A 56,313-nucleotide genomic window follows, 5' to 3' on the forward strand; every position below is an offset into this window, starting at 1 on the left:
ACGTCATCTGCGCCAGTGAGTATTGCTCGGCCCAGGCCTCTTTGGCGGCGTCAAGGAGCGACGGATCCAGAACCTCGCCGCGGGCGGAAGCCTCGACGACGTCCCTGCAGGCAATTCGGTAAGCCCGAGCAGTGGTGTTGAGGAGAGCGTAGAGATCGCGCTTGGCTTGCACTGCTTGCTCTGCCCGCTCCTGCTCGCGTTGACGATCGGTGCGCAGGCTCTGTTCCCGAGCCTCGGCCCGACTGGCGCGTTGGCTGAGGGCTGCCCCGCCCAGCGTGCCGCCCAACGTGCCTGCGACGCCTATGAGCGCGACGGCAAGCGTGGTCACATCCATGAGGCCCCCAACTGCTCCACGAGACAGCCGATGACGCGTACCCGAGACGCGCCTGACAGATCCTGGCGGGTCACATCATGCTTGGCCTTCGACGCGGCCCGACAGAGGGAACGGCAGCCGCGGCCGAAGAACGGACGGCACCACCTGCGAAAACGCTCCAAGGCCCCGTCCACATTCGTCCACGCTCCGGAGGGCAGGTGGCGTTCTCGCACGCTAGGAGCTTTGACCTGCAAGAACCGTGTGCGAAGGGGTATGCGCTCATGTGCTCACTCGGGCGGATCCGCGACGTGTGACCGCATCAACCCTTGGACGTTGACGGAGTGGCCACCGCGGAAGGGCTGAGCGGGGTCGAGCTAGGGGAGGTGCTTGGCACATCGAGCTACTGGCGTGTGTGGCAAGAATCCCGTCCCATCGCGCTTCCTCCGGACAATGTTCCAGTTGCCGAGGTGGCACGCAGCGGGCAACTCGCCGGAGGTAATTCACCGTCGCTACGAGGCCTGCATCGACGGCCATGAAGAACTGAGCAACAGCTCATCCTCACTCGCCACTCACTCGCGATCAGTGGCGAGTAACGACAAAGACCCGGACTCAGTGGGACTGAGTCCGGGTCTTTACGCTTGGCACTCTCGCTGGTCAGCACCTTGATTAGGCTGTCCAAGCTGAAGTGCCCCCGGCAGGATTCGAACCTGCGCACACGGCTCCGGAGGCCGTTGCTCTATCCCCTGAGCTACGGGGGCGTATCGGCGCTTGCGCGGCGACGGGTAGAACCCTACCAGCTCTCCGGGGCTCTCCATGAACAGGTATTTACGTGCTTCCGTGGTCAGCGGGGTGGGCCCGGACGGCGCTCGTGGCGCGGGTGTCCCTGGGGGCTCCCCCGCACGGGGCGGAAGTGGGGAAAACCCGGACGCGGTGGCCCGTGCGGACCTACTCTCGAGTTGTGTCAGGCGTGCCCGGCCGCGTGCTTGTTGTGGACGACAACAAGGTCATCCGGCAACTGATCAGGGTCAACCTCGAGCTGGAGGGCTTCGAGGTCGTGACCGCGGCCGATGGTGTCGAATGCCTGGACGTCGTGCAGCAGGTCCAGCCCGATGTGATCACCCTCGACGTCGTCATGCCCCGGCTCGACGGGCTGCGCACCGCGGCCCGGCTCCGCTCCGACGTACGCACGCAGAACCTGCCCATCGTCATCGTCAGCGCGTGCACGCAGTACGAGGTCGACAGCGGCCTAGAGGTCGGCGTCGACGCCTTCCTCGCCAAGCCCTTCGAGCCCAGCGAACTCGTCGGGGTCGTACGGCAGTTGATGGAGCGCGAGGGGCGTGACCCTGGGAGAGGCCAGGGGAGTGGGCAGGGGAACGGTGGCCACGGGCGTGGGTCCAAGGGGACTTCGGCGGGAGGCGATCGGCTCGGGGACATCCCCGGCAACAGCACGGCCGGCCGCACCGGCGGCAGCGCCGGTGAAGCCGAATGCGCCGGTCGCCCCGGCGCCTGACCGCCCTGCCCGGCCCGGCCCCGCGACGCGCCGCCCCGTCGGCCCGGGTCGACGTCCGGCCTCGTACGGCGTCCCGCCCGAGCTGATCGTGTGGCTCCCCGTCCCGCCGTCCCGGACGGCGCCCACCCCCGACGCCCCCCCACCCCCCTCCGTCCACATCCCGGACCATCCCCCAAACCAAGTCGCCTCCCCACCCCCCTCCTCCCATACGCTTGACCCGTGACCCCCGTCGAGCTCTCCCGCACCGTGCTGCGCGCCATGCGCCGTGCCGTCGATGACGGGGTGCTCAGCGTGGAGGTGCCCGAGGTCGTCCGGGTCGGGCGGCCGGGGCCCGGGGGGTGTGGGGACTACGCCACCAACGTCGCGCTGCAGGTCGCCCGGGGGGCCGGGCGGTCGGCCAGGGAAGTGGCCGAGATCCTGTCGCCGAGGCTCGCCGGCGAGCCCGGTATCGCGGGGATCGACATCACCGGGCCCGGGTTCCTGAACATCACCCTCGACGGCACGCGCGGCACCCGCGCCACCGCCCTCGTACGCGAGGTGATCGAACGCGGCCACTGTTACGGACACGTCCACCCCGACACCGGGCAGGTCGCCCAGCTGCACGTGCCCCACGAGGTCCGTGCCGTCGTCCTCGCCGACGCGCTGCGGCGGATCCTGCGCTCCCAGGGCGTCCTGGTCCGCACCACCTGCGACGAGGCACCGGACCCCGACTGGGTGAGCGTCCTCGACGTACGGGTCGACGCGTACGGGCGTCCGCCGCAAGAGCTCCGCACCCTGCGCCCCGTACCGGCCCCGGAGGACCCCCTCCGACTCGGCCGCGACGCCGCCCGCTGGGCCCTGCTCCACCCCGCCGCGCACGACCACCCCCGCATCGGCGACGAGCACCTCGCGCAGCGCGAGAGCAACCCGCTGTTCCGGGTGCGGTACGCCCACGCGCGCTCCCGCGCCCTCACCCGCAACGCCGCCGCCCTCGGCTTCGAGAGCGACGCCACAGCTGACGCCACGAGCAACGCCGCGAGCGACGTCGCCAGCCACCCCACCGCCCACGAGGGTGTCGCGAACGATGCCGCTGGTCACGTCACCAGCGACGCCACAGGTAAGGCCACCAGCCACCCCACCGGCGCCCCCCACCCCCCCAGCGCCGAATCCGCCCTCCTGGACGCCCTCGCCGCCCACCCCCCGACCCTCGCCGCCGCCGCCCGCCACCACGCGCCGGACCGGCTCGCGCGGCATCTCGTCACCACCGCCGACGCCCTGCTCGTCTTCCAGCACACCGTGCTGCCGCTCGGTGACGAGAAACCCTCGGCCGCCCATCGCGCCCGGCTCGCGCTCGCCGAAGCCGCCGGGACGGTGCTTGCCGGTGGCCTGTCCCTGCTCGGCATCAGCGCACCCGACCATCTGTGAAAGACGAGACGACAGAGCCATGAGCCGTTCCGCACACCCCGCCGGGCCCCGCCACGCAGACGTCCTGCCCGAGGGGCACTACGCCGCCCCGCCCACCGACCTCAACGCGCTCGACGCCAAGGTCTGGTCCCGTACCGCCACCCGCGCCGCCGACGGCGTCGTCCGCATGGGCGGCATCGAGGTGACCCGGCTCGCCGAGGAGTTCGGCACGCCCGCGTACTTCATCGACGAGGCCGACTTCCGCGCGCGCTGCCGGGCCTGGCGCGACGCGTTCGGCGGTGACGCCGACGTCTTCTACGCGGGCAAGGCGTTCCTCTCCCGGGCCGTCGTGCGCTGGCTGCACGAGGAGGGGCTGAACCTGGACGTGTGCAGCGGTGGCGAGCTCGCCACCGCGCTCGCCGCCGGGATGCCCGCCGAGCGCATCGCCTTCCACGGCAACAACAAGACCGTGGACGAGATCGAGCGGGCCGTCGAGGTCGGCGTCGGGCGGATCGTGCTCGACTCCTTCCAGGAGATCGTGCGCGTCGCGCACATCGCCGAGCGGCTCGGCAAGCGGCAGCGCGTGCAGATCCGCGTGACGGTGGGCGTCGAGGCGCACACGCACGAATTCATCGCCACCGCGCACGAGGACCAGAAGTTCGGCATCGCGCTGGCCGGGGGACAGGCCGCCGAGGCCGTACGGCGGGCGCTCAAGCTCGACGGGCTCGAACTCATCGGGATCCACTCGCACATCGGGTCGCAGATCTTCGACATGGCCGGGTTCGAGGTGTCGGCCCGCCGCGTCGTGCAGCTGCTCGCCGAGGTGCGCGACGAGCACGGAGTGGAGCTGCCCGAGATCGACCTCGGCGGTGGCCTCGGCATCGCGTACACCTCCGACGACGACCCGCGCGAGCCGCACGAGATCGCCGAGGCGCTGAACGAGATCGTGGGGCGCGAGTGCGCGGCCGCGCGGCTCAGCACCCCCCGCATCTCCGTCGAGCCAGGCCGGGCCATCGTCGGTCCGACCGCCTTCACGCTGTACGAGGTGGGGACCATCAAGCCGCTCGACGGACTGCGGACCTACGTCTCGGTCGACGGCGGCATGTCGGACAATATCCGTACCGCGCTGTACGACGCCGAGTACACGGTCGCCCTGGTCTCCCGCTCCTCCGACGCCGAGCCCATGCTGGTCCGGGTGGTCGGCAAGCACTGTGAGAGTGGTGACATCGTGGTGCGTGACGCGTTCCTGCCCGCGGACCTCGCGCCCGGCGATCTGATCGCCGTGCCCGCGACCGGCGCGTACTGCCGTTCCATGGCGAGCAACTACAACCACGCGCTGCGGCCGCCCGTCGTGGCCGTCGACGAGGGTGCGGCGCGTGTGATCGTCCGGCGCGAGACGGAGGAAGATCTCCTGCGTCTCGACGTCGGATGATGAAATTGGTGTCTCAGAATCCGGACAATGGATAGAAAGTCCGTTCCGGTGGGTGAGACTGGTCCCACCGTAGATGTAGGAGAAGTGAGGTCGGATGATGCGTACGCGTCCGCTGAAGGTGGCGCTGCTGGGCTGTGGAGTAGTCGGCTCAGAGGTGGCGCGCATCATGACGACGCACGCCGACGACCTCACAGCCAGGATCGGTGCCCCGGTGGAGCTCGCCGGGGTCGCCGTGCGGCGTCCCTCCAAGGTGCGGGAGGGAATCGATCCGTCACTGATCACCACCGACGCGACCGCGCTGGTCAAGCGGGGTGACATTGACGTCATCGTCGAGGTGATCGGCGGCATCGAGCCCGCCAGGACCCTCATCACCACCGCCTTCGAGCACGGCGCGTCCGTCGTCTCCGCGAACAAGGCGCTCATCGCGCAGGACGGCGCCGCGCTGCACGCCGCCGCCGTCGAGCACGGCCGGGACCTCTATTACGAGGCCGCCGTCGCCGGTGCCATTCCGCTGATCCGGCCGCTGCGCGAGTCCCTCGCCGGCGACAAGGTCAACCGCGTCCTCGGCATCGTGAACGGGACGACGAACTTCATCCTCGACGCCATGGACACGACGGGGGCGGGCTACCAGGAGGCCCTCGACGAGGCCACCGCGCTCGGGTACGCCGAGGCCGACCCGACCGCCGACGTCGAGGGCTTCGACGCCGCCGCCAAGGCCGCGATCCTCGCCGGCATCGCCTTCCACACGCGCGTGCGGCTCGACGACGTGTACCGCGAGGGCATGAGCGAGGTGACCGCCGCCGACTTCGCGTCCGCGAAGCGCATGGGCTGCACCATCAAGCTCCTCGCGATCTGCGAGCGGGCCGCCGACGGCGAGTCCGTCACCGCGCGCGTGCACCCCGCGATGATCCCGCTCAGCCACCCCCTCGCCTCGGTCCGCGGCGCGTACAACGCCGTCTTCGTCGAGGCGGAGGCCGCCGGCCAGCTGATGTTCTACGGCCCCGGCGCGGGCGGCGCGCCCACCGCGTCCGCCGTCCTCGGCGACCTCGTCGCGGTGTGCCGCAACAAGCTCGCCGAGGCCACCGGACCCGGCGACTCCGCGTACACCCAGCTGCCCGTGGGCTCCATGGGCGAGGTCGTCACGCGGTACCACATCAGCCTCGACGTGGCCGACAAGCCGGGTGTGCTCGCCCAGGTCGCGACGGTCTTCGCCGAGCACGGCGTGTCGATCGACACGGTCCGTCAGACGGGCAAGGACGGCGAGGCCTCCCTCGTCGTCGTCACTCACCGCGCGCCCGACGCCGCCCTCACCGGCACCGTCGACGCGTTGCGCAAACTCGACACCGTGCGTGGTGTCGCCAGCATCATGCGGGTTGAAGGGGAGTAAGCAGCAATGACCCACCAGTGGCGCGGAATCATCGAGGAGTACCGGGACCGTCTTCCGGTCTCCGGCACGACGCCGGTCGTGACGCTTCGCGAGGGCGGTACGCCGCTCGTGCCCGCGCAGGTGCTCTCCGAGCGCACGGGCTGCGAGGTCCACCTCAAGGTCGAGGGCGCGAACCCCACCGGGTCCTTCAAGGACCGCGGCATGACCATGGCCATCACCAAGGCCAAGGAGGAGGGCGCGCAGGCCGTCATCTGCGCCTCCACCGGCAACACCTCGGCGTCGGCGGCCGCCTACGCGGTGCGGGCCGGCATGGTCTGCGCCGTCCTCGTCCCGCAGGGCAAGATCGCGCTCGGCAAGTTGGGCCAGGCGCTCGTCTACGGCTCGAAGATCCTCCAGGTCGACGGCAACTTCGACGACTGCCTGAACCTGGCCCGCGGCCTCTCCGAGAACTACCCGGTGGCGCTGGTCAACTCGGTCAACCCGTACCGCATCGAGGGCCAGAAGACCGCGTCCTTCGAGATCGTCGACGCGCTCGGCGACGCCCCCGACATCCACGTCCTGCCCGTCGGGAACGCCGGCAACATCACGGCCTACTGGAAGGGCTACAAGGAGTACGCCGCCGACTCGGTGTCGACGCGCACTCCGCGGATGTGGGGCTTCCAGGCCTCGGGTTCGGCGCCCATCGTGCGCGGCGAGATCGTCAAGGACCCCTCGACGATCGCCACCGCGATTCGCATCGGCAACCCCGCGTCGTGGCAGCACGCGCTCTCCGCGCGCGACGAGTCGGACGGCTTCATCGACGAGGTGACGGACCGTGAGATCCTGCGCGCCTACAAGCTGTTGGCGTCCCAGGAGGGTGTCTTCGTGGAGCCCGCGTCGGCCGCTTCGGTCGCCGGACTGCTGAAGGCCGCCGAGCAGGGCAAGGTCGACAAGGGCCAGCGGATCGTCTGTACTGTCACGGGCAACGGCCTGAAGGACCCCGACTGGGCCGTCGCCGGCGCGCCCCAGCCGGTCACCGTCCCGGTCGACGCGGCCGCGGCCGCGGAGCGCCTCGGCCTGGCGTAATCGCCGTACGAACAGGGCAAACCCGCAACTCCGCAGAGGGGGTGCACAGGGGGCTTACGACACGCATCGTGCGCCTCCTGTGCGCCCTATGTCGCCACAGAACCTTCCTTCGATAGGCTGTACCGAACCCGCCCGCCGCATATGCCGCGGTGCCGCCGTCGTTCGCGGCCTCCGGGTCTTCCGTACATGTGGCACGTAGTTGAAAATACGCAGCGTAAAAATACGCAGCCTCGAAATCACGCAGCTCAAGGAGAGTCATCGAGCGATGGCCGGTCCCGCGTTCCGCGCCGCCGCCGTCCGGGTGCGCGTCCCCGCCACCAGCGCCAACCTCGGTCCGGGCTTCGACGCCCTTGGCCTGTCGCTGGGGCTGTACGACGACGTGGTCGTCCGGGTGGCCGACTCCGGCCTGCACATCGACATCGCAGGGGAGGGCAGCGAGACCCTCCCGCGCGACGAGTCGCACCTGCTCGTGCGCTCCCTGCGTACCGCCTTCGACCTGCTGGGCGGACAGCCGCGCGGACTTGAGATCGTCTGCGCCAACCGCATCCCGCACGGCCGTGGCCTCGGCTCCTCATCCGCCGCGATCTGCGCCGGAATCGTCGCCGCGCGCGCCGTGACGATAGGCGGCGAGGCCAAGCTCGACGACGCGGCGCTGCTCGAACTCGCCACCGAGATCGAGGGCCACCCCGACAACGTCGCCGCCTGTCTGCTCGGCGGATTCACGCTCTCCTGGATGGACGGCGGAGCGGCCCGCGCGATCAGGATGGACCCCGCCGATTCCATCGTTCCGGTGGTTTTCGTGCCCGGGAAGCCCGTCCTCACCGAGACCGCGCGCGGACTGCTGCCGCGCACCGTCCCGCACGTCGACGCGGCCGCCAACGCGGGCCGGGCCGCACTGCTCGTCGAGGCCCTGACCAGGCGCCCCGAGCTGCTGCTGCCCGCCACCGAGGACCGGCTGCACCAGGAGTACCGCGCCCCGGCCATGCCGGAGAGCGGCGCCCTGGTGGAGCGGCTGCGCGCCGACGGCGTGCCCGCGGTGATCTCCGGCGCGGGCCCCACGGTCCTCGCGCTGGCCGAAGACAGTGCGGCCGACAAGGTCGCACGCCTCGCAGGAGAGGGCTGGGCGGCCAATCGTCTGGCGCTCGACGCCACGGGGGCGAGCGTGCTGCCGCTCGCGCCCTGAGGCGGGGAAACACACTGAACCCGGGGTGTCCGGGTTCGGAGAGGGGGAATGTTTGTTGGATCCGGTAGTGTTAATCTCAAGTCTGCACCCGACCCCACCATGGCGAGGTGCTTTGTGTCCCCGTCCGGGACAACCATTCTTCCGGGAGCCTCCCAAACTGTTCTGTGCTTCGCACTGAGCGGTCCTGAGCACGCTCCGGAACCGGCGTGACCGAGCCGGGTGACACCGCACATCAGTGGCACCGCACCGGGAATCGCCATCACCAGTGAATTCTTCCGCCGCGTTGGCGGACCACCGCCCCGGCACGTTCCCCATCACAGGGACCGCCGGACAGCACAACCGGTCGCCGAGCCAGACAGGCCGACGTCCGCTCCAGGGAAGGACCCTTCGTGAGCGACACCACCGATCTGATGGGCGTGACTGCCGACACGCCCGCCACGGACGCCTCCGCGGCGCCTGCCACCGGTGCTTCGGCCGGGTCCCGGCGGCGCCGCGGCACCGGCCTCGAGGGCATGGTGCTGGCGGAACTGCAGCAGGTCGCATCGGGCCTTGGGATCAAGGGCACCGGGCGCATGCGCAAGAGCCAGCTGATCGAGGTCATCAAGGAGGCGCAGGCCGGGGGCGGGGCCCCGGCGAAGAGCGCCGCCGCGGCGGACACCGCCGAGACCAAGCCCAAGCGCCGCGCCACCTCCAAGGCCCGTACGGGCGAGGACGCCGCGGAGAACGCCGGCAAGGCGAGCAAGGCGGACAAGGCCGAGGGCGGCAAGGCCGAGAAGGCCACCGCCAAGGCCGCCCAGCAGCAGATCGACATCCCCGGTCAGCCGGCCAGCGACGACCAGCCGGCCGGTGAGCGCCGCCGCCGCAGGGCGACCGCCGACGCGGGCAGCCCGGAGACGGTCGTCGCCGAGGCGAAGGGCGACACCAAGGCCGACGCCAAGGGCGACGCGTCCGAGGCCAGGGGTGGCGAGGGCGCGGGCGACAACAACGCCGACGGCCGCCGCGACCGCCGTGACCGGCAGGGCCGCGGCCGCGACCGCGACCGCCGCGGGAACAAGGGCGACGACCAGCAGGGCGGCGGTCGTCAGGACCGCCAGGACCGTCAGCAGCAGGGTGGTGGTCGTCAGGACCGCCAGGACCGTCAGGACCGCCAGCGGGACAACGGTCCGCAGGACGACGACGACTTCGAGGGTGGCCGCCGCGGCCGCCGTGGCCGTTACCGGGACCGTCGGGGCCGTCGCGGCCGTGACGAGGGCGGCTTCGGCAACGAGCCGCAGGTCTCCGATGACGACGTCCTGATCCCCGTCGCGGGCATCCTGGACATCCTCGACAACTACGCGTTCATCCGTACGTCGGGCTACCTCCCGGGTCCGAACGACGTGTACGTCTCGCTCGCCCAGGTCCGCAAGAACGGTCTGCGCAAGGGTGACCACGTCACCGGCGCCGTCCGCCAGCCCAAGGACGGCGAGCGCCGCGAGAAGTTCAACGCGCTCGTGCGCCTCGACTCGGCGAACGGCATGGCGGCCGAATCCGGGCGCGGGCGACCGGAGTTCAACAAGCTGACGCCCCTTTACCCGCAGGACAGGCTCCGTCTGGAGACCGACCCGGGCGTGCTGACCACCCGCATCATCGACCTCGTGTCGCCGATCGGTAAGGGCCAGCGCGGTCTGATCGTGGCCCCGCCGAAGACCGGCAAGACCATGATCATGCAGGCGATCGCCAACGCGATCACGCACAACAGCCCCGAGTGCCACCTGATGGTCGTCCTGGTCGACGAGCGTCCGGAAGAGGTCACCGACATGCAGCGGTCGGTGAAGGGCGAGGTCATCTCCTCGACCTTCGACCGTCCCGCCGAGGACCACACCACGGTCGCCGAGCTCGCCATCGAGCGTGCCAAGCGTCTGGTGGAGCTGGGCCACGACGTCGTCGTGCTGCTCGACTCGATCACGCGTCTGGGCCGTGCGTACAACCTCGCCGCCCCGGCCTCCGGCCGCATCCTGTCCGGTGGTGTCGACTCGACCGCGCTCTACCCGCCGAAGCGCTTCTTCGGTGCCGCGCGCAACATCGAGGACGGCGGCTCGCTGACCATCCTGGCCACCGCGCTGGTCGAGACCGGCTCGCGCATGGACGAGGTGATCTTCGAGGAGTTCAAGGGCACCGGCAACATGGAGCTCAAGCTCGACCGGAAGCTCTCCGACAAGCGCATCTTCCCGGCGGTGGACGTGGACGCGTCCAGCACCCGTAAGGAAGAGATCCTGCTCGGCAGCGACGAGCTCGCCATCACCTGGAAGCTGCGCCGCGTGCTGCACGCGCTCGACCAGCAGCAGGCGATCGAGCTGCTCCTGGACAAGATGAAGCAGACGAAGTCGAACGCCGAGTTCCTGCTCCAGATCCAGAAGACGACCCCGGCGCCGGGCAACGGCAACGACTAGTCGTCCTCAGCAGGTCCCAAGGGCCGCCCCGTCACTCAGGTGACGGGGCGGCCCTTTTGTCGCGCGCGGTGCGGAACGAGACCGAAGCGAGACCTTGGCCACACACCTAAGAGATTCTCACGATCACGCGCAGTAGTTCGAGTCTGAAAGAAACCGCAGGTGAGGGGCCGAAAAGCAGTGCTGTTGCGTACGGCGCGTAGTGGTGCGCACCCGGGGCGCACACGGAGCGCTGTGCAACCCTTCAAGCGGTTTGCACGTCTGACAAGTGACGAAAAGCCGCGCCTGTCCCTGAAAGCAGGGGGTAACCGACCGACGAGGACTGAGGAGCAGATGACCGACGAGAGCACGCCGGGCGATACGAAGCCGAAGCGGCCGCGTGGCGGCGGCGGCCGACGCCGCAAGCCCCGCGCCAAGCGCCGCAAGGTGCTCGTCGTCACGGCCTGGACCGCCGCATCGGTGGTCGTCATCGGCGGAGCCGGCCTCGGCTACGCGTACTTCAAGCTCAACGGCAACATCAAGGGCGTCGACATCAACGCCGCGCTCGGCACGGACCGGCCGCTGGACGTCGACAACGGCTCCCAGGACATCCTCGTCCTCGGTTCGGACTCGCGCTCGGGGGACAACGCCAAGTACGGCAAGGACGAGGGCGCGGCCCGCTCGGACACCGCGATGATCGTCCACGTCTACAAGGGCCACAAGAAGGCCAGCATCGTCTCCATACCCCGCGACACCCTGATAACCAGGCCCGAGTGCAAGTCGGTGGACGGCAAGTCGACCGACCCGGGCGGCCAGCGGCAGATGTTCAACACGGCGTACGAGGTCGGCGGCCCGGCCTGCGCCGTCAAGACCGTCGAGAAGATGTCCGGCATCAGGATGGACCACTACCTCGAGGTCGACTTCACGGGCTTCAAGAAGCTCATCGACACCCTCGGCGGCGTCGAGCTCACCACGAAGAAGCCCATCAAGGACGAGAAGAGCCACCTCGACCTCGACGCGGGCAAGCACACCCTCGACGGCGAGCAGGCGCTCGGCCTGGTCCGCACCCGGCACGGCGTGGGCGACGGCAGCGACCTGGGCCGCATCCAGCTCCAGCAGGCGTTCATCAAGGCCCTGATCAACCAGGTCAAGGACGTCGGCGTGTTCAGCAACCCGAAGAAGCTCTTCGACCTCGCGGACGACGCGACCAGCGCCATCACCACCGACTCGGACCTGAACGACGTCAAGTCCCTCGCGGGCTTCGCCAACGGACTCAAGGGCATCGGCGCGGGCGACATGAAGATGGTCACGCTGCCCATCGAGTACGACCCCGCCGACCCCAACCGCGTGCTGCCCCTCGAGCAGGCGGACAAGGAGGTCTGGGACGCGCTCAAGGCCGACAAGGCCATCCCCAAGTCCGCCACCGAGAAGTCGGCCGGCGACAAGGGCTCCGTGGGCTCCGTGGTGAGCAGCGACTAGCCGCCCGTACGGCCACCCCGCACCCGTCAGGAATAGATCGGCGCCCACCCCGGTTTTGGGAGATACGGCCGGTCCTGGCAGACTGGTACGTCGGCCCCGGTTCACGTAGGAGCAATCCGCTCGTACGACCCGGCGCCCTCCCGAAACTAGGAGACACCTTGAAGCGCGACATCCACCCCGAGTACGTCGAGACGCAGGTCAGCTGCACCTGTGGCGCGTCGTTCACCACCCGTAGCACGATCTCCAGCGGCACCGTCCGTGCCGAGGTCTGCTCCGAGTGCCACCCGTTCTACACGGGCAAGCAGAAGATCCTCGACACCGGTGGCCGCGTGGCCCGCTTCGAGGCCCGCTTCGGCAAGGCTGCAGGCGCCAACAAGTAGCGAGCCACTGCGCCGGTCGTCGGCCGCCCTCGACAGGGGGTGGCCGGGACCGGCGCTTTTGCCGTCCCGCAGCCAATTCGCGTAGAACCCTCGCGTAGAAAACCAGGAGCCCCCGAATGTTCGAGGCGGTCGAGGAACTGATCGGCGAGCACGCCGATCTCGAGAAGAAGCTCGCCGACCCGTCGGTCCACGCCGATCAGGCCAACGCGCGCAAGCTCAACAAGCGCTATGCCGAGCTGACCCCGATCGTCGCGACGTACCGTGCCTGGAAGCAGACCGGGGACGACATCGGGACCGCGCGCGAGCTCGCCGCCGACGACCCGGACTTCGCCGCCGAGGTCAAGGACCTGGAGCGGCAGCGCGAGGAGATCACCGAGAAGCTGCGGCTGCTGCTGGTGCCCCGGGACCCGTCCGACGACAAGGACGTCATCCTGGAGGTCAAGGCGGGCGCGGGCGGCGACGAGTCGGCGCTCTTCGCCGGCGACCTGCTCCGCATGTACCTGCGGTACGCGGAGCGCGTCGGCTGGAAGACCGAGATCATCGACGCCACCGAGTCCGAGCTGGGCGGCTACAAGGACGTCCAGGTCGCCGTGAAGACCAAGGGCGGCAACGGCGCGACCGAGCCGGGCCAGGGCGTCTGGGCGCGGCTGAAGTACGAGGGCGGCGTGCACCGCGTGCAGCGCGTGCCCTCCACCGAGTCCCAGGGCCGCATCCACACCTCCGCCGCCGGTGTCCTGGTCACGCCCGAGGCCGAGGAGATCGACGTCGAGATCCACGCGAACGACCTGCGGATCGACGTCTACCGCTCCTCGGGGCCCGGCGGCCAGTCCGTCAACACCACCGACTCCGCGGTGCGCATCACGCACCTGCCCACCGGTGTCGTCGCCTCCTGCCAGAACGAGAAGAGCCAGCTCCAGAACAAGGAGCAGGCCATGCGTATTCTGCGTTCCAGGCTGCTCGCGGCGGCCCAGGAGGAGGCCGAGAAGGAGGCCGCGGACGCCCGCCGCAGCCAGGTCCGCACCGTGGACCGCTCCGAGAAGATCCGGACGTACAACTTCCCGGAAAACCGGATCTCGGACCACCGCGTCGGCTTCAAGGCGTACAACTTGGACCAGGTGCTCGACGGCGACCTGGACGCGGTCATCCAGGCCTGCGTCGACGCGGACTCCGCGGCCAAGCTCGCCGCCGCGTAACACCCACCCGTACGTCCACAGCTCAGCCCGGAGGACCAGCGTGCAGCAACCTATTGGGGGGCGACCCCCAAACCCCCGCGGCATGCTGCTCGCGGAAGTGGCCCAGGCCACCCAGCGCCTCGCCGACGCCGGCGTGCCCTCGCCGCGCAACGACGCGGAGGAGCTCGCCGCGTGGGTGCACGGCGTGAAGCGGGGCGAGCTGCACTCCGTCAAGGACGCGGACTTCGACGCCCGCTACTGGGAGACGATCGCCCGCCGAGAGGCCCGCGAGCCGCTCCAGCACATCACCGGGCGCGCCTACTTCCGCTATCTGGAGCTCCAGGTCGGCCCCGGTGTCTTCGTGCCGCGCCCGGAGACCGAGTCGGTCGTCGGGTGGGCCATAGACGCCGTGCGCGCCATGGACGTGGTCGAGCCGCTGATCGTCGATCTGTGCACCGGCTCCGGCGCCATCGCCCTCGCCCTCGCGCAGGAGGTCCCGCGCTCGCGGGTGCACGCCGTGGAGCTCTCCGAGGACGCCCTGAAGTGGACGCGGAAGAACGTCGAGGGGTCCAGGGTCAAGCTCTCCCAGGGCGACGCCCGCGACGCGTTCCCCGAGCTCGACGGACAGGTCGACCTGGTGGTCTCCAACCCGCCGTACATCCCGCTCACCGAGTGGGAGTACGTCGCGCCGGAAGCCCGTGACCACGACCCCGAGCTCGCCCTGTTCTCCGGCGAGGACGGCCTCGACCTGATCCGGGGCATCGAACGCACCGCGCACCGGCTGCTCCGCCCCGGCGGCGTCGTCGTCATCGAGCACGCCGACACCCAGGGCGGCCAGGTGCCGTGGATCTTCACCGAGGAGCGGGGCTGGGCCGACGCCGCCGACCACCCCGACCTCAACAACAGGCCGCGCTTCGCCACCGCCCGCAAGGCGATGCCGTGACCACCAAGACGTCAAGCCAGCAGTACGTGTACGAGGAGGCCCGCTAAATGGCACGGCGATACGACACCAACGACGCGACCGACCGTACGACCGGTCTGCGCGAGGCCGCGTCCGCCGTCCGCCGTGGCGAGCTGGTCGTGCTGCCCACCGACACCGTCTACGGCATCGGTGCCGACGCCTTCACCCCGGAGGCCTGCGCCGACCTGCTGGACGCCAAGGGGCGCGGCCGCAACATGCCGACCCCCGTCCTCATCGGCTCACCCAACACCCTGCACGGCCTGGTCACCGACTTCTCCGAGTCGGCCTGGGAGCTCGTCGACGCCTTCTGGCCCGGCGCCCTGACCCTGGTCGCCAAGCAGCAGCCGTCCCTCCAGTGGGACCTCGGCGACACCCGCGGCACGGTCGCCATCCGGATGCCGCTGCACCCCGTCGCCATCGAGCTGCTCACCGAGGTCGGCCCGATGGCCGTCTCGTCCGCCAACCTCACGGGCCACCCGGCCCCGGAGGACTGCGACGCCGCCCAGGAGATGCTCGGGGACTCCGTCTCCGTGTACCTGGACGGCGGCCCGACCCCCGGTATCGTGCCGTCGTCGATCGTCGACGTCACGGGCAAGGTGCCGGTGCTGCTGCGGGCGGGTGCGCTCTCCGCCGAGGAGCTGCGCAAGGTCGTACCCGACCTCGAGGTGGCGAATTGACAGCCCCTGAGACGGGGCGTGGCATAGCGGGTTTCAGCGAGACGTTCCGCATCCTCCACGTCAGCACCGGCAACGTGTGCCGCTCGCCGATCACCGAGCGGCTGACCCGGCACGCCCTCGCCGACCGGCTCGGCGACCCCGCCACGGGCGGTCTGATCGTGGAGAGCGCGGGCACCTGGGGCCACGAGGGCGCCCCCATGGAGACCAACGCCGAGACCGTCCTCGCCGACTTCGGCGCGGACGCCACCGGCTTCATGGGGCGCGAGCTCCTCGACGACCACGTCATCCGCGCCGACCTCGTCCTGACGGCGACCCGCGACCACCGGGCGCAGGTCATCTCGATGGGTCACTCGGCGGGCCTGCGCACCTTCACGCTCAAGGAGTTCACCCGGCTCGTCCGGGCGATAGACCCGACGACCCTGCCGGACCCGGAAGGGGAGGGCGTGGTCGAGCGCGCCAGGGCACTGGTGCGGGCCGCTGCCGCGCTCCGCGGCTGGCTCCTGGCGCCCACCGTGGAGGCCGACGAGGTGTACGACCCGTACGGGGCACCCCTGCCGTTCTTCCGCTCGGTCGGCGACGAGATCAACCAGGCGCTAGAGCCCGTGGTGACGGCGCTGACCGGGGTGACCACCCGCACCTAGGAGGCCGGGCCCCGCGGGCCGCGCGGGGCCGCCGTCGCGGGCCTACATTGGATCTGAGGTCACCCCCGCACGGCCCCGGAGCCCACCATGTCGCTCAGCACGGTCACCACGGAGGGCGCCGCGCCCACCGGCGCCCCAGCCGCCTTCACGGATCTCGACGCGCTGCGCCGGCAGGACCCGGAGCTCGCCGACGTCCTGGTGGCGGAGGCCGCGCGGCAGTCCGACTCCCTCCAGCTGATCGCCGCCGAGAACTTCACCTCGCGGGCCGTCCTGACCGCCCTGGGCTCGCCGCTCGCCAACAAGTACGCGGAGGGCTACCCGGGGGCCCGTCACCACGGCGGCTGCGAGCTCGTGGACGTCGCCGAGCGGATCGCCGTCGACCGCGCCAAGGCGCTCTTCGGCGCCGAGCACGCCAACGTGCAGGCACACTCCGGGTCCTCCGCGGTGCTCGCCGCGTACGCCGCGCTGCTCAGACCGGGGGACACGGTCCTGGCGATGGGACTGCCGTCCGGCGGACACCTGACACACGGCTCGCCCGCCAACTTCTCCGGACGCTGGTTCGACTTCGTGGGCTACGGAGTGGACCCCGAGAGCGGCCTCATCGACTACGACCAGGTCCGCGCCCTCGCCCGTACGCATCAGCCCAAGGCCATCGTCTGCGGCTCGATCTCCTATCCGCGGCACATCGACTACGCGGCCTTCCGCGAGATCGCCGACGACGTCGGGGCGTATCTCATCGCCGACGCCGCGCACCCGATGGGCCTGGTGGCCGGGGGAGCGGCGCCCAGCCCCGTGCCGCACGCGGACGTCGTCTGCGCGACCACGCACAAGGTCCTGCGCGGGCCCCGGGGCGGCCTGCTGCTGTGCGGGGCGGAGCTCGCCGAACGGATCGACCGGGCCGTGTTCCCGTTCACGCAGGGCGGCGCCCAGATGCACACGGTCGCCGCCAAGGCCGTCGCGTTCGGCGAAGCGGCAACACCGGCGTTCACCGCGTACGCCCATCAGGTGGTCGCCAACGCGCGGATGCTCGCCGAGGCGCTCGCCGCCGCCGGGTTCGCCCTCACCACCGGCGGTACGGACACCCATGTGATTCTGGCCGATCCGACGCCCCTGGGAGTCGACGCGCACACCGCGCGCGGCCGCCTCGCCGCGGCCGGGATCGTGCTCGACACGTGTGCCCTGCCGCACGGCGCGGCCCGCGGTCTGCGGCTGGGAACCGCCGCAGTGACGACCCAGGGGATGGCCGCGGCGGACATGGTGCGCATCGCCGGACTGCTGGTCGGGGCGGTGCGGGAAGACCCGAACGTACGAGAAGAGGTGCGCGGACTCGTGGGTGGATTTCCGCCGTATCCGAGCTAGGAAGGGGTAGGCGCGTCCGGGACGTGCTGGTACTCGTGCAACCATCGTCGCTACCCGTATGTCCCCAACCATATGCGCGCGAAGCTAGGGTGTGGGGCTGAGATGGCCAGCGATATCTGTGGGGATGCCCGTGCGTGAATACCTGCTGACGCTCTGCATCACGGCCGCGGTGACCTACTTGTTGACCGGCCCGGTGCGGAAGTTCGCGATCGTGGCCGGCGCCATGCCGGAGATCCGCGCTCGTGACGTGCACCGGGAGCCCACGCCCCGGCTCGGCGGTATCGCGATGTTCTTCGGACTGTGCGCGGGACTCCTGGTCGCCGATCACCTGCCGAACCTGAACGAGGTCTTCGAGAACTCCAACGAGCCGCGTGCGCTGCTCTCCGGGGCGGCGCTGATCTGGCTGATCGGTGTCCTCGACGACAAGTTCGAGATCGACGCACTGATCAAGCTCGGCGGCCAGATGATCGCCGCGGGCGTGATGGTCATGCAGGGTCTGACGATCCTGTGGATCCCGATCCCCGGCGTCGGCACGGTCTCGCTGACCCAGTGGCAGGGCACGCTGCTCACCGTCGCGCTCGTCGTCATCACCATCAACGCGGTGAACTTCGTGGACGGCCTCGACGGCCTCGCGGCGGGCATGGTGTGCATCGCCTCCGCGGCGTCCTTCATGTACGCCTACCGGATCTGGTACGGGTACGGCATCGAGGCCGCGGCCCCCGCGACGCTCTTCGCCGCCATCCTGATGGGCATGTGCCTCGGCTTCCTGCCGCACAACATGCACCCCGCCCGGATCTTCATGGGCGACTCGGGATCGATGCTCATCGGTCTGGTCCTCGCGGCGGGCGCCATCTCCGTCACCGGACAGGTCGACCCGGCCGCGATGAAGCTGAACTTCGGCGGCGGCCGCGATGCCACGCACGCGATGCTCCCGGTCTTCATCCCGCTCCTGATGCCGCTGACGATCATCGCCATCCCGTTCGCCGACCTGGTCCTCGCGATCGTGCGGCGCACCTGGAACGGCAAGTCGCCCTTCGCCGCCGACCGCGGCCACCTCCACCACCGGCTCCTGGAGATCGGGCACTCGCACAGCCGCGCGGTCCTGATCATGTACTTCTGGTCGGCGCTGATCGCGTTCGGCACCGTCGCGTACTCGGTGCACTCCACGAGCGTGTGGATCCTCCTGCTCATCGTGGCGCTCAGCGCGTTCGGCCTCGTGCTGCTGCTCCTGCCGCGCTTCACGCCGCGCACACCGCGCTGGGCGGAGGCGTTCGTGCCGCCGCGCTACCGGCGCCGCCGCACGGCCGAACAGGGCCTCCACGGTGGGGCGGAGGGGACGCACGGGGCGGCTGAGACCCCGGTGGATCCGGAGGAGAAGACGCCGGTCGCCGCGGGCGTCAACGGAGCGACCGCGATCGGCGCCCGTTCGCGCTTCCAGGATCGGCGCGAGGCGGGTTCGTCGCGCTGATGCGCGGATCCAAAACGCCCCATTACCAGACAAGTTGGCGCCACACCTGCACAGACGCGCAGGTTCACTCTCATGTGTGACGGTGAGCACACTCAGCAGGTAAAGACCTCATCAAATAGTTTGTGATACCGTTCACGAAACCCCGGGATAGAGCCGAAGGACCGTAGTGCGACGGTCCATTGGCCCGAGGGACCCTCTCGACCCGGGTCTACGCTCGTCCATGACGACACCCTGCCCCCATCAGTAAGCGGAGCTGCCGCCATGCCGTCTCAAGACGCCCGAAATCTCCTTCAGTCCGCCGTACCCACGGCTGCCGTCGGCGCGATCGTCGCCGCGGTCAGTGCCGTGGTCGCCGGCGGCAAGGGGGCCATCGGCGCGGTCGTCGGCACCTTGGTCGTCATCGCCTTCATGGGGCTGGGTCTGTTCGTCCTGCAGAAGACGGCAAAATCGCTTCCGCAGCTGTTTCAGGCGATGGGCATGATGTTGTACGTCGCCCAACTCCTGTTGCTTCTCGTCTTCATGGCTTTGTTCAAGGACACGACGCTGTTCAACCCGCGGGCCTTTGCTGCCGCACTCGTGGCGGCGACCATCGCGTGGATGGCCGCGCAGGCCCGTGCGCACATGAAGGCCAAGATCCTTTACGTCGAGCCCGATTCCGACGGCACGTCCGAGAAGAAGGACAAGCCGGAGAAGTCGGGGTCCTCGACGTGATGGGTAGGGGCGGGATAAATGGCCGTTCGAGATGCTGCTATCGTCCGGTGCCAACTGCGGCACTGCTGGCGCGGGCATCTGAGCTGACGCCTGCACAATCGCGAGGCTCGATGCCTGAACGCCGCTCACACTTCCGAAACACCAGTCCGGTGCCGACCCGCGGCTGCGCGCCGCGCCGACACGACAACGAGGTTGCCGTACCTATGCGTCACGCCGAAGGAGCCCGCGGTGAGTGCTGACCAAACTGAGCTCGCCTTTGACTGGAGCTGTCGGATCATGTCCGACAACGGCTGTGGCTTCCCGGCTCCGGGCCTGCACTCGTTCCTCTTCAAGCCGATGTTCACCGTCGGTGGGTTCGAGTTCAACAAGGTGATGATGCTCGCCCTGTTGACCACGCTCGTCGTCATCACCTTCTTCTACGCCGCTTTCGGCAAGGCCAAGGTGGTTCCGGGCAAGCTCCAGATGATGGGCGAGGCCGGCTACGACTTCGTGCGCCGCGGCATCGTCTACGAGACGATGGGCAAGAAGGACGGCGAGAAGTACGTCCCGCTCATGGTCTCGCTGTTCTTCTTCATCTGGATCATGAACATCTGGTCCGTGATTCCGCTTACCCAGTTCCCGGTCTCGTCGATCATCGCGTACCCCGCGGTCCTCGCGGCGGTCGTCTACCTGGTGTGGGTCCCGCTCACCTTCAAGAAGCACGGCTTCGTCGGTGGCTGGAAGAACATCACCGGATACGACAACTCGCTCGGCCCGATCAAGTGGCTCGTGTCGTTCATCGAGTTCTTCTCGAACCTGCTCGTGCGTCCCTTCACGCACGCGGTGCGACTCTTCGCCAACATGTTCGCGGGTCACCTGATGCTGGTGATGTTCACCGTCGCCTCCTGGTACCTGCTGAACAGCTGGCTGATCCCGGCCGCCGGTGTCTCCTTCGTGATGACCATCGGCATGATCCTCTTCGAGCTTTTCGTGCAGGCCGTCCAGGCGTACGTGTTCGTGCTCCTCGCCTGCTCGTACATCCAGGGCGCTCTCGCCGAGCAGCACTGAACGCCCTCCCGCACCCCCCTAAGCGCCCGGTGGCCAACCCCCACCGGTCCATGAAAGAGAAGGAAGTAACGGCATGTCCGCGACTCTCGAGCTCGCCGCCCTCCAGGGTGACATCAAGGCCCTCGGCTCCATCGGCTACGGCCTCGCGGCCATCGGCCCCGGCATCGGTGTTGGCATCGTCTTCGGTAAGGGCACCGAGGCCCTGGCTCGCCAGCCCGAAGCTGCCGGTCTGATCCGTGCCAACCAGATCCTCGGTTTCGCCTTCTGTGAGGCGCTCGCCCTCATCGGCATCGTCATGCCGTTCGTCTACGGCTCCTGATCGCCAAAGACGATTAGCCCCGTTCGACGAAAGGCACTGAAGTGATCGCCAACCTGGTTCAGCTGGCGGCCGAGGAGGAGCAGAACCCGCTCGTCCCGCCGGGTCCTGAGCTGCTCGTCGGCGCCATTGCCTTCGCCATCGTCTTCTTCTTCTTCTGGAAGAAGCTCCTCCCGAACATCAACAAGGTTCTGGATGAGCGCCGGGAGGCGATCGAAGGCGGTATCGAGAAGGCCGAGGCCGCTCAGACCGAGGCCCAGAGCGTTCTTGAGCAGTACAAGGCTCAGCTCGCCGAGGCCCGGCACGAGGCCGCGCGTCTGCGCCAGGAGGCGCAGGAGCAGGGCGCCCAGCTCATCGCCGAGATGCGGGCCGAGGGCCAGCGTCAGCGCGAGGAGATCGTCGCCGCCGGTCACGCGCAGATCGAGGCCGACCGCAAGGCCGCCGCGCAGTCGCTGCGTCAGGACGTGGGCCAGCTGGCCACCGACCTGGCCGGCAAGCTCGTCGGTGAGTCCCTCGAGGACCACGCCCGGCAGAGCCGCACCATCGACCGCTTCCTCGACGAGCTCGAGGAGAAGGCCGAGGCTGCTCGATGACAGCGCACGGAGCGAGCCGCGAGGCCCTGGCCGCCGCACGCGAGCGCCTCGACGCGCTGACCGACAGCACCTCGGTCGACGCGAAGCAGCTCGCCGACGAGCTGGCCGCCGTGACCGCGCTGTTCAGCCGTGAGGTCTCGCTGCGTCGGGTCCTGACCGACCCGGCGCAGTCCGGCGAGGCCAAGGCCGAGCTGGCCGGGCGGCTGCTGACCGGTCAGGTGGGCGGCCCCGCCGCCGACCTGGTCGCCGGCATGGTGCGCTCGCGCTGGTCGCAGTCGCGTGACCTGGTGGACGCCCTCGAGGAGCTCGCCAACCTGGCCGACCTGACGGGCGCGCAGAAGTCGGGCGCCCTCGACAACGTCGAGGACGAGCTGTTCCGGTTCGGCCGGATCGTCTCGTCGAGCACCGAGCTGCGGGCCGCGCTGACCGACCGCGCCGCCACCGGTACGGCCAAGGGCGAGCTGCTGCGCAGCCTGCTCGGCGGCCGCGCCGAGGACGTGACGGAGCGGCTCATCGAGCGCCTTGTGACCGCGCCGCGTGGACGTAGCCTGGAAGAGGGCCTCGAGTCGCTCTCCAAGCTGGCCGCGGACCGTCGCGACCGCATGGTCGCCGTCGTCACTACTGCCGTTCCGCTCTCGGACCAGCAGAAGCAGCGTCTCGGCGCCGTCCTGGCCAAGGTGTACGGACGTCCGATGCACCTCAACCTCGACGTGGACCCCGAGGTCCTCGGCGGGATCACGGTCCAGGTGGGCGACGAGGTCATCAACGGCTCCATCGCGGACCGCATCGAGGAAGCCGGCCGCCGCGTGGCCGGCCAGTAACTCAACAAGCATTACCTACGGCCCTAGTTGGGCCGTGCAGAGGATTCCTGGGGGCTGACCCCAGACCCCCCAAGAAAACTTTCGGGCCCAACAAGGAGAGCAGGGAACCCAGATGGCGGAGCTCACGATCCGGCCGGAGGAGATCCGGGACGCGCTGGAGAACTTTGTCCAGGCGTACAAGCCGGACGCGGCCTCGCGCGAGGAGGTCGGTACGGTCACCCTTGCCGGCGACGGCATCGCGAAGGTCGAGGGCCTGCCCTCGGCCATGGCCAACGAGCTGCTGAAGTTCGAGGACGGGACCCTCGGTCTCGCGCTGAACCTTGAAGAGCGCGAGATCGGTTCGATCGTCCTCGGCGAGTTCAGCGGCATCGAGGAAGGCCAGTCGGTCAGCCGTACCGGCGAGGTGCTTTCGGTCGCCGTGGGCGAGGGCTACCTCGGCCGCGTCGTCGACCCGCTCGGCAACCCGATCGACGGTCTCGGCGAGATCGACACCGTCGGGCGTCGCGCCCTTGAGCTGCAGGCCCCCACGGTCATGCAGCGCAAGTCGGTGCACGAGCCGATGGAGACCGGCTACAAGGCCGTCGACGCGATGACCCCGATCGGCCGTGGCCAGCGTCAGCTGATCATCGGCGACCGCCAGACGGGCAAGACCGCCCTGGCCGTCGACACGATCATCAACCAGCGCGACAACTGGCGCTCGGGCGACGTGAACAAGCAGGTGCGCTGCATCTACGTCGCCATCGGTCAGAAGGGTTCCACCATCGCCTCCGTGCGTGGTGCCCTCGAAGAGGCCGGTGCGCTGGAGTACACGACCATCGTCGCCGCCCCGGCGTCCGACCCGGCCGGCTTCAAGTACCTGGCGCCGTACACCGGTTCGGCCATCGGTCAGCACTGGATGTACGAGGGCAAGCACGTCCTCATCATCTTCGACGACCTCTCGAAGCAGGCCGACGCCTACCGCGCCGTGTCCCTGCTGCTCCGCCGCCCGCCGGGGCGCGAGGCCTACCCGGGTGACGTCTTCTACGTCCACTCGCGTCTGCTCGAGCGCTGCGCCAAGCTCTCCGACGAGCTCGGCAAGGGCTCGATGACCGGTCTGCCGGTCGTCGAGACCAAGGCGAACGACGTGTCGGCGTTCATCCCGACCAACGTCATCTCCATCACCGACGGCCAGTGCTTCCTGGAGTCGGACCTCTTCAACGCCGGTCAGCGCCCCGCGCTGAACGTCGGTATCTCCGTCTCCCGAGTCGGCGGTTCCGCGCAGCACAAGGCGATGAAGCAGGTGTCCGGCCGGCTCCGCGTGGACCTCGCCCAGTTCCGTGAGCTGGAGGCGTTCGCCGCCTTCGGCTCCGACCTGGACGCCGCGTCGAAGGCCCAGCTCGAACGCGGCCAGCGCATGGTCGAGCTGCTCAAGCAGCCGCAGTACGAGCCGATGGCGACCGAGGACCAGGTCGTGTCCGTGTGGGCCGGTACCACCGGTCGCATGGACGAGGTGCCGGTCAAGGACATCCGCCGCTTCGAGCGCGAGCTGCTCGAGTACCTGCACCGCAAGGAGCAGGGCCTCATGACCTCCATCAAGGAGGGCGGCAAGATGTCGGACGACACGCTCACCGCTGTCGGCGACGCCATCGCGGAGTTCAAGAAGCAGTTCGAGACCTCGGACGGGAAGCTTCTCGGCGAGGACGCTCCGGCCGCTGCCGGTAAGTGACGACGGAAGGGACCTGACTCATGGGAGCCCAGCTCCGGGTCTATAAGCGTCGCATCAAATCCGTCACCGCGACCAAGAAGATCACCAAGGCGATGGAGATGATCGCCGCCTCGCGCGTCGTCAAGGCGCAGCGCAAGGTGGCGGCCTCCACTCCGTACGCGACCGAGCTCACCCGCGCGGTCACCGCGGTCGGCACGGGATCGAACACCAAGCACCCGCTGACGACGGAACCGGAGGCGGCGACGCGCTCCGCGGTGCTGCTCCTGTCGAGCGACCGCGGTCTCGCCGGTGCCTTCAACTCCAACGCCATCAAGGCCGCGGAGCAGCTGACCGCCCGTCTCGAGGCCGAGGGCAAGGAGGTCGACTCGTACATCGTCGGCCGCCGTGGTCTGGCCCACTACAAGTTCCGCGAGCGCAAGGTCGTGGAGTCGTGGGCGGGCTTCACCGACGAGCCCACGTACGCGGACGCCAAGTTGATCGCGGCGCCGCTGATCGAGGCGATCGAGAAGGAGACGGCGGAGGGCGGCGTGGACGAGCTCCACATCGTCTACACCGAGTTCGTCTCGATGATGACGCAGACGGCCATCGACGGCCGGCTGCTGCCGCTCAGTCTCGAAGAGGTCGCGGAGGAGTCGTCCACCAAGGGCGAGATCCTTCCGCTGTTCGACTTCGAGCCGTCGGCGGAGGACGTCCTCGACGCCCTGCTGCCGCGCTACGTCGAGAGCCGTATCTACAACGCGCTGCTCCAGTCGGCTGCTTCCAAGCACGCCGCCACGCGCCGCGCGATGAAGTCGGCGACCGACAACGCCGGGGACCTGATCAACAGCCTCTCCCGGCTTGCCAACGCGGCCCGCCAGGCCGAAATCACCCAGGAAATCAGCGAGATCGTCGGCGGCACAGCAGCGCTGGCCGACGCGACCGCGGGGAGTGACAAGTAATGACGACCACTGTTGAGACGGCCGTTGCCACGGGCCGCGTCGCCCGGGTCATCGGCCCGGTCGTCGACGTGGAGTTCCCCGTCGACGCGATGCCGGAGATCTACAACGCCCTGCACGTCCAGGTCGACGACCCGGCCGAGGAGGGCGCGAAGAAGACGCTGACCCTCGAGGTCGCCCAGCACCTGGGTGACGGCGTGGTCCGCGCGATCTCGATGCAGCCCACTGACGGCCTGGTCCGCCAGGCGCCCGTCACCGACACCGGCAAGGGCATCTCGGTGCCGGTCGGCGACGTGACCAAGGGCCGGGTGTTCAACACCCTCGGTGAGGTCCTGAACGACGACCCGTCGACGGTCGCCGACGCCGAGCGCTGGACGATCCACCGCAAGGCCCCGGCGTTCGACCAGCTCGAGTCGAAGACCGAGATGTTCGAGACCGGCCTGAAGGTCGTCGACCTTCTCACCCCGTACGTCAAGGGTGGAAAGATCGGTCTGTTCGGTGGTGCCGGTGTCGGCAAGACCGTCCTCATCCAGGAAATGATCGTCCGTGTGGCCAAGCTGCACGACGGTGTCTCCGTCTTCGCGGGCGTCGGCGAGCGCACCCGTGAGGGCAACGACCTCATGGTCGAGATGGACGAGGCGGGCGTGCTCGACAAGACCGCCCTGGTCTTCGGCCAGATGGACGAGCCGCCGGGCACGCGTCTGCGCGTCGCCCTGGCCGGTCTGACCATGGCGGAGTACTTCCGCGATGTGCAGAAGCAGGACGTGCTGTTCTTCATCGACAACATCTTCCGCTTCACGCAGGCCGGTTCCGAGGTCTCGACCCTGCTCGGCCGCATGCCCTCCGCGGTGGGCTACCAGCCGAACCTGGCCGACGAGATGGGTCTCCTCCAGGAGCGCATCACCTCGACCCGTGGTCACTCGATCACCTCGATGCAGGCGATCTACGTCCCCGCGGACGACCTGACCGACCCGGCCCCGGCGACCACGTTCGCCCACCTCGACGCGACGACGGTGCTTTCCCGTCCGATCTCCGAGAAGGGCATCTACCCGGCCGTGGACCCGCTGGACTCCACGTCCCGCATCCTGGACCCGCGCTACATCACGCAGGACCACTACGACACCGCCATGCGGGTCCGTACGATCCTGCAGAAGTACAAGGACCTCCAGGACATCATCGCGATCCTCGGCATCGACGAGCTCGGCGAAGAGGACAAGCTCGTCGTCGCCCGTGCCCGTCGCGTGGAGCGCTTCCTGTCCCAGAACACCCACGCCGCCAAGCAGTTCACCGGCGTGGACGGTTCGGACGTGTCCCTCGACGAGTCGATCGCGGCCTTCAACGCGATCTGCGACGGCGAGTACGACCACTTCCCGGAGCAGGCGTTCTTCATGTGCGGTGGTCTTGAGGACCTCAAGAAGAACGCCAAGGAGCTCGGCGTCTCCTGAGCCTCGTAGCTCATCCCGGAGAGGGGCGGGTGCACCCCGCGCAGGGGCCGTGTCCCGCCCCTCTTCGTACGCCCACTAGAATTTGACCCAACACCCGGCTGAACCGCCGGGTGGTGACCCGAGGAGCCACCCTTGGCTGCTGAGCTGCATGTCGAGCTGGTCGCAGCGGACCGCAGTGTCTGGTCCGGTGAGGCCACCCTGGTCGTCGCGCGCACCACGTCCGGCGACATCGGCGTCATGCCCGGTCACCAGCCGCTGCTCGGTGTGCTGGAGTCGGGCCCGGTGACCATTCGTACGAGCGACGGCAGCACTGTCGTCGCCGCCGTCCACGGCGGATTCATCTCCTTCGCGGACGACAAGCTGTCGCTGCTGGCCGAGATCGCGGAGCTCTCCGACGAGATCGACGTCCAGCGCGCGGAGCGGGCGCTGGAGCGCGCGAAGTCGGAGGCCGACGCCTCCGCCGAGCGGCGTGCCGACGTCCGACTGCGTGCGGTGGCGCGCTGACCCCAGCGCGCGGCGTAACGTGACTCAGCCGCGGCCAGGTCCGGGAACATTCCGGACCGGGTCGCGGCTGAGGCAATGCGGGTGCAATGTATTGGTCCGTTCGAAGAGGCGAGGAGGTCGGTGCCGATGATCCTCACTCTGCTCGTGTGCGGACTTGCTGTGATCGCGCTGGTATTGGTGGGGCTCTTCGTCTTCGGCCTGCGCCGTCGGCTGATCCAGCGCTCCGGCGGGACGTTCGATTGCAGCCTGCGCTGGGACGCGCCCGAGAAGGGCGACACGTCCGGCAAAGGCTGGGGCTACGGGGTCGCCCGCTACAACGGTGACCGGATCGAGTGGTTCCGCGTCTTCTCCTACGCTCCACGGCCCCGCCGGGTCCTGGAGCGTTCGGCCATCGAGGTCGTCGACCGCCGCGCACCGGACGGCGAGGAGGAGCTGGCCCTGCTCTCCGACGCCATCGTCCTCGGCTGCCTGCACCGTGGCGTCCGCCTGGAACTGGCGATGAGCGAGGACGCCCTCACGGGTTTCCTGGCCTGGCTTGAGGCGGCGCCTCCTGGCCAGCGGGTGAACGTGGCGTAGGCAGGGCCCCTCAAGGGGCGCGGGGAACTGCGCGCCCAGCCACAGCGGGCCCGCAGACATAAGACGAAAGCCCGGTGGACAGGGGGCGTACCTGTCCACCGGGCTTTCGTCATGGAGGGGCGATACGGACTACTTCAGCCCGTCGTTGATCGCGCTCACCAACTCACCGTTGGCCGTGTCCCCGCTGAACTCCCAGAAGAACGCCCCGCCGAGCCCCTGCTGCTTGGCCCAGCCCATCTTCGAGCGGATCGTCTCCGGGGTGTCGTACGACCACCAGTTGCTGCCGCAGTGCGCGTACGCCGTACCGGCGACCGTGCCGTTGGACGGGCAGGAGTTCTTGAGGACCTTGTAGTCCTCGATGCCCGCCTCGTACGTACCGGGCGCCGCGCCGGTGGCCGTGCCGCCCGGCTCCTTCTGGGTGACGCCCGTCCAGCCGCGGCCGTAGAAGCCGATGCCGAGCAGCAGCTTGGCGGAGGGCACGCCCTTGGCCTTGAGCTTGGCGATGGCGGCGGCGGAGTTGAAGCCGTCCTTCGGGATGCCGGGGTAGGACGTGAGCGGGGAGTGCGGAGCCGTCGGGCCCTTCGCGTCCCAGGCGCCGAAGAAGTCGTACGTCATCACGTTGAACCAGTCGGCGTACTGCGAGGCGCCGCCGTAGTCGGCCGCGTCGATCTTGCCGCCGTCCGAGCCGTCCGCGGTGATGGCGGCCGTGACGAGGTTCTTGGCGCCGAACTCGTTGCGGAACGCCTGCATCATGTTCTTGAAGACGGCCGGGCCCGAGGTGTCGCAGGACAGGCCGCAGGCGTTCGGGTACTCCCAGTCCAGGTCGATGCCGTCGAAGACGTCGGCCCAGCGCGGGTCCTCGACCAGGTCGTGGCAGGACTTGGCGAAGGCCGCCGGGTTCTTCATGGCGTCGGTGAAGCCGCCGGACCAGGTCCAGCCGCCGAAGGACCAGAGGATCTTGACGTTCGGGTACTTCGCCTTCAGCTTGCGCAGCTGGTTGAAGTTGCCGCGCAGCGGCTGGTCCCAGGTGTCGGCGATGCCGTCGACGCTCTGGTCGGCGGTGTACGCCTTGTCGATCGCCGCGTAGGAGTCGCCCATGGTGCACTTGCCGCCCTGGACGTTGCCGAAGCTGTAGTTGATGTGCGTGATCTTGCCGGCCGAGCCGGAGGTGGCGATGTTCTTCGCGTGGTAGTTGCGCTGGTAGACGCCCCACTCCGTGAAGTAGCCGAGCTTGACCTTGTCACCGGGCTCGGGGTCCGGGCCGCCGCCACCGGTGGTGCGGACCTTGACGGCGCCGCTCGCGGGACCTGTCTGGTCGGCGGTGTCGCGGGCCTGGACGGTGTAGGAGTAGTCGGTGCCCTTGGTCAGGCCCGTGTCGGAGTACGACGTCCCCGTCACCGTGGCGACCTTGGCGCCGTCGCGCAGGACGTCGTAGTTCTTGACGCCCTTGTCGTCGGTGGCGGCCTTCCAGTCCAGCTTCACCGAGGTGTCGGTGATGCCGGAGGCGGCGGGGGTGCCGGGGGCGCTCGGCGGGTTGTCGCCGGGGACGCTGCCGCCGTCACAACTGCCGCCGTTCAGCGTGCACTTGGACGGGGAGCCGGCGCCCGCGCCGTTGAAGCCGAAGGAGACCGAGGCGCCGGGGGCGAGCGTCCCGTTCCAGCCGAGGTTCTTGGCGGTCCAGCGGGTGCCGGAGTTGGTGACGGTGGCGTCCCAGGCCGAGGTCACCTTGGTGTCGGAGGGGAAGTCCCACTGCACGTTCCAGGAGCTGATCGTGCTGGTGCCGGTGTTCTTGATGGTCCACTTGCCCTCGAAGCCGCTGCCCCAGTCCTGGGTCTTGGCGTACGTGGCGGTGGCCTCGGGAGCGGCCTCGGGGGCCGCTTCCGCCGAACCGCCGAGGGCGACCAGGGTGGCGAGCGGAAGCAGCAGGGTGGTCAGTCCGGCCACGGTTCGGTGTCTGAGTCGGGGTCTCGAGCGTGCGGGCTGGCTCTGTGTGAAGCGCACGAGGTGCTCCTCGGGTGAGTTACGGGGGTCTGAGGGGTTGGGACCCTGCGCCGCCCGTGAGCACGTGGAACACGTGGGGGAGTGCTCACCGCAGTGCGGCGAGAATAGAAAGGTCTGGACCAGCGGTCAAGAGGTCTGAACCAATGGCCGGATTGTTTCCCCCGTGCGCCCCCGCCGAGGCGTCAGATCCCCAACTCCTGGGCCAGGACGGCCGCCTGGACCCGGCTGCGCAGCTCCAGCTTGCCGAGCATCCGGCTGACATGCGTCTTCACCGTCGCCTCCGCCATGGCGAGCCGGCCCGCGATCTCCGCGTTGGACAGGCCCTCGCCGATGCAGGAGAGGACCTCGCGCTCGCGGCGCGTGAGGCTCTCCAGGACGGCCGGGTCCGGCGCGTTCCCGCGGCGTGCGGGGTGGGCGGGCGCGGCGAACTCCGCGATGAGGCGGCGGGTCACGGCCGGCGCGATCATGCCCTCGCCGCGCGCGACCGTGCGCACGCCCTCGATGAGGTCCCTGGCCTCGGTGTTCTTCAGGAGGAAGCCCGACGCGCCCGCGCGCAGCGCCCCGAAGACGTACTCGTCGAGGTCGAAGGTGGTCAGGACCAGCACGTCGGCGAGCCCCTCGGAGACCACCTGGCGGGTCGCGGACACCCCGTCGAGCCGGGGCATCTGCACGTCCATGAGGACCAGGTCGGGGCGCAGCTCGCGGGCGAGCTCCACGGCCCGCTCGCCGTCCGCCGCCTCGCCGACGACCTCGATGTCGGACGCGCTGCCCAGGATCAGGACGAGTCCCGCGCGCACGGCTGACTGGTCCTCGGCGACAAGCACCCGGATCATTCCTTGGCTCCTTCGTCTGCGGGGTCGACGGGCAGGGTCGCGGACACGGTCCACACCTTGCCGTCGTGGGTGCTCTCGGGGCCCGATTCGAAGGTGCCGCCGAGCAGTTCGGTGCGCTCGCGCATGCCGACGAGCCCGGCTCCCGAGCCGGGCGCTCGGGGGCCCGCCGGGTCGTCGTACGGACTCGTCACATGGATCCGCAGGGCGCGCGGCTCCTGGCCGAGCGCCACGGTGACCGGGCCGGGCGATGCGTGCTTGAGGGCGTTGGTGAGGGACTCCTGGACGATGCGGTACGCCGCCATCTCGACCGGCGCGGGCAGCTTCGGCGCCTCCGGGGCGCGGGCGTCGGCAAGGGTGACGTCGAGGCCGTTGGTGCGGGCGCCCGCGATCAGGGAGCCGAGGCCGTCGAGGGTGGGCGCGGCCGCCGGTTCCAGGTCGCCGCTGTCGGAGCGCAGGATGCCGATGAGGCGGCGCATCTCGGCCAGGCCCTCGACGCTGTTCTCGCGGATGACGCCGAGCGCGTCCTTGCTGGTCTGCGGGTTGTCCAGGGAGAGCGCCGCGGTGGAGTGGATCGCGATCGCCGAGAGGTGGTTGGCGACCATGTCGTGCAGCTCGCGGGCCATCCGGGCGCGCTCGGCGGTGACGGCCTGGACGCGGTCCATCTCGGCGAGCAGCGCGGTCTGCTCCGCGCGCAGCCTGGCGGCGTCCGCGGCCTCGCGGTGGTTGCGCACGAGCACGCCCGTGGTGGCGGGCGCGAAGGAGATCACTCCGGCGAGTACGCCGATGAGGATGGCCTGCGGGTCCTGGAACCAGGCGAGGAAGCCGATGGTGAGCGCGACCGTGATCAGGCCCGTGGTGACCGGGATGCGGCGGGCCGCTGCCGGGCTGCCGTACAGGACGGCCGCGTACACGATGTCCGTGAACATCATGATCGACGCGAGGTTGCCGAAGGTGAACTGGTCGGCGATCAGCGCGAGCGTGGCCACGGCGAGGGCGAACTGCGGAGCCGTGCGGCGCAGCAGCGACATGCAGGCCAGGACGGCCAGCGGGATCAGGGCCCAGTCGGCGCCCAGCGGCCGGTCCGTCTGCGGGTTCAGCCCGAGCGCCCACAGCGCGAGTCCGCTGAGCAGGCTGATCGCGGCGATGCCGACATCGACGCGGTGCGGGCGGGCGAGGGACAGGGCCATGCCCCCATCCAACACGCTCGGGCGGGCTGAGGGCCTGGTCCTGGGGGAGGAACCGGTCCGGCGGCGACTACATCGAACTGCCTACCGCGCCCGTCGCATGGGGCGCCGCTACATCGAAGGATGCAGTCCCACTTCGTCACTGGCGACGATGATCGAGGGCGCGTGCCGCGGGAGCCTTGAAGGGTGACAGAGCAAGCGACCAAGAGGAGCCAGCCGTGATCGTCACGCTGATCATCATCTGCGAAGTGGGCTTCTGGGTGCTGCTCGCCGCGGGCCTGGCCACCCGGTACCTGCTGCGCATGCCGCGCCTCGGCGTCGCGATCCTGCTCTGCGAGCCGCTGCTCGAACTGGTGCTCCTGGTCGTCACCGCCCTCGACCTGAAGAACGGCGCCGACCCGAGCTGGAAGCACGGCCTCGCCGCGGTCTACATCGGCTACACCGTGGGCCACGGCCACCGCACCGTGCAGTGGCTCGACGGACACGCGGCGCACCGCTTCGACGGCACGCCGGTGCCGCGCCCGCCGCGCTACGGCAAGGCCAGGGCGCTGCACGAGGCCAAGGTCTGGCTCGGCAGTGTGATCGGCGCGGCCGTCGCGAGCGGGCTGCTGCTCCTGGCCATGTGGTACGTCGACGACCCGGGCCGCACGTCGTCCCTGGAGGGGTGGATGTACACGGCCTGGCGGGCGGCGGGCATCCATGGCCTGATCGCGCTCAGCTACACGCTGTTCCCCAAGAAGGCCCCGGCGGCCACGCCCGACGAGGCGGACCGCCCGAGCTTCCTGAGCAAGCGCTAGCGCTCGCCGCCCGGCACCCACAGCACGTCCCCGACCTCCTTGTTGGCCGCCCTGGCCAGGATGAACAGGAGGTCGGAGAGGCGGTTGAGGTAGGTCGCGGTCAGCGGGTTCATGCTGCCGTTCTCCGTACCGGCGCCGTGCACCTCGAAGGCCGCCCACGTCGAGCGCTCGGCCCGGCGCACCACCGTGCACGCCTGGTGCAGCAGCGCCGCGCCCGCCGTGCCGCCGGGCAGGATGAAGCTGCGCAGCTTCTCCAGCTCGTCGAGGAAGCGGTCGCAGTCCGCCTCCAGCTTGTCGATGTAGGACTGCTCGACGCGCAGCGGCGGGTACTCGGGGTTCTCGACGACCGGCGTCGAGAGGTCGGCGCCGACGTCGAAGAGGTCGTTCTGGACCCGTACGAGGACCTTCACGACCTCCTCGTCGAGCGAGCCGAGTGCGATCGCGGTGCCGATGACGGCGTTCGCCTCGTTGGTGTCGGCGTACGCGGAGATCCGAAGATCGGTCTTGGCGGTCCTGCTCATGTCACCGAGGGCCGTCGTCCCCTGGTCGCCGGTCCGGGTGTAGATGCGCGTCAGATTGACCATGCGGCCAGCGTAGTTAGGCTCCGGCCTTCTTGAAGACCCGTGTGCCCACCGTCACGGAAACCAGGAGGAAGCCGACCGCCGTCAGGACGCCGTACAGCATGGCCGCCGTCCCGTATCCGCCCACGTAACCGGCCCGTACCGCGTCGACGAGATAGCGGAACGGCATGAAGTGCGAGAGCACGTCGAGCCAGGTGGGCGCGAGCGCCATCGGCAGCATCAGGCCGGAGAGCAGCATCGAGGGCAGGCTGATGGCGTTGACCGCGGGCCCGAACTCGTGCGGCTTGGAGACCTTCATCGCGAGAGAGTACGAGAGGGAGGCGAGCCCCGCGCTCAGCGCCGCCACGAACGCGAATCCGATGAGGATGCCGCCGACCGGCGCGCGCAGCCCCATCAGCAGGGCCGCGACGACCAGCAGCACCGACTGGAAGACGAAGAGCAGGGCGTCCCGCAGGACTCGGCCGAGCAGCAGCGCGAGGCGGCTGACGGGCGTCACCCGCATCCGCTCCACGACGCCGAACTGCTTCTCGATGATGAGCGCGAAGCCGCTGAACGTGGCGCCGAACAGGCCGAGTTGGAGCAGCAGCCCCGGCACGAGCACCTGCCAGGAGTCGCCGCGCGAGCCGAGCGGCAGATCGGCCAGGAGCGGCCCGAAGAAGAGCAGGTAGAGCAGCGGCGTCAGGACGCCGAAGAGCATCTGGAACTTGGAGCGCAGGGTCTGCCGGGCGTACCGGCCGAAGATCAGCGCGATGTCGGAGAACAGTGCGGGCATCGAGGGGTCCTGGGGTCTCAGACGGCGACGGGGGCCGTGTCGGCGGTCGCATCGGGGGCGATGGGGCGCCCGGTGATGGCGAGGAAGGTGTCCTGGAGGGTGGCGTCGATCGAGCCGCCGTACCGGAGCTTGAGTGCGCTCGGGGTGCCCTCGGCGACCACCACGCCCGCGTCGACGACGACCAGGCGGTCGGCGAGCTCGTCGGCCTCGTCGAGGTAGTGGGTGGTGAGGAAGACCGTCGTGCCGTGCTCGTCGCGCAGCCGCCGCACCAGCTTCCACAGGTCGGCGCGGCTGCCCGGGTCCAGACCCGTGGTCGGTTCGTCGAGGAAGAGCACCTCGGGCCGGTGGGTGAGGCCGAGGGCGATGTCCAGGCGCCTGCGCTGGCCGCCGGAGAGTGCGGCGCAGGGGCGCTCCATCAGCTCGGTCAGGCCGAGGTCGCGCGCCAGCTCCTCGGCGCGCGCGGCCGCCTGAGCCTTCGTCAGCCGGTACAGGCGGCCCTGGGTGACCAGCTCCTCGCGTACGGAGATGCTCAGGTCGACGCCGCCGGACTGGGCGACGTACCCGATCCTCGCGCGCACGCCTTCGGGATCGCGGGCCAGGTCGTGGCCCGCGACGGTGGCGGCCCCGCCCGTGGGCGGCAGGAGCGTGGTCAGCATCCGCAGCGTGGTGGTCTTGCCCGCGCCGTTGGGGCCGAGGAAGCCGAGGATCTCGCCGGGCTCGACGCGCAGGTCGATGCCGCGCACGGCTTCGACGGGGCCGCCCTTGGTCAGGAAGGTCCGGGCGAGCCCGGAGGTACTGATGATTGCCATGGCGACCACAAAAACAGAGTCTCTTAAATTTTGCAATGCCACCAAGTTTTGGTGTGACGCCAAGTTTTCAGGCTCCCTAGGCAGCGGCCTACGATGGGGCCATGGCTGAGGGGCTCAGAGAACGCAAGAAGCGGCAGACCAAGCAGCGGATCTCGGACATCGCGACCGGGCTCTTCCTGGAGCACGGCTTCGTGACCGTGACCATCGCGGAGATCGCGGACGCCGCTGACGTCTCGGTCAACACGGTCTACAACTACTTCCCGGCCAAGGAGGACCTCTTCCTCGACCGGGGCGGCGACATCGTCGACCGCCTCTCGCGCCATGTGCGCGGCCGCCGCGCACGGGAGTCCGCGGCCGACGCCGTCCTGCGCGAGCTGCGCGTCGACGTGGAGGCCGTGTCGCCGACCGTCGGGCTCTTCCCCGGCTGGGCCGACTTCATGAAGGTCATCACCGAGGCGCACGCCCTGCGCTCCCGGCTCTGGGCCATCCAGCAGGAGGCCGTCGAGCGGCTCACCGCGACCCTCGCCGAGGAGACCGGCGCCGCCGAGGGGGACCCGCTGCCCGGCCTCGTCGCGGGCCAGCTCTCCTGGGTCCACAGCACGCTCATGGCCTGGATCGGCGACGAGATGACCAAGTGCCGCAAGCCCGCGGAGGTCTCGCGCGAAGCCCTGGCGCTGCTCGACGAGATGGAGGACCTGCTCAGCGAGAAAGTCCTCAACTACGCGGTGCGTGGCGCCAAATGATCCGTACCGGTGTGATGTCCGTCATTGAAAAGGGGCGCTTTGGCCCGAAGGGCCTCGTTGAGGGGCGGTGGTCGGGTGACGGGCGGGCGTGACGCGCATCTCTTCACCGCCACAGGCGCCCTCACGACCGCTAACGTGCGCCGAAGAGGCATACGTAAACAGCGTGTAAGCCAAGCGTGATAAGCGGTAGGGGAGTCGGAACAGTGGCACGGAAGCTCGCCGTCATCGGAGCCGGACTCATGGGGTCCGGCATCGCACAGGTCTCCGCCCAGGCGGGCTGGGACGTCGTCCTGCGCGACGTCACCGATGAGGCCCTGACCCGTGGCACCGACGGGATCAAGGCGTCGTACGAGAAGTTCGTGAGCAAGGGCAAGCTCGCCGCCGAGGACGCCGCTGCGGCCCTCGCGCGCATCACGACCACCACCGACCTGGACGCCGTCGCCGACGCGGACATCGTCGTCGAGGCCGTGTTCGAGAAGCTGGAGGTCAAGCACGAGATCTTCCGCACGCTCGACAAGCTCGTGCGCGACGACGCCGTGCTCGCCTCCAACACCTCCGCCATCCCGATCACCAAGATCGCGGCCGTGACGGAGCGTCCGGAGCGCGTGGTCGGCGCCCACTTCTTCTCGCCCGTCCCGATGATGCAGCTCTGCGAGCTCGTGCGCGGCTACAAGACCAGCGACGAAACCCTCGCCCGCACCCGTGAGTTCGCCGAGTCCGTCGGCAAGACCTGCATCGTCGTCAACCGCGACGTCGCCGGCTTCGTGACCACCCGGCTGATCTCGGCGCTCGTCGTCGAGGCCGCCAAGCTCTACGAGTCGGGCGTCGCCAGCGCCGAGGACATCGACATCGCCTGCAAGCTCGGCTTCGGGCACGCCATGGGGCCGCTCGCGACCGCCGACCTCACCGGCGTCGACATCCTGCTGCACGCCACCAGCAACATCTACACGGAGTCCCAGGACGAGAAGTTCGCGCCGCCGGAGCTGATGCGCCGGATGGTTGACGCCGGTGACATCGGGCGCAAGAGCGGGCAGGGGTTCTACAAGCACTGAACCAGTACTGACGTACGCCGCCTGACGCCTCGTCGGACGCTTCGTCGCCTCGCGGGTCACCCCTCGGAGTGAATTCGGTATCGGTTCGCTTACAGACGGCAACTTCCTTGCCCGCGCGGCAGTCAGTTGCAGTGACATACGCAGAACGCGTTACGCAACAGACGACACAGCAGACACAGCACTCTCGGGGAGCGCATATGCACATCAGGGGCGACCAGGCCCAGCTGGTCGTCGGGGGACGCCTCGACGTACGCAGCGCGGCGGACGCCCGTACGGTCCTGCACTCGGCCGTCGACGACGGAGCCGGCGACCTGGTGCTCGACCTGTCCGAACTCGACTCGTGGGACGCCACGGGACTCGGCGTCATCATGGGCGCCCACCGCAGGGCAGGCCGGTGCGGACGCAGACTCGTGCTGCGCCACGTGCCGCCCCAGATGCAGCGCCTCCTCGTGGCGACCCGGCTGCACCGGATCCTCGCCATCGAGGGCGGCATCGGCGTCGAATCGCTCCCCAGAGCCTGAACCCGCACCTCACGCACAATCCTCACGAGACTGTGACGTCTCGGGCGGGGCGGTACCCCGCCCTCTCGTAGATACTGAGCAAAGGTCTAGGGTTCGGTCGCCCACCGATATACGAACCCGCACGGGGGCACCGGACCAGAAGCGACAGCGCAGTGTGCACGAAGGCCGGAGGGGGCTCTGCACACCACGCATCTGGGGGGCTAAGACCATGGACCCGATGAACCGGGGACCGGAAGAGTACGGCCACGACGGCTTCAACGACGACGAATCGGCGCGCCCCGCGCGCCCGCCGCGCGATCCCATGACACCGGATTTCGGCCAGCCCGCACCCGCGCTGGCCCGCACCGTGCAGCTCGTCTCCGGTGACTTCCTGCTGACCGTCAATCCCGTGGACGGCAGCGAGATCGAGCCCTGCCCGCCCGGCGAGCGACCGGGCAGGCCCACCAAGCGCACCGCCACCGAGCGCGCCGAACTGCGCAGGGCCGCGATGCCGCCCGTGCCGCCGGGGCCCGCGCTGCCCAGGCTGCCGCTCCTGGAGCGCCAGGAGGAGCGCGAGCGGCTCGTACGCCTGCTCGCGCGCGGCCGTTCCGTGCGGCTCACCGGACCCGCGGGATCGGGGCGCACGACGCTCCTGAACACCGTCGCGGACGACTGCGCCGACCTGGCGCCCGACGGCGTCGTACGGCTCTCCGGGTACCGCAGGACGGCCATGGAGCTGCTCCACGACCTCTTCGCGCACGTCTACAACGCACCGCTGCACCGCCCCGAGCGCGCCCAGCTGCTCGAACTCGTCCACGACATCGGCGCCGTCGTCGTCCTGGACGACCTGGAGTTCGGCGGCGCGGGCCTGGACGAGCTGCTCGACGCGACACCCGAGTGCGCCTTCATCGTCTCCACCACGCCCGACGTCGCGGCGCCGTCCGCCGCGTCCCACCTCGAAGAGGTGTTCCTCGGCGGGCTCGGCCGCGGCGGCAGCCTGGAGCTGCTCGAACGCGTCGTCGGCCGCGTCCTCGACGACGAGGAGGCCAACTGGGCGGGCGACCTGTGGTTCGAGTCCGAGGGGCTGCCGCTGCGCTTCGTGCAGGCGGGCGCCCTGCTCCGGCAGCGCGACCAGCTGCGCGCCGACCCGCACGCCTTCGAGGAGTACGGCTACTACGCGGAGACCCCGGTCGACGCGCCCTTCGACGCCGTCGAGGGCGACGACGTACCGCTGCCCTCGCTCGCCGACGGCGCGGCGCCCGCGGCCCTGCTCGCCGCCCGGCTCAGCCCGTCCGCCCGCGCCACGCTGCGCTTCGCCGTCGGGCTCGGCGGCGAACTGCCGCACCAGGCGCACCTGCCCGCCCTGGTGGGCGACACCCACGCGGACGCGGCCCTCGCCGAACTGGTGAGCTGCGCCCTGGTCGGCGCGGTCGGCGCGCACTACCGCCTCGCCGCCGGGGTCCGCACCCAGCTGGAGAGCGCCGGATACGCCGACGACGCCACCGGGCAGGCCCAGGCTGCCGCCCAGCACTACGCCTGGTGGGCCGGACACCCCTCGGTCACCCCCGAGCGGGTCGCCGCCGAGGCGGACGCCGTGCTCGCCGCGCTGGCCGCCCTGGTGGCCCCCGCGAGCGGCGCCGCCGTGCTGCTCGCCCGCACCGCCGCGCCCGCCTTCGCCGGCGGGCTCGACTGGGGCGCCTGGGAGCGTGCCCTGCGGTCCGGCCAGGAAGCCGCGCGCAACGCCGGTGAAGTCGCCGAAGAGGCCTATTTCCACCACGAGTTGGGCATCCTCGCGCTCTGCGGCGGACAGCTCGACCGGGCCCGCGCCGAGCTGGAGGCCTCCATCGGGCTGCGCGGCGCGCTCGCCGACAAGCGGGGCATGATCTCGGGCCGCAGGGCCCTCGCCCTGGTCGCCGACCGCACGGGCGGCATGCCGCCCGTCGGGGGCGCCACCGCGGGCGACGAGGTGCCCGACGCGCGCTACGAGGAGTCGGCGTCGCCCCCCGGCGGCGTCCCGGCCGCCTTCGCGCTGCCCGAACCGCCGCCGGAGCCGGACACCCTGGTCACCAGCCGCGTCGTCCCCGCCGTCGGCGCGGGACCCGCGCCGAGCCGCCGCTCCATCATCAGCGGCACCCGGCGCAACCTCATCGCGGCCGGCGCGGGCGCCCTGCTCGCCGCCGTGCTCGGCACGGTCGTGACGCTCGGCGCCACCTCCGACAAGAACGACCCGCACGAGGGCGACAAGGTCAAGACGGAGCAGTCCGCGAAGGAGGACCGCGACGGCGACGGCCTCAACGCCGACAAGCCGCAGAAGGACTCCACGAGCCGTCCCGAAGACCCGGGCAAGGACGGCGTCGTCGGCACCTCCGACGACCCCACGCCGAGCGCCGGCGGGGATCCTTCGGGCAAGCCGAGCGACAGCGGCAAGCCGTCGGACGAGCCGAGCGGCAAGCCGACGAAGCCCACGGACAAGCCGACCAAGCCGACCGACAAGCCCACCAAGCCGACGGACAAGCCGACGAAGCCGACGGACCCGCCGACCAAGCCGCCGACGACCCCGCCGACCACGCCGCCCACGACCCCGCCGACGACGCCGCCCACGAGCGACGCCCCGCCGTCCTCGCCCGACGTCTCGACGTCGGCGAGCGGCCCCGCGAGCAGCGCGCCGCAGTCCCCGGCCGAGTCCGGTACGGCCTAGGGCCTTTCGTTTGGATCAGGCCGGGCTCGCGGGGTCTGGCACGCCCTCCCCCAAGCTCTCGGCTTCGCTCGAGCAGGGAGGTGCCCCCTCCGGCGTTGTCGTCGGTTGCCAACGCTCCGCGTTGCCGCCCTCCTCCGCCTTGCGATCGCACGCACCAGACCCCGCTCCCTGATCCGGCCTGATCCAAACGAAAGACCCTAGGCGGCAGACGCGGTACACACATACGGAGAGGGCCGGGTCCTGGTGGACCCGGCCCTCTCCGTATGCGTACGAGAACGTGTACGACGGGTCAGAACAGCCGCAGCTTGTCGTCCTCGATGCCGCGCAGCGCGTTGTAGTCCAGGACGGCGCAGCCGATGCCGCGGTCCGTGGCGAGCACCCGGGCCTGCGGCTTGATCTCCTGGGCCGCGAAGATGCCCCTGACGGGCGCCAGGTGCGGGTCGCGGTTCAACAGCTCCAGATAGCGCGTGAGTTGCTCCACGCCGTCGATCTCGCCGCGCCGCTTGATCTCGACGGCGACGGTCTGCCCGTCGGCGTCGCGGCAGAGGATGTCCACCGGGCCGATCGCCGTCATGTACTCGCGGCGGATCAGCGAATATCCGTCGCCCAGCGTCTCGATCCGGTCGGCGAGCAGCTCCTGAAGGTGTGCTTCCACGCCGTCCTTGATGAGGCCGGGGTCGACGCCCAGTTCGTGGGAGGAGTCGTGCAGGATCTCCTCCATCGTGATGATGAGCTTCTCGCCCCCCTTGTTCACGACGGTCCACACACCGGCGTCGTCCCCCGAGCCCTCCTTCAAGGTGCAGGGCGGAGACATCCAGTTGAGCGGTTTGTAGGCCCTGTCGTCCGCGTGGATCGACACGCTGCCGTCCGCCTTCACGAGGATCAGGCGGGGGGCCGAGGGGAGATGGGCGGTGAGCCTGCCCGCGTAGTCCACGGAGCATCGGGCAATGACGAGACGCATGGGGCGCAACGCTACTCGACCGGGGCCGGTGCACGCGATTCGCCCGCCCGTCTCTGTCACGCGCACGACTTGTCCGGCGATGAACCTGTTCGATCCTGGCCGGTTATGCGCCCAATCTCCTGGTGCCGTTACCGCCCGTTGCCTACCGTAGAAGCGGGAGGTCGTCATCCGTGCACGCTGCGTATGCGGACTCCCTCCCTGTCCGTAAGCCCCCGCTCCCCGGGGGTGCGAGAGGAGAACCCATGTCGCTCGACGTCTCACCGGCACTGTTGGAACAGGCCGAGCGAGGCGAGGTGGACGAAGCGGAATTCGTCGACTGCGTCCGGACCTCCCTGCCTTACGCATGGGAGATGATCAGCTCCTTGGTGGCCCAGCTGAAGGTCGACGGCGGACAGTTCGCCGACAACCAGACGCCGCCGCCGGACGAGCAGGCCCGTGGACAGCTGCTGCGCGCGCTCGCGAGTGACGCGATTCGTGGCGCGTTGCAGCGGCATTTCGGGGTACGGCTGGCATTCCAGAACTGCCACCGTGTGGCGGTGTTCCCGCTGGACCCGTCGGTGGACGAGCGGCTCGCCCGCTTCACGTCGATCCGGGGCCAGCTGCTCAACCAGTCACCCGAACTGCGCGACTGCTGACGCCTGTTGCTGCCGCTCCGTACGCGGGAGGTGTTTCAGTCCGGAGCGGCAGCTCCGCAGCGCGAGGCCGGCCTCAGGTGAGCTGGGGCAGTACTTCGGCGCCCAGTCTGCGCACGTTCTCCTCGGTGGCGGCGAGATCGCCCGAACCCTCGACGAGCAGCGCGAAGCGCGTGATGCCCGTCCGCTCCGAGGTGGCGGCGAGCCGGTCGGCACAGACTTGCGGGGTGCCCACGGGGTGCAGCCCGCAGAGCAGTTCGGTGTAGGCGAGCGGATCGCGCATGGCCCGCTTGCGGCCGTCCACCGTGACATGGGCGTCGAGACCCTGTTTGAGCCAGCCGGGCATCGCTTTCTGTAACACCTCCGCCGCCTCCAGACGCCGGTCGGCGATCTGGGCGACCCCGGCGGACACATGGGCGGCGGTGGCGATTTCCTCGGGCGTATGCCCCGCAGCACGTGCGTGCCGATTCCACAAGGCCACCATTTCGGCCTTCTCGACGTCGCCCACGTGCATGCCGAGCAGCATCGGCAGACCGCGCTGCGCGGCCAGCCGCACGCTCGACGGCGACGTACACGCGACGACCACTTCGGGGCCGCTGTCGTCCTGGCCGCCGAGCGCCTCCTGCGGGCGCGGCACGACGGCGACCTCACGGAAGGCGAACCGCTCGCCCGCGCTCTCCACCCGGGGTTCCCGCAGCCACGAGAGCAACAGGTCGAGGGATTCGGGGAACCCCTTCTCGTACGCCTCCAGACCGGAGCCGAAGACTTCCAGGTCCACCCAGGGCCCGCCGCGTCCGACACCGAGCGAGAAGCGTCCGCCGGACGTCAGGTGCAGCAGCGCGGCCTGCTCGCCGAGTGCGACGGGGTGCACGGTGGGCAGGACGCTCACCGCCGTGCCGACCCGGATCCGCCGGGTGCGCCCGAGCAGCAGTGCCGCGAGGGTCACCGCCGAAGGACACGTGCCGTACGGCACGAAGTGGTGCTCGGCGAGCCAGACCGCGTCCAGACCCGCCTCCTCGGCCACCTCGGCGGACCGCACCGCCCGGTGCAGCGCCTCCCCCTGCCCCTGTCCGGGGAACTGGGCGGCCAGAACAAAACTACCTACACGCATGAAACTCCTGCCTCCTTGGCGCCGACGCAGGCACTCCCCCTACGGGCAACAACGCATGACACGTGCCAAAGGCACGGCCTGGCATGAAGATTGTTGGATTTTCTGCGCAATGCCAGGGGGCCTGTGGGGGTCGGTGGGGGACGGGTACCCGTCGGCCCGGCGCGTAGGCTGGTCACACCCCTGATCGCCGTACAGCCCGTGAGGTGTCCTGTGTCCCCGCGCCGCAACCGCCCCAAGGGCGCCGGAGAGTCGAGTCCGTCATCCGACGCGGAACAGCCTGGCCGCTACGGAGGCTTCGAGCGCTCGGAGAACTGGCAGGGCGAGGAGTGGAGCGTACGCCACGTGGCGGGCGCGAGCGCGGCGGGCAAGCGCTACCGCTGCCCCGGCTGCGACCAGGAGATCCCCGGGGGCCTCGCGCACGTGGTGGCCTGGCCCGCGCACTCGGGCGTGGACGAGCGCAGGCACTGGCACAAGGCGTGCTGGAACGCGAAGGACCGCCGCACCACGCGGGTGCAGCGGTCCCGTAACGCTCCGAGGTACTAGCCCGGCGAGGGCGCGTACGTCCGTACGGCTACACGTCGCGCTTCTCCAGGAGGGCGAAGGCGCCCGCGACGCCCGCGGCCGTGACGACGGCGAGCAGCGTCAGCTGCGAACCGCCACCGGCGTCCGCGCTGTCCGCGCCGAAGATCTTGGCGAGCGCGGTGATGGCGTTGTAGTCGTTCATCTTCTCGCCGAGCGACTGCGTGCTCTCCCAGATCATCAGGAACGCGGGCATGATCGCGGGGACCAGGACCACGCCGAGCATGGCGGTGATGGCGCCCGCGGAGTGCCGCAGCATGGAGCCCACGGCGAGCGCGAGCACACCGAGCAGCGAGACGTACAGACCGCCCTTGAGGACCGTGCCGGCCCACGGCACGTCGCCCGCCTCGGGACCGCTGTTGGCCGCGGATCCGGCGAGGCCCACCAGCAGGATGGAGCCCGCGGAGACCACGAAGGCGACCACGAAGAAGATCAGGATCTTCGCGGTGAGCACCCGGTGGCGCTGCGGGGACGCGGTGAACGTCGTACGGATCATGCCCGTGCCGTACTCGGACGAGGTGACCAGGACGCCGAGCGTGATCAGGCAGATCTGGCCGAGCATCAGACCGAAGAAGGCCGGCACGGTGAACGGCATGTCCGCGTAGTCGCGCGGCTCCGTGTTCGCGACCGCGAGCAGGCCGATGCCGACGACCAGGAGCAGGAAGGTGCCCAGGGTCCACATCGTCGAGCGGACCGACCTGATCTTCGTCCACTCGGAGGAGAGCGCGTTGCCGAGGTGGGTCTTCGTGACCGGGATCGGCGAGGTGTAGGCGTTGGCCATCGCCTGCTGCCAGGCGGACGGCGGCGCGGGGGCGGCGGGCGGCGGAGCCAGCGGGGCCGCGTGCGCCATGGGGGCGCCCTGCGGAACGGGGGCGCCCTGCGGTGCGGGCGCGCCCTGCGGTGCGGGAGCACCGGCCGGGGCGTACGTCTGCTGGGGCTGCTGCGCCTGCGGCTGGTGCTGCGGAGTCGGAGGCGTGGTCATCGTGCGTCCTCGTTGTCGGTGGCGGTGGCGCGCTTGGTCATGTCGGGGGCGGGAGCCGCGGCCTGGGGCTGCTGCTGCGGCGCCGCGGCGTACGGGTTCTGCCCGTCCTGCGGCTGCGGCATCGCGAAGGGCTGACCACCCTGCTGGGGCGGCGGCGGCGCGTACCAGCCGGGCTGACCCTGCCCCGGCAGCGGAGGCTGGCCCTGGCCCGGCAGCGGCGCGCCGGGCGGCAGCGGCTGCTGGAGGCCCGCGCGCTGGTCGACCGTGGAGCGGTAGTCGACGGCGCCCTGCGTCATCCGCATGTACGCCTCCTCCAGCGAGGCCTGGTGCGGGGAGAGCTCCCACAGGCGGACGTCCGCGCCGTGCGCGAGGTCGCTGATGCGGGGGAGCGGCAGGCCGGTCACGCGCAGCGCGCCGTCCAGCTCCGGCAGCACCTGGCCGCCCGCCTCGGTCAGCGCGGCCGTCAGCTTCTCGCGCTGCTGCGGCTCGGTCTCCGGCGTGCGCACCCGCGCGAAGTCCGCGGAGTTGGCGGAGATGAAGTCCGTGACGCTCATGTCGGCGAGCAGCTGGCCGCGGCCGATCACGATCAGGTGCTCGGCGGTGAGGGCCATCTCGCTCATCAGGTGCGAGGAGACGAAGACCGTGCGGCCCTCGGCGGCGAGCGACTTCATCAGGTTGCGGACCCAGAGGATGCCCTCGGGGTCGAGGCCGTTGACCGGCTCGTCGAAGAGCAGCACCTGCGGGTCGCCGAGGAGCGCGGCCGCGATGCCAAGGCGCTGGCCCATGCCGAGCGAGAAGCCCTTGGAGCGCTTCTTCGCGACGTCCTGGAGACCGACGACGCCGAGCACCTCGTCGACCCTGCGGGCCGGGATGCCGGAGAGCTGTGCGAGGCACAGCAGGTGGTTGCGGGCGTGCCGGCCGCCGTGCACGGCCTTGGCGTCGAGCAGCGCGCCGACCTGGCGGGGCGCGTTCGGGAGTTTGCGGTACGGGTAGCCGCCGATCGTCACCTGGCCCGTGGTGGGGGCGTCGAGCCCGAGGATCATGCGCATCGTCGTCGACTTGCCCGAGCCGTTGGGGCCCAGGAAGCCCGTGACGGTACCGGGCCGCACCTGGAAGGAAAGGTTGTACACGGCTGTCTTGGCGCCGTAGCGCTTCGTCAGGCCGACTGCCTCGATCATTCTCCGCACCCATCGAATGGTTCAGGACGTCGGGGCACACGCCCCCGTAAGGGTTAGGAGGATAACGGGGAGCTGACGGTTCCAGCCAAGAGCAAGTAAAAGCGTCCGCCGCGGGACCGGCTGCCGCAGGGCGTGACGGGGCGTCACAGGACCGTGAGCTCCGTCCACGGCAGCACCCAGCCCGCGGCGGCGAAGAGCTGGGTGCCCCGCTCGCGCAGTGCGGCGTCCGCCGCGGCCCGCCGCACCCAGGCCGCCGCGTCGGGCCCGAGGAGCGCGCGCAGGGCCGGGGAGGCGGCAAGGAGCGCGCCGAGCAGGGTCGCCTGATCGCCGCCGCCGGGGCGGGGCCGGCCCGTCGCCGGGTCGGCGAGGAGTCCGCGCGCGCTGACGTAGACGTACGCCTCTTCGAGCCGGGCGCCGCAGGGCAGGGCCATCCCGTACGCGTCGCCGGACAGCCGCACCCGCCGGTAGTTGGGCAGCTCCGTGTCGTCGACCGCGGCGAGCTGCGCCGGGTCGAGCCAGGAGACGACGAGCGAGCGGCACGCGGTGGGGTCCGGATAGGGGGCGGCCGCCACGTACCCGGCCCTGCCGATGTGCGCCGAGCAGCCCACGCCGATGCCGCGCAGCCGTACGGGGACCATCGGCACGGCACCGGAGAGACCGAGCCGCGCGAGCTTGTGGGACACCTGCCCCGGTGAGGCGTTCGAGCCGACGGCGACGACGGGCACCCGGCCGGCGACGGGGGCCTGACCGAGGCCGGTGAGGACCGCGTCGAGCGAGCGGCGGGGAGCGGCCCCCTCGACGGCCCACGCGCCGGGCCCGCCGGACCCCACGCGCAGCGGCAGCAGCTCGGTGCCGGTCAGCAGCGAGGGGGCGGTGACCGGGCGGCCCGGGTACGTCAGGGGCTGCAGCGCGGGAACCCCGTCGAGGCCGAGCGCCGCGAGCCCGCGGTCCTGAGTGGTCACACGCCCCCCTGTGCTCGGGTGCGGGCTCCGGGGCCCGCCGTTCGGATCAGGCCCTAGGCGTCCCGCTTCTTCAGCAGTACGTACCCACCGAGCAGCGCCGCGACGACCCAGAGCAGCATGATCGCGATACCGCCCCAGGGCCCGTACGGGGTGTCGTCGTCGAACGGCGTCTTGACCTGCATGATCTTGCTGCCGGCCTGGTCGGGCAGGAAGCGGCCGATCTTCTTGGTCGCCGAGACGTTGCCGAGGATGCTGGAGATCAGGAAGAAGAACGGCATCAGGATGCCGAGCGACAGCATCGGACTGCGCAGCATCGCCGCGACCCCCATCGAGAACACCGCGATGAGCGTCATGTAGATCCCGCCGCCGATGACGGCGCGCAGCACCCCGGCGTCGCCGATCCGCGCCTTGTGCTCGCCGAGCATCGCCTGCCCCACGAAGAACGTGATGAAGCTGGTGGCCAGGCCCACCGCGAACGCCAGCAGCGTGGCCACGAGGACCTTGCTGAACAGGAACGTGGCGCGCTGGGGGACCGCGGCGAGCGAGGTGCGGATCATGCCGGTGCTGTACTCGTTCGAGACGACGAGCACCCCGAAGACGATCAGCGCGAGCTGGCCCAGGGACATCCCCGCGAAGCTCGTGTAGGTCGGGTCGAAGGTCAGCTTGTCCTTGGCGTCGAGCTTGTCGTAGTCGTTCTTCGACAGGATGCTGATCAGCATGCCGAGCGCGACCGTGACGATCGCGGCGAGGCCGAGCGTCCACAATGTCGAGGAGACCGAGCGGATCTTGGTCCACTCCGATTTCAGTACCTGCGTCGCGGCCATCGCTCAGGCGTCCTTCCGCTGCTGCCAGCCGTCGCCCCAGCCCCCGGTGGGCGGCGGCGGGGCGCTCACGCCCTCGTGGTCGGTGTGTGCGTGGTACTCCACGGACTCCGCGGTGAGCTGCATGAAGGCCTCTTCGAGCGAGGCCTGCTGGGGACTCAGCTCATGGAGTACGAGCTGATGGCCCGCGGCGAGCTCGCCGAGCTGCTCCGCGGACGTGCCGTCCACCTCTAGCGTGCCGTTGCCCGCCTCCACGGCGGTGATGCCGGCCTCGTGCAGCACGTCGAGCAGGCGCTCGCGCTGCGGGGAGCGCAGCCTGACGTACGACCGGGAGTTCTGCCGGATGAAGTCGGACATCGTCATGTCGGCGAGGAGGCGGCCCTGGCCGATGACGACGAGGTGGTCGGCGGTGAGGGCCATCTCGCTCATCAGGTGCGAGGAGACGAAGACCGTGCGGCCCTGCGCGGCGAGGGACTTCATCAGGTTGCGGATCCAGTGGATGCCCTCGGGGTCGAGCCCGTTGACCGGCTCGTCGAACATCAGGATCTCGGGGTCGCCGAGCAGCGCGGCCGCGATGCCCAGGCGCTGGCCCATGCCGAGCGAGAAGCCCTTGGCCTTCTTCTTGGCGACGGCGGTGAGGCCGACGGTGTCCAGGACCTCGGCGACCCGGCCGCGCGGGATGCCGTTGCTCTGGGCGAGGCAGAGCAGATGGTTGAAGGCGCTGCGGCCGCCGTGCATGGCCTTGGCGTCGAGCAGCGCGCCGATGTACGTGAGGGGGTCCTTCAGCTGCGAGTAGCGCTTGCCGTCGATGCGGACGTCGCCGGCGGACGGATTGTCCAGGCCCAGCATCATGCGCATGGTCGTGGACTTCCCCGCGCCGTTCGGACCGAGGAAGCCGGTGACGATGCCGGGATGCACGGTGAAGGTCAGGTCGTTGACGGCGACCTTCTCGCCGTACCGCTTGGTCAACCCCGCTAGCTCGATCATGCGGCCACGCTAAGACGTGACAAAGCCCCCTGCCACTTCAGAAGTGGCAGGGGGCCGGGGCGCTCCTGAAAGGGGCGCGGGGAACTGCGCGACCAGCCACGGCGGACCGGCAGATCCCCCCAGGGCCTCAGCGAGTCTGCTGCGCAGGCACCCCGCGGCTGATCGGCTCGTCCTCGACGGGCGTCCCGGCCGCGGCCACCGCCGCACCGGTGAGCGTCGCCAGCATCTCGCGCACGTTGGTGAGCTGCGCGTTGATGCTGTCGCGGCGGTTGGTGAGCGCCGCCAGCTCCCGCTCGGATTCCGAGCGGATGCGGTCCGCCTTGGCGTTCGCGTCCGCGACGATGTCCTCGGCCTGACGCTGCGCCGTCTCCACCGTCTGACGGGCGCGACGCTCGGCGTCCGTGCGGAGCTTCTCGGCCTCCAGGCGGAGCTGCTCGGCGCGGTGCTCGATCTCCGCGAGGCGCTTCTCGGCCTTGGCCTGACGCGACGCCAGGTCACGCTCGGACTGCTCGCGGCGCTTGGCGAGGTTCGTCTCGAAGTCCGCGGCGGCCTGCGCGGCCTTGGCGCGGGTCTCCTCGAAGAGGGCGTCCGCCTCCTCGCGCTTGGACTGCGCGTCCTTCTGCGCCTCGGCGCGCAGCGCGTTCGCCTCGCCCTTGGCCTTCTCGACGATCCGGACGCCCTCGTCCTCGGCCTTGGACTTGCGCTCGGACGCGAACGACTCCGCGTCGTTGCGCACCTGCTGGGCGGCGGACTCGGCAAGCTCGCGGTGCTGCTCGGCGGCGCGCCGGGCCTCCTCGCGCAGGTCCTTGGCCTCCTCCTCGGCGAGGCGGAGGATCTTCTCGACGCGGGCACCGAGACCGGCGTACGACGGCTCTGCGTCGGCAACCTGGGCCTGGGCGTTCTGCGTCTCGAGGTGCAGTTCCTCGATGCGCTTTTCCAGAGCAGTGATACGGGCAAGAGCGCTGTCACGGTCGGAGACGAGCTTGGAGATACGTTCGTCCACCTGAGCGCGGTCGTACCCACGCCGCACAAGCTCGAAGCCGTAGGGGGAAGTGTCGCTCATGGGGTTCCTGTCGAATGAGACCGGTGAGGTGATAGAGGGAATCCTAGGGGTCCAAGCGGCGTGTCATCGAGCGGATGCCCGTTTGATCTGGAGAATGACACCCCTTTTGAGTGGCTAACCGCCGGAGCACTTGCCAGCGACAGGGCCGAAGGTCCTTGCCGAGCACGGAAGATGACTCATTGGCTAGCCCTCTGACGACTTGCCACCCGAACGAGTCGACCCCGCCGCTGCCCCTGCCTTGACGCCGCCCGTAGCGGAGCTGCTGTTGGCCGCAGTCTTCGCGCCGCCGGTCGGGGCCTCGAAAGACTCCAACGCCTCCAGCACGTCCTGGACACGGGAAATCTCCGCATTGATGTCCTCGCGGCGGCGCACCAGCACCTCCAGCTCGCGCTTGCCCTCCTCGACCATACGCGTCGCCTCGGCCTCCGCCTCCGCCTTGATCCGCTCGGCCTCGCTCACCAGCGAAGTCTTCTTCGTCTCGGCCTCCTTGAGGAGCGCCTCCGCCTTCTTGACCGCGGCGATACGGACCTTGCCCGCCTCGGAGTCGGCGTCCGACACCGTCTCCTTGGCCTTCGCCTGGGCCTCGGCGAGCTGCTCCTCCGCGGCCTTGACCAACGCGTCGCAGCGCTCGCCCGCGGACTTCATCGCCTCGGCGGACTCGCGGCGCGCACGCTCGTGCAGCTCCTCGATCTCGGCGGTGAGGCGGTCGCGCTGCTCCTCGGAGCGCTCCCTTATGGCGGTCGCGTCGCGGCGCGCCCCGACCAGGAGCTCGTCCGCGTCCGTACGGGCCTTCTCCACCAGCGAGTTGCCCTCGACCGTCGCCTCGGAGACCAGACGGTCGGCCTCGGTGCGGGCCGCGCCGACCATCGTGTCGGCCTGCGCCTCCGCGTCCGTCGTCGCCTTGAGCGCCTTCTCCTGGGAGTCGCTCGCCAGCTTCTCGGCCTCGGCCGCGGCTTCCGTGATGAGCGTGTCGACCTGCTCGGCGGCTTCCTGACGGCGCTTGTTGGCGGCCCTGCGGGCCTCGTCGAGGGTCCGCTCGGCCTCCTCGCGCGCCTGCGAGGTGACCTGCTCGGCCTCCCGCGCCGCGTCGGCCTTGACGCGCTCGGAGTCGCTGCGGATCCGCTCGGCGTGCTGCTGCGCGGAGTTGACCGTCTCGGACGCCTCGGCGCGCAGCCGCTCGGCGTCGCCCGACGCGTCCGAGATGAGCTTCTCGGCCTTCGCCACGGAGTCCGCGCGCACCCGCTCGGCCTCGGTGGCCGTCTCGCTCTTGAGGAGCTCGGCCTGCTCGGTGGATTCCGTGCGCAGCCGCTCGGCCTGCTCGATCGCCTCGGTGCGGACCCGCTCGGCCTCCGCGATCGTCTCGTTCTCCAGGCGCTCCGCCTCGCTGCGCGCCTCGCCGATCAACTGGTCGGCCTGGCCCGCCGCGTCGCTGCGGATGCGGTTGGCGTCCTCGCGGGCGTCGGCACGGGTGCGCGAGGCGTCCTGCTCGGCCGACGCGATGGTGTCCGAGGCCTCGGTGCGCACCCGCTGGGCGTGCTCGGAGGCGTCCGAGCGCATCCGCTCGGCCTCCGCGATGGCCTCCGCAACCGTGCGCTCCGCGAGGGACTTGGCGGCCTCGGAGGACTCCGTCGCCTCGCGCCGGGTGCGGTTGGCGTCCTCGGTGGCGCGCTCCCGCTCGGCGTACGCGTCGGAGCGGACGCGGTCCGCCTCCTCCTGCGCCTCGGTCTTCGTGCGCTCCGCGGCGTGCTCGGCGGCCGAGCGCAGGCCCGCGACCTCCTCCTGCGCCGTCTCGTGCAGACCCGCCACGGAGTCCCGTACGGACTGGGCGTGCTGCTCGGCGGCCGAGACCATCTCGGTGGCGCGGCGGTCGGCCTCCTCGACGAGGCGGATGGCCTCGGCCTGGGCCTCCTCGACGCGCTTGCGGGCGGAGGCGAGGAGTTCCTCGCTCTGCTCGCGGGCCCGCTCGCGCTCCTGATCGGCTTCCCCGCGCGCGGAGTTGAGCGTCTCCTCGGCCTCGCGGCGGCGGCGCGTCGCCTCCTCCTGGGCGGCGGACAGGGCCTCGGCGGCCTCCGCGCCGACGCGCTCGGCGGCCGCAGCGGCCTCCGCGCGCACCCGGTCCGCGGACTCCTGCGCCTCGGTCTTGAGCCGCTCGGCCTCGGCGGCGGCCTCCGAACGCAGCCGTACGGCGACGTTCTCGCCCTCCGCGCGGGCCTGCGACGCGTCGGCCGCGGCCTCCGTGCGCAGCCGCTCGGCCTCGGTCTCGGCCTGCGCCTGGAGGGTGCGGATCCGCTCGGCGGACTCCGTACGCAGCCGGTCGGTCTCCTCGGTGGCCTCCTTGCGGATGCGCTCGGCCTCCGCGCGGGCGTCGGTCAGCGCCTGCTCGGCGGCGGCCAGACGCTCCTCGGCCTCCGTGTGCAGCCTGGCCAGCTCGTCGGCGGCCTCGGCCTGGCGTGCCGCTATGGCCCGCTCGGTCTCCTCGCGCAGCTCGCGCGCGGCGTCCTCGGCCTCCGACCTGGTGGTCTCGGCCTGCTCGGCGGCCTCCTCGCGGTGCCGCTCGGCCTCGGCGCGGGTGCGCTCCAGGGTCTCCTCGGCCTGCTTGCGCAGCGACGTGGCGCGCTCGATGGCCTCGGTGCGGACCCGCTCGCTCTCGGTGGTGGCGGCCGACTTCAGCTCGTCCGCGTCCACCTTCGCCTTGGCGAGGAGCTCCTCGGCGGACCTGGCCGCCTCCTCGATCTGCTGGACGGCCTCGCGGCGGGCCTCCGAGCGGATCCGCTCGCCCTCCTCGACGGCCTCGGCCCGCAGCTGCTCGGCCTCGCCGCGCAGCCTGCGCGCCTCCTCCTGGAGCTCGACGGTCTTGGCGCGGTACTCCTTGGTGTCGTCCTTCGCCGCGCCCTTGAGCTCCTCGGCGATGTCGTGCGCCTGGCTGCGCAGCCGGTCCGCCTCGGCCTCGGCCTCCGAGCGGATCCGCTCGGCCTCCTCGGTGGCGGTCTTGGTGGTCTCCTTGGCGTCCTTGGACGCCTTGTCGAGCACCTCCTCGGCGGTCCGCGCGGCCTTCGCGAGCTGGCCCGCGGTCTCCTCGGCGGTGATCGTGCGCGCCTTCTCGGAGGCTTCCGCGATCAGCTTCTCGGCGTCCGCGCGGGCGTCGGCGACCAGCTGCTCGGCCTCGGTCCTGGTGGCCTCGGCCTCCTTGGTGGCCTCGCCGACCAGGCGGGCGACCTGCTCCTTGGCGGTGCGGGTGCGCTGCTCGTTGGCGGCCTCCGCCGACGAGAGCTGCTTGGCCGCGGTGTCCTTGGCCTCGGCGAGGACCTTCTCGGCCTCGGCGCGCGCCTCGCGCAGCGCCGCGTCGGCCTGCGTCATGCGCTGCTCGGCGGCCCGGCCCGCCTCGGCGGCCTGCCGGCGCGCCTGCTCGGACTCGGTGGCCGTGCTGGAGCGCAACTGCTCGGCGTGGTCGGTGGCCTCCTGCGCCTGCGTGGAGGCGGCGTTCAGGAGGCGCTCGGCGTCGGTGCGGGCGCGGCGCAGGGTCGCCTCGGCCTCGGCGCGGGCCGACTCGGCGTCGCTCGCCAGGCGCTGGCGGGCCTCCTCGGCGACGCGCTCGGCCTCGGCGCGGGCGGCGGCCAGGGACTGGTCGGCCTCGGCGCGCGACTCGTCCAGCAGCCTGCGGGCCTGCTGCTCGGTGCGGGCGCGCAGCTGCTCGGCCCAGGCCACGTTCTCGTTGACGTGCGACTCGACGGTCTGCCGGCGCTCGTTCAGCTCCTGGTCGAGCTGCTGGCGCCGCGTCACGGCCTCGGTGTGCAGCTCCGACTGGAGCCTGGCCTGCTGCTCGGCGTGCTCCTGGAGGATGCGCTGGGTCTGCGCCCTGGCGTCCCGCAGCTCGCGCTCGGCATCCGCGCGCAGCTGCTCGGCCTGGATCTGGGCGTTGCGGAGCAGCTGCTCCGCCTGGTAGCCGATGTCCGCGCTGTCGTAGGCAGGGCGGGACGCGAGGTTGCGGCGCGCCTCGTGCAGCTTGGCGCGCAACACCTCCACCTGGTAGCCGAGGTCCTCGGCGTGCTGGACGGCCTTCTCCCGCTCGGTCTTCAGCCGGTCCATCTCGGCCTCGAACCGCGAAAGACTGTCGGTCTCAGCCCGCGAGTTCTCCTGGCGTTCGTAGCCCCGCACTGCGCGGTCCCATCCTTCCCCGAGCTCTTGGCTGCGCTCGAGCAGGGGACGCCCCACTCCTGGTCGCAATTCTCTCCAACGAGCCCCGTCCATCCGCCGAACGGGGCCCCCGGGGGAATGGTGTCAGATCAACAGCGGAGCATGGGCTGCTGCCCCGACGCTCGTCCCCCGAAACCCGGACCCCGGCACGTGACCGCCCAGAGTGCGGGCGGCCGTGCCCAACCCTACCGGCCCAGATATACGGAGGTCAGTGCTCCGGTGACTCGGAAGGCGCGGAAGTGACAAGTTCCGTCAGAACGCCGTGGCAGTCCTTGGGGTGCAGGAAGGTGATGCGCGACCCCATGGAACCGATGCGGGGCTCGTCGTAGAGGACGCGTACGCCCTTGTCCTTGACGGCCGCGGCGTCCCCGTCGACGTCCGCGGTGCCGAAGGCGATGTGGTGCACGCCCTCGCCGTTCTTGGCCAGCCACTTGCCCACCGCGGAGTCGTCGCGGGTCGGTTCGAGCAGTTGCAGGTAGGAGGCGCCGCCGTCGCTCGTCTCGTTGATCTTGAGCATGGCCTCGCGTACGCCCTGCTCCTCGTTGACCTCGGTGTGGAACACCTCGAATCCGTATGTCGCGCGGTAGAACTCGACGGTCTTGTCGAGGTCGAAACAGGCGATCCCGATGTGATCGATTCGCGTCAGCATGGTGCAAGTGCAGCGCTTCATTCGGTGATTACGCAACGTGCGCGCGATCACACTCGTCGCCCGATGACGCACGGGGTACCGCTCAGTACATTCAGATAAACCCTCGTTAACTTCTCCTCCCCAAGGGGCCGTGGCACATGTCTGGAACGACCGGTACCACCTCAGTGATCGTCGCGGGCGCGCGCACGCCCATGGGCCGCCTGCTCGGCTCCCTGAAGTCCTTCTCCGGCGCCGACCTGGGCGGATTCGCCATCAAGGCCGCGCTCGACCGGGCCGGCATCGGCGGCGACCAGGTGCAGTACGTGATCATGGGCCAGGTGCTCCAGGCCGGGGCGGGGCAGATCCCGGCGCGACAGGCCGCGGTCAAGGCGGGCATCCCGATGAACGTCCCGGCACTCACGGTGAACAAGGTGTGCCTCTCGGGCCTCGACGCCATCGCGCTCGCCGACCAGCTGATCCGCGCCGGTGAGTTCGACGTGGTGGTGGCCGGCGGCCAGGAGTCCATGACCAACGCCCCGCACCTGCTCCCCAAGTCCCGCGAGGGCTACAAGTACGGCGCCATCGAGATGCTCGACTCCATGGCGTACGACGGTCTGACCGACTCGTTCGACGGCGTCGCGATGGGTGAGTCGACGGAGAAGCACAACACCCGCCTCGGCATCGCCCGCCCCGAGCAGGACGAGATCGCCGCGGCGTCGCACCAGCGGGCCGCCGCCGCGCAGAAGAACGGCATCTTCGAGGCCGAGATCACCCCGGTCGAGATCCCGCAGCGCAAGGGCGACCCGGTCCTCTTCAGCAAGGACGAGGGCATCCGCGCCGAGACGACCACCGAGTCGCTCGGCAAGCTGCGTCCCGCCTTCGCCAAGGACGGCACGATCACCGCGGGCACGGCCTCGCAGATCTCCGACGGCGCCGCGGCCGTCGTGGTGATGTCCAAGGCCAAGGCCGAGGAGCTCGGCCTCGACTGGATCGCCGAGATCGGCGCGCACGGCAACGTCGCGGGCCCGGACAACTCGCTCCAGTCGCAGCCCTCCAACGCCATCCAGCACGCCCTCAAGAAGGAGGGCCTCTCGGTCGGCGACCTCGACCTCATCGAGATCAACGAGGCCTTCGCCGCCGTCGCGGTGCAGTCAATGAAGGACCTCGGGGTGTCCTCGGAAAAGGTGAACGTCAACGGCGGGGCCATTGCCCTGGGTCACCCGATCGGGATGTCCGGCGCCCGGGTCGTGCTGCACCTCGCCCTCGAACTGAAGCGGCGCGGCGGCGGCGTGGGCGCGGCCGCGCTGTGCGGCGGCGGTGGCCAGGGCGACGCGCTGATCGTCAAGGTGGCGAAGAGCTGAACCCCCGGCCGACCGTGTCCCGTACGTAGCGAACGGAGCTGTTTCATGCAGGACGTCCCCTCCCTGGTGGCGCAGGCCCGCGAGGGCAGGCCGCGGGCCGTGGCCCGGCTGATCTCCCTGGTGGAGGGGGCGTCCCCGCAGCTGCGCGAGGTGATGGCCGCGCTGGCTCCGCTGGCCGGGCACGCGTACGTGGTGGGTCTCACCGGATCTCCCGGAGTCGGTAAGTCGACATCGACGTCGGCGATGGTGAGCGCCTACCGGCGGACCGGCAAGCGGGTCGGCGTGCTCGCCGTCGACCCGTCGTCGCCGTTCTCCGGGGGCGCGCTCCTCGGCGACCGGGTGCGGATGTCGGACCACGCCTCCGACCCCGGCGTCTACATCCGCTCGATGGCCACCCGCGGTCACCTCGGCGGGCTCGCCTGGGCCGCGCCGCAGGCCATCCGGGTCCTCGACGCGGCGGGCTGCGACGTGATCCTCGTCGAGACCGTCGGCGTCGGGCAGTCCGAGGTGGAGATCGCCTCGCAGGCCGACACGTCGGTGGTGCTGCTGGCGCCCGGCATGGGCGACGGCATCCAGGCCGCGAAGGCCGGAATCCTGGAGATCGGCGACGTCTACGTCGTCAACAAGGCCGACCGCGACGGCGCCGACGCGACCGCGCGCGAGCTGAACCACATGCTCGGGCTCGGCGAGTCCCGCGGCCCCGGCGACTGGCGGCCGCCCATCGTGAAGACGGTCGCGGCGCGCGCCGAGGGCATCGACGAGGTCGTCGAGGCGCTGGAGAAGCACCGGGCCTGGATGGAGGAGCGGGGCGTCCTCGCGGAGCGGCGCGCGGCGCGGGCCGCGCGCGAGGTGGAGGCCATCGCGGTCACCGCGCTGCGCGAACGGATCGGCTCGCTGCACGGCGACCGCCGCCTGTCCGCGCTCGCGGAGCGCATCGTGGCGGGCGAGCTGGACCCCTATGCGGCGGCTGACGAGCTGGTCGCCGGGTTGACGTCGGGATGACGTCTGGCTGAGCACGCGCCGGAGGCGGCGTCGGTGACGCCGCCTCGGTGGGGACGGGGGTGGTTGTCCGGGCTGCCTCAGTCGTCGGAGCCGTCGTCGTCGTGGTCCTGGCCGTCACGGTCGTCGTGGTCGCCCCGGCCGTCGTGGCGGTCGTCGTCGTGGCGGTCCGAGCGGTCGGCCGTGACCTTGTCGCCCTTCAGACCGACGTGCCAGTCGGCCTCGGCGCCCTTGGCGTCCGTCGTCTCGACCTCCCAGGCGCCGGCCGAGCCGTCGTCGTCCAGGTCCACGGAGGTCACGGTGCCCTTGGCGGCCGCGGCCCGCGCGGCGTCCGCGGCGCTGGTGGAGGCGCCCTTGAGCGCGGAGTTCACCCGGGCGGTCTCGGCGGCGTCGTCACCGTCGTCGTCCTTGTCGACC

Annotated in this window: 52 protein-coding genes and 1 tRNA gene (2 of these 53 running past the window's edge); 34 read left to right on the forward strand and 19 right to left on the reverse strand. The window is 70.5% G+C overall.

Annotated features, from left to right (window positions below; all coding sequences use genetic code 11):
• Together ACIO9J_RS08795 and ACIO9J_RS08800 are read right to left on the reverse strand one after the other, a co-directional pair.
• A protein-coding gene (locus tag ACIO9J_RS08795) for a hypothetical protein (RefSeq protein ID WP_401994734.1) crosses the window boundary here: on the reverse strand, positions 1-334 show its 5' portion. 326 nt of this gene lie to the left of the window's left edge; the window shows 334 of its 660 coding nt (coding positions 1-334); the start codon lies at positions 332-334; the stop codon falls past the left edge of the window.
• A gap of 665 nt (positions 335-999) precedes the next feature.
• A tRNA-Arg gene (locus tag ACIO9J_RS08800) sits at positions 1,000-1,071 on the reverse strand.
• 200 nt (positions 1,072-1,271) lie between these two features.
• Between ACIO9J_RS08800 and ACIO9J_RS08805 the strand changes: the two genes are divergently transcribed.
• From ACIO9J_RS08805 to ACIO9J_RS08925, 25 genes are all read left to right on the forward strand, one after another.
• Positions 1,272-1,823: a response regulator gene (locus ACIO9J_RS08805; RefSeq protein ID WP_401994736.1), complete on the forward strand. Its 552-nt coding sequence runs from the start codon at positions 1,272-1,274 to the stop codon at positions 1,821-1,823.
• A gap of 219 nt (positions 1,824-2,042) precedes the next feature.
• Complete coding sequence (gene nrtL, locus ACIO9J_RS08810; protein WP_401994739.1) at positions 2,043-3,227, forward strand: ArgS-related anticodon-binding protein NrtL; 1,185 nt, start codon at positions 2,043-2,045, stop codon at positions 3,225-3,227.
• A gap of 19 nt (positions 3,228-3,246) precedes the next feature.
• Positions 3,247-4,638 (forward strand): diaminopimelate decarboxylase, encoded by a 1,392-nt coding sequence (lysA, locus tag ACIO9J_RS08815; protein WP_401994742.1) that lies wholly within the window; start codon positions 3,247-3,249, stop codon positions 4,636-4,638.
• Between the two features lie 94 nt (positions 4,639-4,732).
• Positions 4,733-6,025, forward strand: coding sequence for a homoserine dehydrogenase (locus ACIO9J_RS08820; RefSeq protein WP_401994745.1), 1,293 nt, complete (start codon positions 4,733-4,735; stop codon positions 6,023-6,025).
• Positions 6,026-6,031: 6 nt separating this feature from the next.
• Complete coding sequence (thrC, locus tag ACIO9J_RS08825; RefSeq protein WP_401994748.1) at positions 6,032-7,090, forward strand: threonine synthase; 1,059 nt, start codon at positions 6,032-6,034, stop codon at positions 7,088-7,090.
• 265 nt (positions 7,091-7,355) lie between these two features.
• Positions 7,356-8,273 carry a homoserine kinase gene (gene thrB / locus ACIO9J_RS08830; RefSeq protein ID WP_401994751.1) on the forward strand — a complete coding sequence of 306 codons (918 nt, stop codon included), beginning with the start codon at positions 7,356-7,358 and terminating at the stop codon, positions 8,271-8,273.
• Between the two features lie 389 nt (positions 8,274-8,662).
• On the forward strand, positions 8,663-10,702 hold the full coding sequence (gene rho / locus ACIO9J_RS08835; RefSeq protein WP_401994754.1) for a transcription termination factor Rho: 2,040 nt from the start codon (positions 8,663-8,665) through the stop codon (positions 10,700-10,702).
• 330 nt (positions 10,703-11,032) lie between these two features.
• Positions 11,033-12,157 carry an LCP family protein gene (locus ACIO9J_RS08840; RefSeq protein ID WP_401994757.1) on the forward strand — a complete coding sequence of 375 codons (1,125 nt, stop codon included), beginning with the start codon at positions 11,033-11,035 and terminating at the stop codon, positions 12,155-12,157.
• A 158-nt stretch (positions 12,158-12,315) separates the two neighbouring features.
• A complete protein-coding gene (gene rpmE / locus ACIO9J_RS08845) occupies positions 12,316-12,537 on the forward strand; it encodes a 50S ribosomal protein L31 (protein ID WP_098244794.1) in 222 nt (73 codons plus the stop codon).
• 116 nt (positions 12,538-12,653) lie between these two features.
• On the forward strand, positions 12,654-13,730 hold the full coding sequence (gene prfA, locus ACIO9J_RS08850; RefSeq protein WP_401994761.1) for a peptide chain release factor 1: 1,077 nt from the start codon (positions 12,654-12,656) through the stop codon (positions 13,728-13,730).
• 82 nt (positions 13,731-13,812) lie between these two features.
• On the forward strand, positions 13,813-14,652 hold the full coding sequence (gene prmC / locus ACIO9J_RS08855) for a peptide chain release factor N(5)-glutamine methyltransferase (RefSeq protein WP_401994764.1): 840 nt from the start codon (positions 13,813-13,815) through the stop codon (positions 14,650-14,652).
• A gap of 47 nt (positions 14,653-14,699) precedes the next feature.
• A complete protein-coding gene (locus tag ACIO9J_RS08860; RefSeq protein WP_055543563.1) occupies positions 14,700-15,347 on the forward strand; it encodes an L-threonylcarbamoyladenylate synthase in 648 nt (215 codons plus the stop codon).
• Positions 15,344-15,988 carry a protein-tyrosine-phosphatase gene (locus tag ACIO9J_RS08865; protein ID WP_401994767.1) on the forward strand — a complete coding sequence of 215 codons (645 nt, stop codon included), beginning with the start codon at positions 15,344-15,346 and terminating at the stop codon, positions 15,986-15,988. Before ACIO9J_RS08860 ends, ACIO9J_RS08865 begins: the two co-directional genes overlap by 4 nt.
• A gap of 87 nt (positions 15,989-16,075) precedes the next feature.
• Positions 16,076-17,347 (forward strand): serine hydroxymethyltransferase, encoded by a 1,272-nt coding sequence (gene glyA / locus ACIO9J_RS08870; protein WP_401994770.1) that lies wholly within the window; start codon positions 16,076-16,078, stop codon positions 17,345-17,347.
• Positions 17,348-17,477: 130 nt separating this feature from the next.
• Positions 17,478-18,815 (forward strand): MraY family glycosyltransferase, encoded by a 1,338-nt coding sequence (locus ACIO9J_RS08875; RefSeq protein ID WP_401995920.1) that lies wholly within the window; start codon positions 17,478-17,480, stop codon positions 18,813-18,815.
• Positions 18,816-19,076: 261 nt separating this feature from the next.
• Positions 19,077-19,526 (forward strand): hypothetical protein, encoded by a 450-nt coding sequence (locus tag ACIO9J_RS08880; protein WP_401994773.1) that lies wholly within the window; start codon positions 19,077-19,079, stop codon positions 19,524-19,526.
• 276 nt (positions 19,527-19,802) lie between these two features.
• Entirely contained in the window at positions 19,803-20,573 is a 771-nt protein-coding gene (gene atpB / locus ACIO9J_RS08885; RefSeq protein ID WP_401995923.1) for a F0F1 ATP synthase subunit A, read from the forward strand.
• Between the two features lie 73 nt (positions 20,574-20,646).
• Positions 20,647-20,892: an ATP synthase F0 subunit C gene (gene atpE / locus ACIO9J_RS08890; RefSeq protein ID WP_016643250.1), complete on the forward strand. Its 246-nt coding sequence runs from the start codon at positions 20,647-20,649 to the stop codon at positions 20,890-20,892.
• A gap of 41 nt (positions 20,893-20,933) precedes the next feature.
• The gene (locus ACIO9J_RS08895) at positions 20,934-21,482 is read left to right on the forward strand and encodes a F0F1 ATP synthase subunit B (RefSeq protein WP_401994776.1); all 549 of its coding nucleotides are present in this window, start codon (positions 20,934-20,936) and stop codon (positions 21,480-21,482) included.
• The gene (locus tag ACIO9J_RS08900) at positions 21,479-22,303 is read left to right on the forward strand and encodes a F0F1 ATP synthase subunit delta (RefSeq protein WP_401994778.1); all 825 of its coding nucleotides are present in this window, start codon (positions 21,479-21,481) and stop codon (positions 22,301-22,303) included. The genes ACIO9J_RS08895 and ACIO9J_RS08900 overlap by 4 nt, the downstream gene beginning before the upstream one ends.
• A 112-nt stretch (positions 22,304-22,415) precedes the next feature.
• On the forward strand, positions 22,416-24,008 hold the full coding sequence (gene atpA, locus ACIO9J_RS08905; protein ID WP_401994781.1) for a F0F1 ATP synthase subunit alpha: 1,593 nt from the start codon (positions 22,416-22,418) through the stop codon (positions 24,006-24,008).
• A gap of 20 nt (positions 24,009-24,028) precedes the next feature.
• Complete coding sequence (locus tag ACIO9J_RS08910; protein ID WP_401994783.1) at positions 24,029-24,946, forward strand: F0F1 ATP synthase subunit gamma; 918 nt, start codon at positions 24,029-24,031, stop codon at positions 24,944-24,946.
• The gene (atpD, locus tag ACIO9J_RS08915) at positions 24,946-26,388 is read left to right on the forward strand and encodes a F0F1 ATP synthase subunit beta (protein WP_401994786.1); all 1,443 of its coding nucleotides are present in this window, start codon (positions 24,946-24,948) and stop codon (positions 26,386-26,388) included. The genes ACIO9J_RS08910 and atpD overlap by 1 nt, the downstream gene beginning before the upstream one ends.
• 132 nt (positions 26,389-26,520) lie before the next feature.
• Positions 26,521-26,892, forward strand: coding sequence for a F0F1 ATP synthase subunit epsilon (locus tag ACIO9J_RS08920; RefSeq protein ID WP_098244806.1), 372 nt, complete (start codon positions 26,521-26,523; stop codon positions 26,890-26,892).
• Between the two features lie 126 nt (positions 26,893-27,018).
• Complete coding sequence (locus tag ACIO9J_RS08925) at positions 27,019-27,468, forward strand: DUF2550 domain-containing protein (protein ID WP_055552327.1); 450 nt, start codon at positions 27,019-27,021, stop codon at positions 27,466-27,468.
• A gap of 129 nt (positions 27,469-27,597) precedes the next feature.
• Here the strand turns inward: ACIO9J_RS08925 and ACIO9J_RS08930 are convergent, their stop codons facing one another.
• From ACIO9J_RS08930 to ACIO9J_RS08940, 3 genes are all read right to left on the reverse strand, one after another.
• Positions 27,598-29,412 carry a glycosyl hydrolase family 18 protein gene (locus ACIO9J_RS08930; RefSeq protein ID WP_401994791.1) on the reverse strand — a complete coding sequence of 605 codons (1,815 nt, stop codon included), beginning with the start codon at positions 29,410-29,412 and terminating at the stop codon, positions 27,598-27,600.
• Positions 29,413-29,651: 239 nt separating this feature from the next.
• A complete protein-coding gene (locus ACIO9J_RS08935) occupies positions 29,652-30,302 on the reverse strand; it encodes a response regulator (RefSeq protein ID WP_401994794.1) in 651 nt (216 codons plus the stop codon).
• Entirely contained in the window at positions 30,299-31,489 is a 1,191-nt protein-coding gene (locus ACIO9J_RS08940; RefSeq protein WP_401994797.1) for a sensor histidine kinase, read from the reverse strand. Before ACIO9J_RS08940 ends, ACIO9J_RS08935 begins: the two co-directional genes overlap by 4 nt.
• Positions 31,490-31,704: 215 nt before the next feature.
• On the opposite strand from ACIO9J_RS08940, the gene ACIO9J_RS08945 reads away from it, so the two are divergent.
• Positions 31,705-32,283, forward strand: coding sequence for a hypothetical protein (locus ACIO9J_RS08945; protein WP_401994800.1), 579 nt, complete (start codon positions 31,705-31,707; stop codon positions 32,281-32,283).
• On the opposite strand, the gene ACIO9J_RS08950 is transcribed toward ACIO9J_RS08945, so the two are convergent.
• Genes ACIO9J_RS08950 through ACIO9J_RS08960 form a run of 3 tightly spaced genes read right to left on the reverse strand, consistent with a single transcriptional unit; the run spans position 32,280 to position 34,445 of the window.
• Positions 32,280-32,867, reverse strand: a complete 588-nt coding sequence (locus ACIO9J_RS08950) for a cob(I)yrinic acid a,c-diamide adenosyltransferase (protein WP_401994803.1) — start codon at positions 32,865-32,867, stop codon at positions 32,280-32,282. The two genes, ACIO9J_RS08945 and ACIO9J_RS08950, sit on opposite strands and share 4 nt — an antisense overlap.
• Positions 32,868-32,880: 13 nt before the next feature.
• A complete protein-coding gene (locus ACIO9J_RS08955) occupies positions 32,881-33,636 on the reverse strand; it encodes an ABC transporter permease (RefSeq protein WP_401994806.1) in 756 nt (251 codons plus the stop codon).
• 17 nt (positions 33,637-33,653) lie between these two features.
• On the reverse strand, positions 33,654-34,445 hold the full coding sequence (locus tag ACIO9J_RS08960; RefSeq protein ID WP_401994808.1) for an ATP-binding cassette domain-containing protein: 792 nt from the start codon (positions 34,443-34,445) through the stop codon (positions 33,654-33,656).
• Positions 34,446-34,546: 101 nt separating this feature from the next.
• On the opposite strand from ACIO9J_RS08960, the gene ACIO9J_RS08965 reads away from it, so the two are divergent.
• The 4 genes from ACIO9J_RS08965 to ACIO9J_RS08980 all read left to right on the forward strand — a co-directional run bounded on the left by ACIO9J_RS08965 (position 34,547) and on the right by ACIO9J_RS08980 (position 39,438).
• Positions 34,547-35,188, forward strand: a complete 642-nt coding sequence (locus tag ACIO9J_RS08965) for a TetR/AcrR family transcriptional regulator (protein ID WP_401994811.1) — start codon at positions 34,547-34,549, stop codon at positions 35,186-35,188.
• Between the two features lie 203 nt (positions 35,189-35,391).
• On the forward strand, positions 35,392-36,240 hold the full coding sequence (locus tag ACIO9J_RS08970) for a 3-hydroxyacyl-CoA dehydrogenase family protein (RefSeq protein WP_401994814.1): 849 nt from the start codon (positions 35,392-35,394) through the stop codon (positions 36,238-36,240).
• Positions 36,241-36,437: 197 nt separating this feature from the next.
• Complete coding sequence (locus tag ACIO9J_RS08975; RefSeq protein WP_030792181.1) at positions 36,438-36,761, forward strand: STAS domain-containing protein; 324 nt, start codon at positions 36,438-36,440, stop codon at positions 36,759-36,761.
• Positions 36,762-36,969: 208 nt separating this feature from the next.
• Entirely contained in the window at positions 36,970-39,438 is a 2,469-nt protein-coding gene (locus ACIO9J_RS08980) for an ATP-binding protein (protein WP_401994818.1), read from the forward strand.
• A 289-nt stretch (positions 39,439-39,727) separates the two neighbouring features.
• Here the strand turns inward: ACIO9J_RS08980 and nucS are convergent, their stop codons facing one another.
• Positions 39,728-40,399, reverse strand: coding sequence for an endonuclease NucS (gene nucS, locus ACIO9J_RS08985; RefSeq protein ID WP_401994821.1), 672 nt, complete (start codon positions 40,397-40,399; stop codon positions 39,728-39,730).
• A gap of 242 nt (positions 40,400-40,641) precedes the next feature.
• On the opposite strand from nucS, the gene ACIO9J_RS08990 reads away from it, so the two are divergent.
• Positions 40,642-41,034 (forward strand): SCO5389 family protein, encoded by a 393-nt coding sequence (locus tag ACIO9J_RS08990; RefSeq protein WP_401994824.1) that lies wholly within the window; start codon positions 40,642-40,644, stop codon positions 41,032-41,034.
• A 73-nt stretch (positions 41,035-41,107) separates the two neighbouring features.
• On the opposite strand, the gene ACIO9J_RS08995 is transcribed toward ACIO9J_RS08990, so the two are convergent.
• Positions 41,108-42,142 (reverse strand): LLM class flavin-dependent oxidoreductase, encoded by a 1,035-nt coding sequence (locus tag ACIO9J_RS08995; protein ID WP_401994827.1) that lies wholly within the window; start codon positions 42,140-42,142, stop codon positions 41,108-41,110.
• 210 nt (positions 42,143-42,352) lie between these two features.
• Here ACIO9J_RS08995 and ACIO9J_RS09000 point away from each other — a divergent pair, with 210 nt between their 5' ends.
• A complete protein-coding gene (locus ACIO9J_RS09000; RefSeq protein WP_401994830.1) occupies positions 42,353-42,685 on the forward strand; it encodes an ATP/GTP-binding protein in 333 nt (110 codons plus the stop codon).
• A gap of 28 nt (positions 42,686-42,713) precedes the next feature.
• Here ACIO9J_RS09000 and ACIO9J_RS09005 read toward each other — a convergent pair whose 3' ends face one another.
• The 8 genes from ACIO9J_RS09005 to mce form a co-directional block, all read right to left on the reverse strand.
• Positions 42,714-43,553 (reverse strand): ABC transporter permease, encoded by an 840-nt coding sequence (locus ACIO9J_RS09005; protein ID WP_401995926.1) that lies wholly within the window; start codon positions 43,551-43,553, stop codon positions 42,714-42,716.
• A gap of 146 nt (positions 43,554-43,699) precedes the next feature.
• Positions 43,700-44,881 (reverse strand): ABC transporter ATP-binding protein, encoded by a 1,182-nt coding sequence (locus tag ACIO9J_RS09010; protein ID WP_401994833.1) that lies wholly within the window; start codon positions 44,879-44,881, stop codon positions 43,700-43,702.
• 143 nt (positions 44,882-45,024) lie between these two features.
• Positions 45,025-45,843 (reverse strand): hypothetical protein, encoded by an 819-nt coding sequence (locus ACIO9J_RS09015; RefSeq protein WP_401994836.1) that lies wholly within the window; start codon positions 45,841-45,843, stop codon positions 45,025-45,027.
• 53 nt (positions 45,844-45,896) lie between these two features.
• A complete protein-coding gene (locus tag ACIO9J_RS09020; RefSeq protein WP_401994839.1) occupies positions 45,897-46,667 on the reverse strand; it encodes an ABC transporter permease in 771 nt (256 codons plus the stop codon).
• Positions 46,668-46,670: 3 nt separating this feature from the next.
• Positions 46,671-47,651 (reverse strand): ABC transporter ATP-binding protein, encoded by a 981-nt coding sequence (locus ACIO9J_RS09025; protein ID WP_401994842.1) that lies wholly within the window; start codon positions 47,649-47,651, stop codon positions 46,671-46,673.
• 127 nt (positions 47,652-47,778) lie between these two features.
• Positions 47,779-48,714 carry a cellulose-binding protein gene (locus ACIO9J_RS09030; protein ID WP_401994844.1) on the reverse strand — a complete coding sequence of 312 codons (936 nt, stop codon included), beginning with the start codon at positions 48,712-48,714 and terminating at the stop codon, positions 47,779-47,781.
• Positions 48,715-48,897: 183 nt separating this feature from the next.
• Positions 48,898-52,869 (reverse strand): polarized growth protein Scy, encoded by a 3,972-nt coding sequence (scy, locus tag ACIO9J_RS09035; protein WP_401994850.1) that lies wholly within the window; start codon positions 52,867-52,869, stop codon positions 48,898-48,900.
• A 247-nt stretch (positions 52,870-53,116) separates the two neighbouring features.
• Positions 53,117-53,557 carry a methylmalonyl-CoA epimerase gene (mce, locus tag ACIO9J_RS09040; protein ID WP_401994853.1) on the reverse strand — a complete coding sequence of 147 codons (441 nt, stop codon included), beginning with the start codon at positions 53,555-53,557 and terminating at the stop codon, positions 53,117-53,119.
• Positions 53,558-53,694: 137 nt separating this feature from the next.
• Here mce and ACIO9J_RS09045 point away from each other — a divergent pair, with 137 nt between their 5' ends.
• Both ACIO9J_RS09045 and meaB read left to right on the forward strand, forming a co-directional pair.
• On the forward strand, positions 53,695-54,897 hold the full coding sequence (locus ACIO9J_RS09045; protein WP_401994856.1) for an acetyl-CoA C-acetyltransferase: 1,203 nt from the start codon (positions 53,695-53,697) through the stop codon (positions 54,895-54,897).
• 45 nt (positions 54,898-54,942) lie between these two features.
• Positions 54,943-55,899, forward strand: coding sequence for a methylmalonyl Co-A mutase-associated GTPase MeaB (gene meaB, locus ACIO9J_RS09050; protein ID WP_401994859.1), 957 nt, complete (start codon positions 54,943-54,945; stop codon positions 55,897-55,899).
• 77 nt (positions 55,900-55,976) lie between these two features.
• Here the strand turns inward: meaB and ACIO9J_RS09055 are convergent, their stop codons facing one another.
• Positions 55,977-56,313, reverse strand: the final stretch of a protein-coding gene (locus tag ACIO9J_RS09055; RefSeq protein WP_401994862.1) for a PepSY domain-containing protein. The gene runs 356 nt beyond the window's last position; the window shows 337 of its 693 coding nt (coding positions 357-693); its start codon lies beyond the right edge, outside the window; its stop codon occupies positions 55,977-55,979.

The sequence above is a fragment of the Streptomyces sp. NPDC087300 genome, assembly GCF_044744425.1.
In the GTDB taxonomy this organism is placed as follows: domain Bacteria; phylum Actinomycetota; class Actinomycetes; order Streptomycetales; family Streptomycetaceae; genus Streptomyces.

Bases quoted from the DNA above. Each gene is read 5' to 3' on its own strand.
- glyA (WP_401994770.1), top strand. From the start codon at position 16,076: ATGTCGCTCAGCACGGTCACCACGGAGGGCGCCGCGCCCACCGGCGCC.
- ACIO9J_RS08940 (WP_401994797.1), bottom strand. From the start codon at position 31,489: ATGGCCCTGTCCCTCGCCCGCCCGCACCGCGTCGATGTCGGCATCGCC.
- ACIO9J_RS09045 (WP_401994856.1), top strand. From the start codon at position 53,695: ATGTCTGGAACGACCGGTACCACCTCAGTGATCGTCGCGGGCGCGCGC.
- ACIO9J_RS08950 (WP_401994803.1), bottom strand. From the start codon at position 32,867: ATGGTCAATCTGACGCGCATCTACACCCGGACCGGCGACCAGGGGACG.
- ACIO9J_RS08820 (WP_401994745.1), top strand. From the start codon at position 4,733: ATGATGCGTACGCGTCCGCTGAAGGTGGCGCTGCTGGGCTGTGGAGTA.
- atpA (WP_401994781.1), top strand. From the start codon at position 22,416: ATGGCGGAGCTCACGATCCGGCCGGAGGAGATCCGGGACGCGCTGGAG.
- ACIO9J_RS08990 (WP_401994824.1), top strand. From the start codon at position 40,642: ATGTCGCTCGACGTCTCACCGGCACTGTTGGAACAGGCCGAGCGAGGC.
- ACIO9J_RS09010 (WP_401994833.1), bottom strand. From the start codon at position 44,881: ATGATCGAGGCAGTCGGCCTGACGAAGCGCTACGGCGCCAAGACAGCC.
- ACIO9J_RS08960 (WP_401994808.1), bottom strand. From the start codon at position 34,445: ATGGCAATCATCAGTACCTCCGGGCTCGCCCGGACCTTCCTGACCAAG.
- ACIO9J_RS08840 (WP_401994757.1), top strand. From the start codon at position 11,033: ATGACCGACGAGAGCACGCCGGGCGATACGAAGCCGAAGCGGCCGCGT.
- ACIO9J_RS08900 (WP_401994778.1), top strand. From the start codon at position 21,479: ATGACAGCGCACGGAGCGAGCCGCGAGGCCCTGGCCGCCGCACGCGAG.
- lysA (WP_401994742.1), top strand. From the start codon at position 3,247: ATGAGCCGTTCCGCACACCCCGCCGGGCCCCGCCACGCAGACGTCCTG.
- atpE (WP_016643250.1), top strand. From the start codon at position 20,647: ATGTCCGCGACTCTCGAGCTCGCCGCCCTCCAGGGTGACATCAAGGCC.
- nucS (WP_401994821.1), bottom strand. From the start codon at position 40,399: ATGCGTCTCGTCATTGCCCGATGCTCCGTGGACTACGCGGGCAGGCTC.
- ACIO9J_RS08955 (WP_401994806.1), bottom strand. From the start codon at position 33,636: ATGCCCGCACTGTTCTCCGACATCGCGCTGATCTTCGGCCGGTACGCC.
- ACIO9J_RS08965 (WP_401994811.1), top strand. From the start codon at position 34,547: ATGGCTGAGGGGCTCAGAGAACGCAAGAAGCGGCAGACCAAGCAGCGG.
- thrB (WP_401994751.1), top strand. From the start codon at position 7,356: ATGGCCGGTCCCGCGTTCCGCGCCGCCGCCGTCCGGGTGCGCGTCCCC.
- ACIO9J_RS08995 (WP_401994827.1), bottom strand. From the start codon at position 42,142: ATGCGTGTAGGTAGTTTTGTTCTGGCCGCCCAGTTCCCCGGACAGGGG.
- atpD (WP_401994786.1), top strand. From the start codon at position 24,946: ATGACGACCACTGTTGAGACGGCCGTTGCCACGGGCCGCGTCGCCCGG.
- thrC (WP_401994748.1), top strand. From the start codon at position 6,032: ATGACCCACCAGTGGCGCGGAATCATCGAGGAGTACCGGGACCGTCTT.
- ACIO9J_RS08980 (WP_401994818.1), top strand. From the start codon at position 36,970: ATGGACCCGATGAACCGGGGACCGGAAGAGTACGGCCACGACGGCTTC.
- ACIO9J_RS08910 (WP_401994783.1), top strand. From the start codon at position 24,029: ATGGGAGCCCAGCTCCGGGTCTATAAGCGTCGCATCAAATCCGTCACC.
- ACIO9J_RS08860 (WP_055543563.1), top strand. From the start codon at position 14,700: ATGGCACGGCGATACGACACCAACGACGCGACCGACCGTACGACCGGT.
- prfA (WP_401994761.1), top strand. From the start codon at position 12,654: ATGTTCGAGGCGGTCGAGGAACTGATCGGCGAGCACGCCGATCTCGAG.
- ACIO9J_RS08880 (WP_401994773.1), top strand. From the start codon at position 19,077: ATGCCGTCTCAAGACGCCCGAAATCTCCTTCAGTCCGCCGTACCCACG.
- ACIO9J_RS09030 (WP_401994844.1), bottom strand. From the start codon at position 48,714: ATGAGCGACACTTCCCCCTACGGCTTCGAGCTTGTGCGGCGTGGGTAC.
- meaB (WP_401994859.1), top strand. From the start codon at position 54,943: ATGCAGGACGTCCCCTCCCTGGTGGCGCAGGCCCGCGAGGGCAGGCCG.
- ACIO9J_RS08975 (WP_030792181.1), top strand. From the start codon at position 36,438: ATGCACATCAGGGGCGACCAGGCCCAGCTGGTCGTCGGGGGACGCCTC.
- ACIO9J_RS08935 (WP_401994794.1), bottom strand. From the start codon at position 30,302: ATGATCCGGGTGCTTGTCGCCGAGGACCAGTCAGCCGTGCGCGCGGGA.
- atpB (WP_401995923.1), top strand. From the start codon at position 19,803: ATGTCCGACAACGGCTGTGGCTTCCCGGCTCCGGGCCTGCACTCGTTC.
- ACIO9J_RS08925 (WP_055552327.1), top strand. From the start codon at position 27,019: ATGATCCTCACTCTGCTCGTGTGCGGACTTGCTGTGATCGCGCTGGTA.
- prmC (WP_401994764.1), top strand. From the start codon at position 13,813: ATGCTGCTCGCGGAAGTGGCCCAGGCCACCCAGCGCCTCGCCGACGCC.
- mce (WP_401994853.1), bottom strand. From the start codon at position 53,557: ATGCTGACGCGAATCGATCACATCGGGATCGCCTGTTTCGACCTCGAC.
- ACIO9J_RS09025 (WP_401994842.1), bottom strand. From the start codon at position 47,651: ATGATCGAGCTAGCGGGGTTGACCAAGCGGTACGGCGAGAAGGTCGCC.
- ACIO9J_RS09020 (WP_401994839.1), bottom strand. From the start codon at position 46,667: ATGGCCGCGACGCAGGTACTGAAATCGGAGTGGACCAAGATCCGCTCG.